Annotated in this window: 50 protein-coding genes (1 of these 50 running past the window's edge); 16 read left to right on the top strand and 34 right to left on the bottom strand. The window is 61.9% G+C overall.

Features of this window, described 5'->3' with window-relative positions:
• Nucleotides 1-506: 506 nt before the first annotated feature.
• From AKL25_RS11450 to AKL25_RS11480, 7 genes are all read right to left on the bottom strand, one after another.
• A complete protein-coding gene (locus tag AKL25_RS11450; RefSeq protein ID WP_050477806.1) occupies nucleotides 507-1,841 on the bottom strand; it encodes a hemolysin family protein in 1,335 nt (444 codons plus the stop codon).
• A 242-nt stretch (nucleotides 1,842-2,083) separates the two neighbouring features.
• Nucleotides 2,084-2,806 carry a hypothetical protein gene (locus AKL25_RS11455; RefSeq protein ID WP_050477807.1) on the bottom strand — a complete coding sequence of 241 codons (723 nt, stop codon included), beginning with the start codon at nucleotides 2,804-2,806 and terminating at the stop codon, nucleotides 2,084-2,086.
• A 255-nt stretch (nucleotides 2,807-3,061) separates the two neighbouring features.
• Entirely contained in the window at nucleotides 3,062-4,480 is a 1,419-nt protein-coding gene (gene hydA, locus AKL25_RS11460; RefSeq protein WP_050477979.1) for a dihydropyrimidinase, read from the bottom strand.
• A 173-nt stretch (nucleotides 4,481-4,653) separates the two neighbouring features.
• Nucleotides 4,654-5,379, bottom strand: coding sequence for a maleate cis-trans isomerase family protein (locus AKL25_RS11465; protein WP_050477808.1), 726 nt, complete (start codon nucleotides 5,377-5,379; stop codon nucleotides 4,654-4,656).
• Nucleotides 5,380-5,396: 17 nt separating this feature from the next.
• Complete coding sequence (locus AKL25_RS11470) at nucleotides 5,397-6,188, bottom strand: ABC transporter ATP-binding protein (RefSeq protein WP_050477809.1); 792 nt, start codon at nucleotides 6,186-6,188, stop codon at nucleotides 5,397-5,399.
• 10 nt (nucleotides 6,189-6,198) lie between these two features.
• Nucleotides 6,199-7,014, bottom strand: a complete 816-nt coding sequence (locus AKL25_RS11475) for an ABC transporter permease (RefSeq protein ID WP_050477810.1) — start codon at nucleotides 7,012-7,014, stop codon at nucleotides 6,199-6,201.
• A gap of 52 nt (nucleotides 7,015-7,066) precedes the next feature.
• Nucleotides 7,067-8,125: an ABC transporter substrate-binding protein gene (locus AKL25_RS11480; RefSeq protein WP_050477811.1), complete on the bottom strand. Its 1,059-nt coding sequence runs from the start codon at nucleotides 8,123-8,125 to the stop codon at nucleotides 7,067-7,069.
• Nucleotides 8,126-8,480: 355 nt separating this feature from the next.
• Between AKL25_RS11480 and AKL25_RS11485 the strand changes: the two genes are divergently transcribed.
• From AKL25_RS11485 to AKL25_RS11495, 3 genes are all read left to right on the top strand, one after another.
• Nucleotides 8,481-9,248, top strand: coding sequence for a GntR family transcriptional regulator (locus AKL25_RS11485; RefSeq protein ID WP_050477812.1), 768 nt, complete (start codon nucleotides 8,481-8,483; stop codon nucleotides 9,246-9,248).
• A 134-nt stretch (nucleotides 9,249-9,382) separates the two neighbouring features.
• A complete protein-coding gene (locus AKL25_RS11490; protein WP_050477813.1) occupies nucleotides 9,383-10,204 on the top strand; it encodes a TorF family putative porin in 822 nt (273 codons plus the stop codon).
• A gap of 31 nt (nucleotides 10,205-10,235) precedes the next feature.
• On the top strand, nucleotides 10,236-10,670 hold the full coding sequence (locus AKL25_RS11495; protein ID WP_050477814.1) for a hypothetical protein: 435 nt from the start codon (nucleotides 10,236-10,238) through the stop codon (nucleotides 10,668-10,670).
• Nucleotides 10,671-10,672: 2 nt separating this feature from the next.
• Here the strand turns inward: AKL25_RS11495 and AKL25_RS23725 are convergent, their stop codons facing one another.
• The 13 genes from AKL25_RS23725 to AKL25_RS11560 form a co-directional block, all read right to left on the bottom strand.
• Entirely contained in the window at nucleotides 10,673-12,580 is a 1,908-nt protein-coding gene (locus AKL25_RS23725) for a methyl-accepting chemotaxis protein (protein WP_050477815.1), read from the bottom strand.
• Between the two features lie 106 nt (nucleotides 12,581-12,686).
• On the bottom strand, nucleotides 12,687-13,388 hold the full coding sequence (locus AKL25_RS11505; RefSeq protein WP_050477816.1) for a response regulator: 702 nt from the start codon (nucleotides 13,386-13,388) through the stop codon (nucleotides 12,687-12,689).
• Nucleotides 13,389-13,393: 5 nt separating this feature from the next.
• Nucleotides 13,394-16,108 (bottom strand): DUF4118 domain-containing protein, encoded by a 2,715-nt coding sequence (locus AKL25_RS11510; protein WP_205627240.1) that lies wholly within the window; start codon nucleotides 16,106-16,108, stop codon nucleotides 13,394-13,396.
• Nucleotides 16,109-16,947: 839 nt separating this feature from the next.
• Nucleotides 16,948-17,526, bottom strand: a complete 579-nt coding sequence (gene kdpC / locus AKL25_RS11515) for a potassium-transporting ATPase subunit KdpC (protein WP_050477818.1) — start codon at nucleotides 17,524-17,526, stop codon at nucleotides 16,948-16,950.
• Nucleotides 17,527-17,551: 25 nt separating this feature from the next.
• Nucleotides 17,552-19,615, bottom strand: coding sequence for a potassium-transporting ATPase subunit KdpB (gene kdpB / locus AKL25_RS11520; RefSeq protein ID WP_050477980.1), 2,064 nt, complete (start codon nucleotides 19,613-19,615; stop codon nucleotides 17,552-17,554).
• A 122-nt stretch (nucleotides 19,616-19,737) separates the two neighbouring features.
• Complete coding sequence (gene kdpA / locus AKL25_RS11525) at nucleotides 19,738-21,522, bottom strand: potassium-transporting ATPase subunit KdpA (protein WP_050477819.1); 1,785 nt, start codon at nucleotides 21,520-21,522, stop codon at nucleotides 19,738-19,740.
• Nucleotide 21,523: 1 nt separating this feature from the next.
• Nucleotides 21,524-21,613, bottom strand: coding sequence for a K(+)-transporting ATPase subunit F (gene kdpF / locus AKL25_RS11530; protein ID WP_007883498.1), 90 nt, complete (start codon nucleotides 21,611-21,613; stop codon nucleotides 21,524-21,526).
• A gap of 288 nt (nucleotides 21,614-21,901) precedes the next feature.
• The gene (locus AKL25_RS11535) at nucleotides 21,902-24,049 is read right to left on the bottom strand and encodes a diguanylate cyclase domain-containing protein (RefSeq protein WP_083444661.1); all 2,148 of its coding nucleotides are present in this window, start codon (nucleotides 24,047-24,049) and stop codon (nucleotides 21,902-21,904) included.
• A 341-nt stretch (nucleotides 24,050-24,390) separates the two neighbouring features.
• A complete protein-coding gene (locus AKL25_RS11540; protein ID WP_050477820.1) occupies nucleotides 24,391-25,980 on the bottom strand; it encodes a gamma-glutamyltransferase family protein in 1,590 nt (529 codons plus the stop codon).
• A 36-nt stretch (nucleotides 25,981-26,016) separates the two neighbouring features.
• On the bottom strand, nucleotides 26,017-26,400 hold the full coding sequence (gene hpxZ, locus AKL25_RS11545) for an oxalurate catabolism protein HpxZ (protein WP_050477821.1): 384 nt from the start codon (nucleotides 26,398-26,400) through the stop codon (nucleotides 26,017-26,019).
• A gap of 8 nt (nucleotides 26,401-26,408) precedes the next feature.
• Nucleotides 26,409-28,988: a branched-chain amino acid ABC transporter ATP-binding protein/permease gene (locus AKL25_RS11550; RefSeq protein WP_240475716.1), complete on the bottom strand. Its 2,580-nt coding sequence runs from the start codon at nucleotides 28,986-28,988 to the stop codon at nucleotides 26,409-26,411.
• Complete coding sequence (locus tag AKL25_RS11555; protein WP_050477822.1) at nucleotides 28,985-29,863, bottom strand: branched-chain amino acid ABC transporter permease; 879 nt, start codon at nucleotides 29,861-29,863, stop codon at nucleotides 28,985-28,987. Before AKL25_RS11555 ends, AKL25_RS11550 begins: the two co-directional genes overlap by 4 nt.
• Nucleotides 29,864-29,955: 92 nt before the next feature.
• Nucleotides 29,956-31,152, bottom strand: a complete 1,197-nt coding sequence (locus AKL25_RS11560; RefSeq protein WP_050477823.1) for an ABC transporter substrate-binding protein — start codon at nucleotides 31,150-31,152, stop codon at nucleotides 29,956-29,958.
• A gap of 251 nt (nucleotides 31,153-31,403) precedes the next feature.
• Between AKL25_RS11560 and AKL25_RS11565 the strand changes: the two genes are divergently transcribed.
• The 3 genes from AKL25_RS11565 to AKL25_RS11575 all read left to right on the top strand — a co-directional run bounded on the left by AKL25_RS11565 (nucleotide 31,404) and on the right by AKL25_RS11575 (nucleotide 34,503).
• Entirely contained in the window at nucleotides 31,404-32,402 is a 999-nt protein-coding gene (locus tag AKL25_RS11565) for a polysaccharide deacetylase family protein (protein ID WP_420840712.1), read from the top strand.
• A 4-nt stretch (nucleotides 32,403-32,406) separates the two neighbouring features.
• Nucleotides 32,407-33,603 (top strand): amidase, encoded by a 1,197-nt coding sequence (locus AKL25_RS11570; RefSeq protein WP_050477824.1) that lies wholly within the window; start codon nucleotides 32,407-32,409, stop codon nucleotides 33,601-33,603.
• 81 nt (nucleotides 33,604-33,684) lie between these two features.
• Entirely contained in the window at nucleotides 33,685-34,503 is an 819-nt protein-coding gene (locus AKL25_RS11575) for a GntR family transcriptional regulator (RefSeq protein ID WP_050477825.1), read from the top strand.
• A gap of 90 nt (nucleotides 34,504-34,593) precedes the next feature.
• Here AKL25_RS11575 and AKL25_RS11580 read toward each other — a convergent pair whose 3' ends face one another.
• The 3 genes from AKL25_RS11580 to AKL25_RS11590 form a co-directional block, all read right to left on the bottom strand.
• Nucleotides 34,594-35,610, bottom strand: a complete 1,017-nt coding sequence (locus tag AKL25_RS11580) for an LLM class flavin-dependent oxidoreductase (RefSeq protein WP_050477826.1) — start codon at nucleotides 35,608-35,610, stop codon at nucleotides 34,594-34,596.
• A gap of 56 nt (nucleotides 35,611-35,666) precedes the next feature.
• Nucleotides 35,667-36,695, bottom strand: coding sequence for an NADP-dependent oxidoreductase (locus AKL25_RS11585; protein ID WP_050477827.1), 1,029 nt, complete (start codon nucleotides 36,693-36,695; stop codon nucleotides 35,667-35,669).
• 89 nt (nucleotides 36,696-36,784) lie between these two features.
• A complete protein-coding gene (locus tag AKL25_RS11590; RefSeq protein WP_050477828.1) occupies nucleotides 36,785-37,375 on the bottom strand; it encodes a TetR/AcrR family transcriptional regulator in 591 nt (196 codons plus the stop codon).
• Nucleotides 37,376-37,557: 182 nt separating this feature from the next.
• Between AKL25_RS11590 and AKL25_RS11595 the strand changes: the two genes are divergently transcribed.
• From AKL25_RS11595 to AKL25_RS11605, 3 genes are read left to right on the top strand one after another with little or no spacing between them, the layout of a single operon-like run.
• On the top strand, nucleotides 37,558-38,109 hold the full coding sequence (locus AKL25_RS11595; protein WP_050477829.1) for an ester cyclase: 552 nt from the start codon (nucleotides 37,558-37,560) through the stop codon (nucleotides 38,107-38,109).
• A gap of 35 nt (nucleotides 38,110-38,144) precedes the next feature.
• Nucleotides 38,145-38,846, top strand: a complete 702-nt coding sequence (locus AKL25_RS11600) for an SDR family oxidoreductase (RefSeq protein ID WP_050477830.1) — start codon at nucleotides 38,145-38,147, stop codon at nucleotides 38,844-38,846.
• The gene (locus AKL25_RS11605; RefSeq protein ID WP_050477831.1) at nucleotides 38,846-39,979 is read left to right on the top strand and encodes an alkene reductase; all 1,134 of its coding nucleotides are present in this window, start codon (nucleotides 38,846-38,848) and stop codon (nucleotides 39,977-39,979) included. The genes AKL25_RS11600 and AKL25_RS11605 overlap by 1 nt, the downstream gene beginning before the upstream one ends.
• Here the strand turns inward: AKL25_RS11605 and AKL25_RS11610 are convergent.
• Both AKL25_RS11610 and AKL25_RS11615 read right to left on the bottom strand, forming a co-directional pair.
• Nucleotides 39,976-40,881: a LysR family transcriptional regulator gene (locus AKL25_RS11610; protein ID WP_240475717.1), complete on the bottom strand. Its 906-nt coding sequence runs from the start codon at nucleotides 40,879-40,881 to the stop codon at nucleotides 39,976-39,978. The genes AKL25_RS11605 and AKL25_RS11610 overlap by 4 nt on opposite strands.
• 73 nt (nucleotides 40,882-40,954) lie before the next feature.
• Nucleotides 40,955-42,214, bottom strand: a complete 1,260-nt coding sequence (locus AKL25_RS11615; protein WP_050477833.1) for an MFS transporter — start codon at nucleotides 42,212-42,214, stop codon at nucleotides 40,955-40,957.
• Nucleotides 42,215-42,322: 108 nt separating this feature from the next.
• Here AKL25_RS11615 and AKL25_RS11620 point away from each other — a divergent pair, with 108 nt between their 5' ends.
• On the top strand, nucleotides 42,323-43,297 hold the full coding sequence (locus AKL25_RS11620) for a GlxA family transcriptional regulator (protein WP_050477834.1): 975 nt from the start codon (nucleotides 42,323-42,325) through the stop codon (nucleotides 43,295-43,297).
• Nucleotides 43,298-43,696: 399 nt separating this feature from the next.
• Here the strand turns inward: AKL25_RS11620 and AKL25_RS11630 are convergent, their stop codons facing one another.
• Nucleotides 43,697-44,830, bottom strand: coding sequence for a metallophosphoesterase (locus AKL25_RS11630; protein ID WP_050477836.1), 1,134 nt, complete (start codon nucleotides 44,828-44,830; stop codon nucleotides 43,697-43,699).
• Between the two features lie 266 nt (nucleotides 44,831-45,096).
• On the opposite strand from AKL25_RS11630, the gene AKL25_RS11635 reads away from it, so the two are divergent.
• Complete coding sequence (locus AKL25_RS11635; RefSeq protein WP_167541876.1) at nucleotides 45,097-46,068, top strand: SDR family oxidoreductase; 972 nt, start codon at nucleotides 45,097-45,099, stop codon at nucleotides 46,066-46,068.
• On the opposite strand, the gene AKL25_RS11640 is transcribed toward AKL25_RS11635, so the two are convergent.
• From AKL25_RS11640 to AKL25_RS11655, 4 genes are read right to left on the bottom strand one after another with little or no spacing between them, the layout of a single operon-like run.
• The gene (locus AKL25_RS11640) at nucleotides 46,056-46,892 is read right to left on the bottom strand and encodes an amidohydrolase family protein (RefSeq protein WP_050477838.1); all 837 of its coding nucleotides are present in this window, start codon (nucleotides 46,890-46,892) and stop codon (nucleotides 46,056-46,058) included. The genes AKL25_RS11635 and AKL25_RS11640 overlap by 13 nt on opposite strands.
• A gap of 29 nt (nucleotides 46,893-46,921) precedes the next feature.
• Nucleotides 46,922-47,914, bottom strand: a complete 993-nt coding sequence (locus AKL25_RS11645; RefSeq protein WP_050477839.1) for a hydroxyacid dehydrogenase — start codon at nucleotides 47,912-47,914, stop codon at nucleotides 46,922-46,924.
• 36 nt (nucleotides 47,915-47,950) lie between these two features.
• Nucleotides 47,951-48,577, bottom strand: coding sequence for an OmpA family protein (locus AKL25_RS11650; RefSeq protein WP_157050601.1), 627 nt, complete (start codon nucleotides 48,575-48,577; stop codon nucleotides 47,951-47,953).
• Nucleotides 48,570-49,094: a FecR family protein gene (locus tag AKL25_RS11655; protein WP_050477841.1), complete on the bottom strand. Its 525-nt coding sequence runs from the start codon at nucleotides 49,092-49,094 to the stop codon at nucleotides 48,570-48,572. Before AKL25_RS11655 ends, AKL25_RS11650 begins: the two co-directional genes overlap by 8 nt.
• 341 nt (nucleotides 49,095-49,435) lie before the next feature.
• Between AKL25_RS11655 and AKL25_RS11660 the strand changes: the two genes are divergently transcribed.
• On the top strand, nucleotides 49,436-49,960 hold the full coding sequence (locus AKL25_RS11660; protein ID WP_050477842.1) for a hypothetical protein: 525 nt from the start codon (nucleotides 49,436-49,438) through the stop codon (nucleotides 49,958-49,960).
• Nucleotides 49,961-50,043: 83 nt separating this feature from the next.
• On the opposite strand, the gene ppk2 is transcribed toward AKL25_RS11660, so the two are convergent.
• Entirely contained in the window at nucleotides 50,044-50,952 is a 909-nt protein-coding gene (ppk2, locus tag AKL25_RS11665) for a polyphosphate kinase 2 (RefSeq protein ID WP_050477843.1), read from the bottom strand.
• A 141-nt stretch (nucleotides 50,953-51,093) separates the two neighbouring features.
• Nucleotides 51,094-51,291, bottom strand: a complete 198-nt coding sequence (locus AKL25_RS11670) for an oxidoreductase-like domain-containing protein (RefSeq protein ID WP_050477844.1) — start codon at nucleotides 51,289-51,291, stop codon at nucleotides 51,094-51,096.
• 324 nt (nucleotides 51,292-51,615) lie between these two features.
• Here AKL25_RS11670 and AKL25_RS11675 point away from each other — a divergent pair, with 324 nt between their 5' ends.
• Both AKL25_RS11675 and AKL25_RS11680 read left to right on the top strand, forming a co-directional pair.
• Nucleotides 51,616-53,148 (top strand): sensor domain-containing diguanylate cyclase, encoded by a 1,533-nt coding sequence (locus tag AKL25_RS11675; RefSeq protein WP_240475718.1) that lies wholly within the window; start codon nucleotides 51,616-51,618, stop codon nucleotides 53,146-53,148.
• Nucleotides 53,149-53,156: 8 nt separating this feature from the next.
• Nucleotides 53,157-53,387, top strand: a complete 231-nt coding sequence (locus tag AKL25_RS11680) for a DUF3820 family protein (RefSeq protein ID WP_050477845.1) — start codon at nucleotides 53,157-53,159, stop codon at nucleotides 53,385-53,387.
• Between the two features lie 21 nt (nucleotides 53,388-53,408).
• On the opposite strand, the gene AKL25_RS11685 is transcribed toward AKL25_RS11680, so the two are convergent.
• Nucleotides 53,409-54,491: a calcium:cation antiporter gene (locus AKL25_RS11685; protein ID WP_050477846.1), complete on the bottom strand. Its 1,083-nt coding sequence runs from the start codon at nucleotides 54,489-54,491 to the stop codon at nucleotides 53,409-53,411.
• Nucleotides 54,492-54,690: 199 nt separating this feature from the next.
• Nucleotides 54,691-55,503, bottom strand: a complete 813-nt coding sequence (gene map / locus AKL25_RS11690; RefSeq protein ID WP_205627241.1) for a type I methionyl aminopeptidase — start codon at nucleotides 55,501-55,503, stop codon at nucleotides 54,691-54,693.
• 322 nt (nucleotides 55,504-55,825) lie between these two features.
• Between map and AKL25_RS11695 the strand changes: the two genes are divergently transcribed.
• Together AKL25_RS11695 and AKL25_RS11700 are read left to right on the top strand one after the other, a co-directional pair.
• Nucleotides 55,826-57,574, top strand: coding sequence for a methyl-accepting chemotaxis protein (locus AKL25_RS11695; protein ID WP_050477848.1), 1,749 nt, complete (start codon nucleotides 55,826-55,828; stop codon nucleotides 57,572-57,574).
• Between the two features lie 54 nt (nucleotides 57,575-57,628).
• On the top strand, nucleotides 57,629-57,671 hold the 5' end (the start) of the coding sequence (locus tag AKL25_RS11700) for a chemotaxis protein (RefSeq protein WP_050477849.1). The gene runs 914 nt beyond the window's last position; the window shows 43 of its 957 coding nt (coding positions 1-43); its start codon is at nucleotides 57,629-57,631; its stop codon lies off the right edge, out of view.

Consider the following 57,671-nt stretch of genomic DNA (forward strand, 5'->3'; position numbering starts at 1 on the left):
CGCCTCGCCAGGGGTAACTCGCCTGCGGCTTCGTGATTTTCACGTTTTGTCGTCACCATTTAATCCGTCGTCCCAGCGAACGCTGGGACCCAGTGACGTCAGCGCGTCAGCCCACCATCTTCACGACGCTGGGTTCCAACTTTCGTTGGAACGACAAAGCAAAAGAGGCCGGAGAAGTGTGAACCATCTCAGTCCCCTGGCGATGCGCAGCGAGCCAGTCTGGAAGTCCGCTTGAGAGTAGCCGGTGTCAGCAGGTAAAAATCGGAAAAAGAAGGGAAAAATGTCTGAGCGAAGCGAGTTGTTTTCCCTTCCCGATTTTCACCTGCTGGCGCCGGGTACCCCCGAAGGTGGCTACGACCCAGCGGTCGCTTTCTTTGCTTACTTTCTTTGGCGAGACAAAGAAAGTGAGTAGCTGCCGGGCTACCCCCGGCACGGTTGATCGAAGAGAGAAAAACTGAAGCTACCCAATACAGCCAGTCGGAACAAAACACAAAACCAGACCAAACCTATCCCTCCAACTCCCCCACCCACTCCCCATCCTGCATCTTAGGAAAAACCTTCACCAACACAATCTTGGGCCCCTTCATCTTCATCACGACGATGTCGAAAGCAGGAAACTCCACCTTCTGCCCCTCCTTCGGCACCTCACCCAATTTCTCCATCACCAGGCCACCCACAGAGTCGACGCTCTCGTCATACTCAAAGTCGATGCCCAGCATATGTTCCAGCGTGACGATAGGCAGGCTGCCCTTGCCCAGCAACGTGCCGTCGTCCTGGCGCGTCCACTCGTTATTGGTGTGACGGAATTCATCGCGAATCTCGCCCACCAGCACGCTCAGCAAATTGTCCAGCGTGACGAAACCCAAGGGCGGCTGGCCTTTGCGGCCTAGGATCGCGAAGTGCGGGGAACCGGTACGGAAGCGGCGCAGCAGCTCTTGCGCAGACATGCTCGGCGACACATATTGCACCGGACGCAGATACAGGCGCAGATCGGAAATCGCCTTGCCGTCCTGCTGCGCAATGAAGACATCCTTCAGATGCAGCAGGCCCAGCACTTCCTGGCGATCTTCATCGAAATAAGGATAACGGCTGAAACGGTTGCGGTAGATGATCTCGAGATTTTCTTCCTGCGTATTGCCGGCGCTCAGGGCGACGATTTCGTTGGCCGGACGCATCAGATCCATCACCTTCAGATCGCCGAAGTCGAGCGACTGCGCCAGCACGTTCCATTCATCGCGCGTGAACTTGCCTGCCGCCTTGCCGCCGCCGCGCAGGATGAGCTTGAGCTCGTCTGAGGAATAGTGCGAATCGTGGCCGTGCACGCCGCCCAGGCCGGAAACACGCAAGACCCAGTTGGCGCTCAGGTTGAGCAGCCAGATCGCCGGATACATGGTCCAGTAAAAACCGTACAGCGGCATCGCGCACCACAGGCCGATGCGCTCGGGGTTACGGATGGCCATGGACTTCGGTGCGAGTTCGCCGACGACGATGTGCAGGAAAGAAATGATGACGAAGGCAAAGACGAAGGAAACGCCGTGGATCAGTTCCGGCGAACTCACGCCGATGACCGCGAACACCGGCTCCAGCAGGCTGGCGAAGGCCGGCTCGCCGATCCAGCCGAGCCCCAGCGACGCCAGCGTGATGCCTAGCTGGCAGGCCGACAGATAGGCGTCAAGTTGATTGTGGACCGTGGCCAGGATGCGTCCGCGCAAACCCTGCGTCTTGACGATGGCCCTGATGCGGGTCTGGCGCAGTTTGACCAGACCGAATTCTGCTGCGACGAAAAAACCGTTCAGCGCGACCAGAAAGAGGGCCGCGACGATCAGTAAGATGTTTTCCAACGAGGGTACCTATTGAGTAGTGAAGAAATTACGCATGCCGAAGAACAGCTAACAAAACAGCGCGAAGTCCGCCGGGTGGAACCGCGGATGCGCAATGAAGAAATCGCAAGCGGGAAAAACTGCGAAAGTTTTGTTAGCTGCTCTTGCGTGTTGCTGCAAGCGCAAGACGTAATTTACCACGACCGCCGGGATTGTCAGAAAACAATGTCAATCCGGCAAGCCGGATTGACGGGACGGCACGATCAGCGACGCAGCTCAGGCGTGATGAAACGCAGTCCCAGCACCACATAACGGCCCTGCGTCTCGCGCCCGAAGGTATTGCCGTAGGTCAGATCCATTTCGACATGGTCCGGCACCAGCTTCGCGCGGATACCGCCCTGATAGCCGGGCTTGCCTTTGTTCTCGCCGAAGACTTCGCCAATCAAGGACAGCCGCTCCATCAGGCGCGTCTCGTTGCCCAGGCCCCAGGTCAGGCGCGTGGTTTGTTCCTTGCCTCTGTGGTTGAAGCCGAGGTTGGTGTGCAACAGCACCGCATCGTCCTTGAAGGAGAACGACGTCAGCAGTTTGGAATAGTAATTCCACGAACGCCGGCGAGCTCCGTCGCTGTCGTCGCCGCTGTCGGTCTGGCGCACCACGCCGCCGAGCATGCCGACGCCATAGCTGTTGGCCGACATTTCCTTGAACACGGTTTTACCCTGCAGCTGGCTGTTCGAAAGATACATGCCGTTGGCGTCGCGCTGCCACGAGTTGCCCCAGGAAACTTCCAGATTACCCGTGAGGTTGCACGAGGGATTGAGCCAGCGCTCGGTGCCGTCGCGATTGAATTTACCCCAGGCTTCCAGCTGACATTTGTTGGCGTCGAGCACTTGCGCGTCATCGACATTCATTGCACCGGCAGCATGTGCCGACTGCATCCCCAGCAATCCATGGACGGCCATGGTTGCGATCATGAGTTGTTTTTTCATGTATTACCCCGTCTTTAAAAATCTGACGCCGCCATCGGAAGGCGGTGTCCGGCGTGATGCTAGCACCATGCCTTCTACAGGGGCAATCAGAAATCGAACGCGAGCCGGAGATTTTTAAATACGAGGACGAAATAACCACAATGGCATGCCAGGGTCACACTTCTCCATGCGTAGAAGTGTGACCCTGGTATCGAATATTTACTGTGTTGAGAGTGCTTATCGTTTACGAGCAGTGCACGCGAGCCGTCAGACCGGTCAACGTTTGCGCGGCCGCGCCGGATCCGGCAAACCGCATTTCAGGAACTCGCCGCGACCGATGACGCCCTGCGGATCCTTGCCGTCGTACACCACCTCGCCGCGCGACAGTGTGGTCGTCGGCCAGCCGGTCACCATCACGCCTTCATACGGCGTGTAGTCGACGTTGTGATGCAGATGCTCGTTGGCGATCACGACTTCCTTGTGCGGATCCCAGATCGCGATGTCGGCATCGGCGCCGATGGCGATGGTGCCCTTCTGCGGATACAGACCGTACATCTTGGCCGGATCGGTCGCCGTCAGTGCGACAAAGCGATTGAGGTCGATGCGACCCTTGCCGACGCCTTCCGAAAACAGCAGCGGCAAACGCGTTTCCAGCCCCGGTGTGCCGTTGGGGATGTAGCGGAACGGCACTTCCTTCCCGCCCGGCATCTTGCCCTTGGGATCGGCGTAACGGAACGGCGCATGGTCCGACGAGAACACCGTGAACAAGCCGTTTGCCAGCCCGTCCCAGATGTATTGCTGATTCTCCTTGTCGCGCGGCGGCGGGCTGCAGATGCATTTGGCGCCGTGATAGCCCTCCTGGTCGAGGTCGTCCGCCGTCAGCATGAAATACTGCGGACACGTCTCGGCATAGATGCGCAGGCCGTGACCGTGCGCCCAGCGGATTTGCTCGATGGCTTCCTTGCCCGAAACGTGCACGATCAGGATCGGCACATCGACCAGTTCCGACAGCGCAATCGCGCGATGCGTCGCCTCACGCTCGACCAGCATCGGCCGCGACGTCGCATGATATTTCGGCGCCGTCAGGCCGGCGTCTTCCAGTTGCTCGGTGAGCCAGGCAATGCAGTCGGCGTTTTCCGCATGGATCATCACCATTGCACCCTCGCGCCGCGCGATGGCCAGCACGTCGATGATCTGGCGATCGTTGAGCTTGAGGTCGTCGTAAGTCATGTAGATCTTGAACGAGGTATAGCCTTCGCTGATCAGTTGCGGCAGCTCTTCCTTCAAGACCTTTTCGGTCGGGTCGCTGACGATCATGTGGAAGGCATAGTCGATCACCGCCTTGCCTTCGGCGCGGCGATGATAGTCTTCCACCGCGGCGCGCAGCGATTGCCCCTTGGCTTGCGCCGCAAACGGAATCACCGTCGTGGTGCCACCGCATGCCGCCGAGATCGTGCCGCTGCGAAAATCGTCGGCCATCTCCAGCCCCTCTTCCATCGGCTGGTCGAGATGGCAATGTGCATCGACGCCGCCCGGCAGCACCAGCTTGCCGGCGGCATCGATCTCTTGCCAGCCGCGCGCCAGATTGCGCCCCAGCGCCACGACCTTGCCGTCGACGATGCCGACATCGCATTGCATGATGTCGGAGGCGGTGGCGACGGTGCCGTTGCGGATTACCAGGTCAAAGTCTTCCATACTGACTTCCATTCAATTTTTATAAATGCTCCGTGAATCTGTTTCAGGTCCGTAGCGAGAGGGTGTCAGTGAGGTGAAGAGCAGCGCAGGAACCGGAGTGTACTCAAGTACACGAGGATTCCGAGCAGCGCATGAGCCTCACTGGCGCCCTCGCAGTAGGAGCTGGAATAGATTCATACATCGCGGAACAGGCTGCCCCAGTTGCGAATACGCGACGGATCCGATCCCGCCTGCCTGAGCGATTTCCACACCACGGTGGAAATGGTGTCGTAGATCGGGATGCCGACTTCGCGCTCCAGCTCTTCCACCAGCGGCGCGCCGCGCAGGTTGGTGCAGAAGATGGTGATGGCTTGCGGCTTTTCCTTGGCGACCTCGCGCACCATGGCGCGCAACTCGTCGGCGCCGACTTCGGAGAACGAAAAATTGTCCTGCTTGCGCAGATGGCGTTCGGCGATGCATTCCATGCCGGACGCCGCGTAGTTCTTGATGATCGCCGCCTGCACGTCGTCCAGGTAAGGCGTCACCAGGCCGAAGCGCTTGACGCCGGTGATGTCGAAAATCTCATTCAGCGCCAGCACCGAGGTGCAGGCCGGGATGCCGGTCGCTTCGGTGATGCGGCGGCACAGGCGTTCGTCGGCGTCGAAGCCGAGCCAACCCGACGAGGTGCCGTTCCAGCCTATGCTTTGCACCTTGGCGTGCGACAGCAGTTCGGCCGCGCGCAGGATTTCACTGTCGTCGAATTGCGCCAGCGCCTGGTTCGACAAGGCGATCTCGGTCACGCGGAAACGGCCGAAGTGCGCGCTGGCTTCTGGGATGTCAGCGATCATCGCGGTGGTGACCGGCTCCAGCGTGGTGTTGGAGGACGGCGTGAGCATGCCGAGCAAAGTACGTTGAGTCATGATGGTTTCCTTGAAATCTATGCAGCAAGTTTGACGGCATCGGCGTGGGCCAGCGCGGATTCTTCGCGGATCAGGCTCAGCACATGGCGTTTGTATTGATTGAATTCGGCGCTCGTGGTGTCGCGCGGCCGCGCCAGGTCGATGTCGATCAGGTCGCGGATGCGGCCCGGCCTGTGCGTCATGACGGCGACCTTGGTCGCCAGCACCAGCGCTTCGTCGACGCTGTGCGTGACGAACACGATCGTACCCTCATAACGCTGCCACAGCGTGACCAGCTCTTCCTGCATCTCCATCTTGGTCTGCGCGTCGAGCGCGGCGAAAGGCTCGTCCATCAGGATCACCGACGGATTCTGCAGCAGTGCGCGGGCGATGCCGACACGTTGCGCCATGCCGCCCGACAGTTCCGCCGGGAAGTGATTTTCAAAGCCCTTGAGCTTCACCGTTTCGATGAAGGGCTGGGCCGCGGCGCGGCGCTCGGCGGCGCTCTTGCCCTGCAGCTTGAGCGAGAACGCGATGTTGTCCCATACCGGCAGCCACGGCATCAGGTTGGCCTGCTGGAACACCATGCCGCGATCGGCGCCGGGACCGGTGATAGCCTTGCCGTCCACGATCACGCTGCCGGAAGTCGGATGTTCGAAGCCGGCGATCATGTTCAGCAGCGTCGACTTGCCGCAACCGGACGGACCGAGCAGGCAGAGGAATTCCTTCTTCTCCAGCTTCAGCGTGACGTTGTCGATGGCGAGCATATCTGTGCCACGTTTTTTGTCCTTGAAGACCTTGACGATATTGTTGAGTTCGATGAATGCCATGCTGTTCTCCTTAGGCTTTGCCCTGCACCGTCGCCACATGCTGCCAGCGCAGTACCGAATTCATGATCAGTTTCAAGATCAGGTCGGCCAGATAGCCGAGCAGGCCGATGCTGATCATGGCCGCGATCACCAGGTCGTAGCGCAGGAAGTAATACGAATCCCACAGCGCGTAACCGAGACCGCTCTTGACAGCCACCATCTCCGCCGTCACGGTCAGCATCCAGGCGCTGCCGATGCCGATGCGCAGACCCGCGAAGATGCTAGGCATCGCCGCCGGCAGGATCACGAAGCGCAGCAGCTGGCCCTGATTGGCGCCGGCCATCGCCGCCGCGCGCAACAGGTTGCGGTCGGAGGTTTTGACGCCGTGCACGGTGTTCATCAGGATGGGAAAGAACGCGCCGAGGAACACCAGAAAGATCGCCGGCTTGTTGGCGATGCCGAACCAGATGATCGCCAGCGGGATCCACGACACCGGCGGAATCGGCCGCAGCATCTGCACGGTCGGTTCGATGGCGCGCTCCACCCAGCGCCACCAGCCGATCGCCACACCCAGCGCAATGCCGGAAATCGCCGCAATCAGATAGCCGGCCGTGACGCGCATGCAACTGGCCATGGCGTCGAAAATCCAGCGGCCGCTGCTATCCTGCGCCGCTTCGCTATAGCCGAAGATCCAGTCCATCCAGGTCGCGAACACGCGCGACGGCGCCGGCAGCAAGGAAGCAGGGATCGCCCCCGAACGAGAAAACGCTTCCCAGAACAACACCAGCAAAACCGGTACGGCGAACCGCCACTTCGCCTCCGACAAGGAGCGCATCAAACCATTCATTGTGATCACCTGCTTTCTATCCAGTTAAATCCGTCGCGTACAGTCTCAGGGATCAATAACCCAGTTCGGTCTTCGGCTTCTTGGTGACTTCCATCAAAAAGCTGTAGTCCATGTTCTTGTCGATCTGCGCCGAGACGTCGGTGGAGATGTACTTCAGATCCTTCATCATGGTGCCGATGGCTTGGGTCTGCGCACGGTACATCTTGTAGTCGGGATAGGAATTCTTCAGCGCTTCGGTGGCGACGGTCTTGTCCAGGCCGGTGCCCTTGACGATGCTGGCGACCCAGGCGCCCTTGTCCTTTTGCAGGTTGTCGACCAGGCGCACCACGGCGGCGACCGTCTCCTTCACCTCGGCCGGATGCTCCTTGATCACATCCGAACGGGTGACGATCAGGTTGGTCAGGCGACCGGCGGCTTGCTTGTAGGGAAAGGCAAAATGCTTGCCGACGCCCGTCATGCGGATTTGCGAGGCAAACGGTTCAACCGAGCAGATCAGCTCGACTTCGCCGCGCTGCAAAGCAGCGGCATGGTCGGAGGGATTCGGAATATTGACGAACTGCACGTCCTTGCTCGGGTTGATGCCGTTCAGGGCCAGCTCGCCGCGCATGTGCAAATCCTGCGCATTACCGCGCGAGGCGGCGATGCGGAACGGCTTGCCCTGCGCCTTGTATTCCGCGATCAGTTTCTTCAGGCCGGCCCAGTCGTCGGACGCCAGCGCGGTGTCCTTGCCGATCAGCATTTCAGAGCCGCCATTGACCTGGCCCGACACCGCCACCAGATCGAAGCCCTTGTCGAGGCCGCTGACGAAAGACAGGTAAGTCACCTGCGCAATATCCACGCTCTTGGACACCAGCGCAGTCAGCGCATCGCTGCCGGCGGTGAAGTTGATGCCTTCGATATCGACATTCTTTGCCAGCTCAGGCACCAGCGCCATGGACATGCAGTGCGCGCACTTGGCGTAGGCCAGCTTGAATTTGGGCTTGGACTGGGCTTGCGCCGAACCGGCGAAAGCCAGGCTGCACGCCAGGCCGAGCGCCATCGCAGCGGTGCGGAAGACGAACAGGCGTGATGTTTGCTGCGTGCGTTGTGCTTGTTGTGTGTTGTATTGCATGGTGACTCTCCCGTAAGTAAGGTAATCAATGAGACAGTGAATAAGCAACATCCAGTTAAATTGTGACAATTCAATTTATTGATTGCGACAATGCATGCAATACCTGTGCCAGGACATGTTTTGCTGGAAATCGCTTTTGCGGAAGGCAGGATCGCCCCGAAATCACCGTCATCGCCCAGCGTTCAGGATCCACGCTGGTGCAAACCCGGAAAAATCAAACCAAATCAGTGCGACAAAATATTTTATAAATGTAGGGAAATTTTTTTCAAATTGTGACAATATATCTCCACAAAATTGACTCCCATCGGACGCATGCGCACCGCATGTCCATGAGACACTTATTCAGGACCATGCAATGACCAGCACCACCACCGCCAAAGCCGGCACAGCAAGAAAGAAAACCGTCAGCAAGCCGGAAAACAGCCCGCTCCCGGCGCAGGCAGTCAGCGCCCGGCCGATGGCGGGCGACATCATTTATGAGCGCATCCTCACTTCCATCATGGAACACCGCCTCACGCCCGGCACCAAGCTGGTGGAAGAAAAGCTGGCCGGCATCTTCAACGTCAACCGCACGCGTGTGCGCGAAGTGCTGGCGCGCCTGAGCCATGAAGGCCTGATCACCACCATCCCGAATCGCGGCGCCTTCATCGCCAGCCCGACGCCGAGCGAAGCGCGCGCCATCTTTGCCGCGCGCCGCCTGATCGAGCCGGCGCTGCTGCGCCATCTGTGCGAACAGACCAAGCCGGAACACGTGGCCCAGCTGCGCGACCATGTCGCCCAGGAAGCGCAGGCGCGCGAAGCCAACGACCGCCGCGCGATCATCCGGCTGTCGGGCGAGTTCCACATCCGTATCGCCGACATGGTCGACAACCCGGTCATGAGCAAGATGATGCGCGAGCTGGCGTCGCTGACCTGCCTGATCATCGTGCTGTACGACTCGCCCACCGTACCCGCCTGCACCCACGACGAACACGGCGACATCATCAACGCCATCGCCGCCGGCAATGCCGAACAGGCGGTGGCGTCCATGATCGAACACCTGAACCACATCGAAGCGGTGCTCGACATGTCGGTGCCGCCGAGTGAAGAGGAAGATCTGGAAGCGGTGCTGGGTGTGATGTAAGCCGCCGCCGGCAGTAAAAAATATCGCTGCTTTTTATGCGATGTTTATTCTGCGGAGCTGAAGTTTTATAAGAATTAAACGCCGCTTTTTTTATCTTGTAGTCCACATCAACCTGACATGTGGAGTACAAGAATATGACATCCCCGAAGAGCTTTCCCCTGGCGCTTGGCCGCCTGCTGGTGCTGACCGCAGGCGCGGCTGCCTTGCTGCAGGCCTTGCCGTCGATGGCGGCTGACGGCAGCGATACGCCCGCAACTGCGGCAACTACAGCAACTGCAGCGCCTGCTCCGGCTCTCACCACCAGCGCCAACATCGGCCTGTACAGCCAGTACGTCTTCCGCGGCCTGACGCAAACCAATGAAAGACCGGCCCTGCAAGGCGGCTTCGATCTCTCGCACGAAAGCGGTCTGTATGCCGGCATCTGGGCCTCCAACATCAGCTGGATCAGCGACGCCACACCGGGCGCTTCGGCCAGCCTGGAAGCCGACATCTACGGCGGCTTCAAGTATCCGTTCAACGACACGCTGACCGGCGACGTCGGCTTCCTGCATTACGCTTATCCGGGCAGCTTCCCCAGCGGCTATACCAAGGCCGACACCAACGAGCTGTATCTCGGCCTCGACGCCAAGTGGATCTCGCTGCGTTACTCTTACGCCCTCGGCAACACCTTCGGCAGCCCCGACACGCGCGGCTCCAACTACATCGATCTGTCGCTGACGCATGAACTGTTCGCCGGCATCAACGGCGTGGCGCATGTCGGCCATCAACGCTATACCGGCCCTAACGCATCCAACCTGTCATACACCGACTGGAAGCTCGGCCTGAACCGCGACTTCTCCGGTTATGTGCTGGCCGCCTACTACACCGGCACCAACGCCAAGGACGCCGGCTACACCGTCAAGGGCAAGAACCTGGGCCGCGACCAGCTGGTGCTGGCGGTGTCGCGCACGTTCTGATCATTCGCATCCATTTGTTCCGGAGGCCGCCATGCGCCACTACCTCATCCCCTCTCACAAGCATGTTCTTCGCGATCTGCTGGACGCCGCGGCAAAGCGCCGCGACCGCCGGAAGAAAGCCGCGTGGGGCGTGATGCTGGCGGTGATGCTGGCGGTTATGCTGTACTTGGCGCTCGGCCTGCAGCAAGCGCATGCGGTCGTCCCCTACCGATCGCCGGAAGATTACGGTCCGTCGATAGAAGCCAGGAATCACCTGCCCGCCTGCCGCCGCGCCGCCGTGGATACCATGGCAGCGACCACCAACGGCGCGGCAGGCGGCAAGATAGAAAGCGAGAGTTTCGTGCAACGCGGCGACGCGGAATATTTCCGCTTCGTGCTGCGCAACGGCAGCCGGGAAGTGCTGGTCATCTGCGACGGACGCACGGGCGTGGTCCGTCGGCAGATCGACATCTGGGGGGATCTTTAGGTTTACGCGCCGATGACATCCATACCGGGAACTTTGAAGAAGGCTATCGACCGGCGCAGCTTCTCAGCCTGTGCGCTCATTTCTTCCGCAGTCGCTGCCAGCTCCTCCGAACCGGCGGCATTGTGCTGCACCGTCATGCTCAGTTGCGCCACCGCAGAATTGATCTGGCTCACGCCGGACGATTGTTCGACACAGGAGCGCGCCATCTGCAACACCAGTTCCGAAGTCTTACGGATATCCGGCACCAGGCTTTCCAGCAACTGGCTGGATTGCTCGGCCAGTTCGACGCTCTTGTCGGCGACCTCGCTGATTTCCTGGGCAGCGGTCTGGCTGCGTTCGGCCAGCTTGCGGATTTCTGCGGAGACCACCGCAAAACCGCGGCTTTGGCCGCCTGAGCTAGCCGCTTCGATCGCGGCGTTCAATGCCAGCAAATTAGTCTGATAAGCAATGTCGTCGATCACTTCCACCATCTTCGCAATGCGCTTCATGGCCACCACGGTCGAGCGCACTGCCGTACCGCCCTCGCCTGCGCCAGTGGCGGTCTTGCCGGCAAGCGCATCGGTCACGCGCGCGCTGGTGGCGTTCTGCGCGATCGAGGACGACATTTCCTCCAGCGAGGCGCTGGCCATTTCTATGCCCGAGGCCTGTTCGTTAGCGCCCTGCGACAGCGACTGCGCGGTGCCGCTGATCTCGCGCGAGGCATCGGCCAGCACGCCGGCGCCTTCGGCGACATCGGCCACTACCAGCGACAACTTATCCACCATATCCTTCATGTGATACACCAGACTGGAGCTGTCGTTGGCGGCAATGTCTATCCTCGTGGTGAAATCGCCCTGCGCCACCTTGCTCAGCGCCGCGATCACATCGGCCGGCTCGCCGCCCAGCTGGCGCACCAGGCTACGGCAAATCATCCAGCCGAACAAGGCCGCCAGCATCGCGATCAGCACCACGCCGCCGGTCAGCAGATTGCGCAATTTCTCCTGTTGGGCGATACGCTGGTCGATCAATATCTGCATCTGATCTGCGGCCAGAAAGGCGGTCCGATATTGCTGATCGATGGCGCCGCTGGTTGTGGAGAAATAGTCCATCGGCGTCATTGTGAGCGTGTCCGGCGCAGCGATGTTGTCGCGCGACAGGTCCAGCATGGCGCGGCCGCGCGCGATGGAAGTCTCCGAGCTTTGCCCCAGTTGCGCTTTCAACGCCGGGACCGCTTCATAGGTTTTGTCGAAATAGCGCAGCACGCTGCGGCCATACAGGCGCGTACTGGCGATCAGGCTGTGCATGACTGCGCGCCCTTCGTCGTCGATCTGACCGGCAATCAGATAGCGCACGCCGGCGCCGCGCACTTGTCCCAGATATTCGCCGTACTGCGGCAGGTCGAAATAGACGGCATGCACGAGGTAATAGATTCCCGGATCGGAATCCAGCGTCAGCCCGTAGCGGTCGGCGATCTTTTCGCTCAACAGCAACAGGTTCTGGCACAACTGGCTGTGACGCGCGAAGCTGTCCGCCTGCGTCACGCCGTGCTTGGCGACGGCTTTGGACAAGTCATTCCATTCGGTGCGGATTTTTTGCAGCGAGGGCATTGCTTCAGGAAAGCCGCGTTGCAGCGACTGCGCCAGGTCATCCAGGGCCAGATTGCCTTGCCGCTCCGCTTCAACGCGCTGGTCGTCCATCTGGCCGGAGACCAGGAAGGCGGTCGACAAGGCGCGATGCTGCTGCACCCGCTGCAAGGCTTGCAGCGCTTTCTTGCCGGGTTCGAGCCCGGCGCGCTCCATCTGCGAAACAGCGATGTTTGTATTGGCGCCGTCCACAAACAGATAAAGCGGCGGCCCGACCAGCAACAAACCCATCACCCCCAGCAAAACCATGCGTTGCCACAGTTTTACCCGCTGCAAAAAGCGCGTCATGAAACACTCCTGTTTTCTTCTTGACAAGCAGTCTATCAAATCAGGAGTAAAAAAAGAGCGCCCATTTGGTGCTCAGACCGACATCCGGCCAAGGTTTGACGTATTTTTACGCCGGCTCGGCGTTTATCACCCGATAACCGACACCGATTTCGGTCAGGATGTATTTGGGCTGCGCCGAGTCTTGCTCCAGTTTCTGGCGCAGGCGCTGCATGTAGATGCGCAGGTAGTGATGGTCTTCCGTATGCGACGGTCCCCAGCCTGCCGCCAGCAGCTGGCGATGGGTGATCACGCGTCCGGCGTCGCGCAGCAATGTGGAAATCAGGCGGTGCTCGATCTGGGTCAGATGCACCGGCTCGCCGCCTTTGCTCACGGTGCGCGCCGGCAAATCGATCACCAGATCGCCCAGGCGAAAGCGTCCGGTGGCGGCGCTGGCCTGGCTGCGCCGGCGCAATTGGGCGCGGATGCGCGCCAGCAGCTCGGGCACGCCGAACGGCTTGGTCAGATAGTCGTCGGCGCCGGCGTCGAGCGCGGCCACCTTTTCCGCCTCCTGCGTGCGCGCCGACAAGATCACGATCGGCACGTCGCTCCATGAGCGGATATCGGCGATGACCTGCTTGCCGTCCTGGTCGGGCAGGCCGAGGTCGACGATCACCAGATCCGGCTTGCGGGTACCGGCTTCCACCATGCCCTCGCGCGCGGTGCGCGCCTCATGGACGATGAAGCCCTCTTGTTCCAGCGCGCCGCGCACCAGCTTGCGGATGTGGGCGTCGTCTTCGACGAAAACGATATTGCCTGCGTGATCCAACATGATCGTTATTCCTCTTCGGGTAAGGCCGGTGGTTGTTCAAGCGGCAGAGTAAAACAGACGCGTGCACCGCGACCTGCATCGCCTTGCAACGCCCGGATGGCGCCGCCATGCGCATCGACGATGGCGCGGCAGATCGCCAGGCCGAGGCCGACGCCGGGTGTGCTCGATTCCGTGTCGCCACGGGTAAATTTTTCAAACGCGCGTTCTTCCATCCCGGCCGGGAAACCCGGACCGCGATCGATCACGCTGATTTCCATCATGCCGGCGTTGGCCCTGGCGTCGACCACGATGATCTCGCCGGCCGGCGCGTACTTGACGGCGTTCTCGATCAGATTGGCGAAGACGCGCTCGATCAGCACGGCATCGAAGCGCACCAGCGGCAAATCGGCCGGCAGATGCGTCTCGACGCGGCGCTCGCCCAGTGTCTTGTTCAGCAGGCGCAAGGCGGTGCCGACGACTTCTTCGATCGAGTTCCACTGGCGATTGAGCGTGATGCCGCCGGATTGCAGGCGCGCCATGTCGAGCAGGTTTTCCACCAAGCCGGACATGCGCTGCGATTGTTCGCTGATGGTGATCGCCATCTCGCGCTCGTCGGCGCCCAGCGACGGTTGCCGCGCCAACGCTTCGGCGCTGCCGACCAGCGAGGTCAGCGGCGTGCGCAGATCATGCGAAATCGCCGACAGCAAGGAATTGCGCAGGCGCTCCGACTCCATCGTCAGCAAGGCGTCCTGCGCTACTTCGGCGTAGTGCAGGCGTTCGATCGCCATGGCGATCTGCGAACAGAAGATTTCCAGCATCTGCCGGTTCTCCGGCAAGGCCAGTTGCAGCGGATCCTCGGCGACAAAAGCCAGCACGCCGCGCGTGCGCATGGTGGCGTTCAGCGGCAGGTAGAGCGCCTGCGCCGCCGGCAAGGTGGCCGTGCCGCGCCCCGCCGCCTGGTCATTGTCGTAGACCCATTGCGCCACGCCCAGATCGATCTGCTGCAGGGCATGCGCATCGTGTTGTTCCGGCGCGGCCACGCGCACGTGCTCGCCGCTGTCCGGCAGACAGAAAGCCGTCTTCGCGCCGAACACCGCGCCCAGATGACGGCGGCCGATTTCCAGGATCTGCTCCAGCGTCAGCACCGCCGCCAGTTCCTTGCCGAGCATGTAGAGATTGCCCGCGCGCGCTTCGCGCAGCATGGCGACGTTGGCCTGGTGCCGCATGCGCGAAGCCAGCGAACTGATGAACAGCGACACCGCCAGCATCACCAGCAAGGTAATCAGATACTGCGCGTCCGAGACGCTGATGGAAAAACGCGGCGCCACGAAAAAGAAATCGAACGCCAGCACGCTCAGGATCGATGCCAGCGCCGACGCCGACCTGCCGTAGCGCACCGCGACGATCATGACGCCGACCAGGTACAGCATGATCACATTGGCGGGATGCAGATAGGCGATCAGCCACCACGCCAGGGCGGTAGTCACGGCGCAGCTGACCGTCGCCCACAGATAGCCGCGACGGCGGCGCAGGCGTCCGCTGTCGTCGCGCCTTCCTTCGTCCACCGTCTTGCGGCTGTCTTCCTGTTCCGAGCCTGCGGGACGCGCCACGGTATAGACGTCGATGTCCTTGCCGGCGGCGGCGATGCGCTCGGCCAGGTTCTTGCGCCACCATCGTTTCCAATGCGTCCAGCCGCCACCATGCGATTGACCGATCACCAGCTTGCCGGCGTTGCGGCTGCGCGCAAATTGCACCAGCGCCTGCGCGACGTCTTCGCCGGTGATGCTGGCAGTTTCCGCGCCGAGCGATTGCGCCAGCTTGAGATTCTTGAGGATACGTTCGCGCCCGGCCAGCGTCACTCGCGGCCAGCTCGGCGCATCTACATGCACCGCCAGCCAGTCGGCCTGCAGCTTGGCCGCCAGCCGCGCCGCGGCGCGCACCAGCTTGTCTTCGTCGGCGCGCGCGCCGATAGCCACCACGATGCGCTCCTTGGTTTGCCACAGCTGCACGATCGAGCGGTCGGCGCGGTACTCGCGCATGTCGGCATCGACGCGATCGGCGGTGCGGCGCAAGGCGATCTCGCGCAGCGCCAGCAGATTGCCTTTGCGGAAAAAATTGCGCCCCGCCTTCTCTGCCTGTTGCGGCAGATAGACCTTGCCCTCCTTGAGACGCTGCAACAACTCGTCCGGCGGCAGATCCACCAGCGTGACGTCGTCGGCTTCGTCGAAGACGTGATCCGGAATCGTCTCATGCACGCGGATGCCGGTGATCTGGCCGACCACGTCGTTGAGGCTTTCGATGTGCTGAACGTTGACCGTGGTGTAGACGTGGATGCCGGCGTGCAGCAGTTCTTCGATGTCCTGCCAGCGTTTGGCGTGGCGCGAACCGGGCACGTTGGAGTGCGCCAGTTCGTCGACCAGGATGACATGCGGTTTGCGTTCGAGCGCGGCGTCGAGGTCGAATTCGTAGAGCGTGCGGCCGCGGTATTCGGAGGCGCGCAGCGGCAGGCGCTCGATGCCTTCGAGCATGGCTTCGGTGTCGGCGCGGCCGTGGGTTTCGACGATGCCGGCGACGACTTCTTCGCCTTGCTCTTTGAGGTTTTGTGCGGCGGCGAGCATGGCGTAGGTTTTGCCTACGCCGGCTGAAGAGCCGAAGAAGATCTTGAGCCGGCCGCGCGCCTGGCGGTCTTCGTCGCGCATGACGCGGTCGAGGAGGTCGTCGGGGTTGGGGCGGGTGGGCATGGTGGGGGTATTGTAGTTGGAAATGGGCTTTTTTCGGGTGTGTTAGTGACGTTTAGAGTGTTTGTGTTTTGTTCCGACTTGGTGCTTGTTGTTACTGATGCTGTTCTTTCTTCGGACGACCGTGCCGGGGGTAGCCCGGCGGCTACTCACTTTCTTTGCTTCGCCAAAGAAAGTAAGCAAAGAAAGGCGACCGCGATTCGTAGCCCCCTTCGAGGGTCCCCGTTGATGCCACGCACAAATCGGGAAGGGAAAACAACCCGCTTCGCTCAGACATTTTTCCCTTCTTTTTCCGATTTATGCATGTCACCAACGGCAACTCATAAGCGGTAACGGCCCCAGCGGCTCGCCTTCGGCATCGCGCTGTCAAACGTGCAGCGAGGCTTTTTTACGCCGTCGTCCCAGCGAACGCTGGGACCCAGTGACGTCAGCGCGTCACCCAACCATCTTCACGACACTGGGTTCCAACTTTCGTTGGAACGACAAAGTTAATTAGGCCCAAGAAGATGAAACCACCTCCATCCCCTGGCGATGCGCAGCGAGCCAGTCTGGCAGTTCCGCTTGGAGCCAGCCGGTGATGCGATGCGAAAAATGGATTAAGAAGGAAAAACTGTCTGAGCGCAGCGAGTTTTTTTCCTTCCCATTTTTTGCTTCGCAGCACCGGACACCCCCGAAGGGGGCTGGATCCCGCGGCCGCCTTCTTTTGCTTACTTTTCTTGGCGGAGCAAGAAAAGTGAGCGGCTGCCGGGCCGCCCCCGGCAAACCCGGCCCGTCCGGAGAACAAAATCCGAAGCTACCAAAAAGCAAAAGCAAGCAAACAAAAAACAATAAAACAGAACATATCAAGTTTTGCTCAACGCATCCAACGCCAGATTCAACTTCAACACATTGACCCGAGGCTCCCCGAACAAACCCCATTGCGGCGCCTCAGTCTGCGCCTTCACCATCTCGCGCACCTTGTCCAGAGACAAACCCCGTGCCTGCGCGACACGCACCACCTGATACTCCGCCGCCGCCGGACTGATCTGCGGATCCAGACCACTAGCCGACGAAGTCAGCAGATCCACCGGAATCTCGCGGGCAGAGCCGGGATTGGAGGCCTGCAAAGCCTCGGCCCGTCCCTTCGCGGCATCCACCAGCGCCGGGTTCAGCGGACCCAGGTTGCTGCCGCCGGAAGCCATGCCGTTGTAAGGGAACGTGCCCGTCGCCGAGATGCGGCCCCAGAAGTACTTGGGCTCGGTGAAGTTCTGGCCGATCAGTTCCGAGCCGACCGGCACGCCGTCGCGCACGATGACGCTGCCGTTGGCTTCCTTGGGGAAGAAGGCCTGCCCGACCAGGGTAACGACGGCAGGATAGAGACCGCCCAGAATCACCGACATGAAAATGAAGAGGGACACGGCGGGACGCAAATAGGTTTTCATGAATAACTCCTTGTACAGAATAAGATCAGGCCAGGCCGAATACGCCGAGCAGCACGTCGATCAGCTTGATACCCACGAACGGCACGATCAGCCCGCCCAGTCCGTAAATCAGCAGATTGCGACGCAACAGCACAGCCGCTCCCAGTGCGCGATAACGCACGCCGCGCAAGGCCAGCGGAATCAGCACGACGATCACCAGCGCATTGAAAATCACGGCCGACAAGATTGCCGACGAGGGATTGTTCAGATGCATGACGTCCAGCGCCGCCAGCTGCGGATACGTGGTGGCGAACATCGCCGGAATAATCGCGAAGTACTTGGCGACGTCGTTGGCGATACTGAAGGTGGTGAGGCTGCCGCGCGTCATCAGCATTTGCTTGCCGATCTCGACGATCTCGATCAGCTTGGTCGGATTGGAATCCAGGTCGACCATGTTGCCGGCTTCCTTCGCCGCTTGCGTGCCGGTATTCATGGCCACCGCGACGTCAGCCTGCGCCAATGCCGGCGCATCGTTGGTGCCGTCGCCGGTCATCGCGACCAGCTTGCCTTCGCTCTGATGCTGGCGGATCAGCGACAGCTTGTTCTCCGGCGTGGCTTCGGCCAGGAAGTCGTCGACGCCCGCTTCGGCCGCAATCGCTGCGGCAGTCAGACGGTTGTCGCCGGTGATCATGATGGTCTTGATGCCCATGCGGCGCAGCTCGGAGAAACGCTCCTTGATGCCGCCCTTGACGATGTCTTTCAGTTCAATCACGCCGAGCACGCGGATGGAACCGGTCGACGCATCGGTCTCGGCGACCACCAGCGGCGTGCTGCCGCGACGGGCGACGATGTCGACGGCGGCGGCGACTTCCGCCGGCACCTGCTGACCGGCTTGCTCGGCCAGTTTGCGGATCGCATCGGCAGCGCCCTTGCGGATCTGGCGATGACCGATGTCGACGCCGGACAGACGGGTCTGCGCAGTGAAGGGAATGAAGACCGCGCCCAGGCTGGCCATTTCGCGTTCGCGCAGGTTGAAGCGCTTCTTGGCCAGCACCACGATGCTGCGGCCTTCCGGCGTTTCATCGGCGAGCGAGGCGAGCTGGGCGATGTCGGCCAGTTCCTGTTCGCTCACGCCGTTGGCCGGCAGGAAGGTCGATGCCTGGCGATTGCCGAGGGTGATGGTGCCGGTCTTGTCCAGCAGCAGCACGTCGACGTCGCCGGCGGCTTCCACTGCGCGGCCCGAGGTGGCGATGACGTTGGCTTGCATCATGCGGCTCATGCCGGCCACGCCGATGGCCGACAACAGGCCGCCGATGGTGGTCGGGATCAGGCACACCAGCAAGGCGATCAAGGCCGTCACGGTGACAGGCGAGCCGCCATGCGCAACGTTGACGCTGAATACCGAGAACGGCAGCAAGGTCACCGTCACCAGCAGGAACACGATGGTCAGCGCGACCAGCAACAGGGTCAGCGCGATCTCGTTCGGCGTCTTCTGGCGCTTGGCGCTTTCCACCATGGCGATCATGCGGTCGAGGAAGGCTTCGCCCGGATTGACCGTGACGCGCACGATGATCCAGTCCGACAGCACGCGGGTGCCGCCGGTGACGGCGGAGAAGTCGCCGCCCGATTCGCGGATGACGGGTGCGGATTCGCCGGTGATGGCGCTCTCGTCGACGGTGGCCACGCCTTCGACCACTTCGCCGTCGGCCGGGACGTAATCGCCCGCTTCGATCAACACAAAATCGCCCTTGCGCAAGGAGCTTCCTTCCGCCAGTTCGAAGCGATCGTTGCGATTTGCCCGTTGCAGCTTCTTGGCCACCACGCTCTTCTTGGCGCTGCGCAGCGATGCCGCCTGCGCCTTGCTGCGGCCTTCCGCCAATGCTTCGGCGAAGTTGGCGAACAAGACCGTGAACCACAGCCAGACCGCGACGGCGAGGATGAAGCCGGCCGGCGCTTCGCCTTGGCCGTTCAGGGCCTGCACATACAACAGCGTGGTCAGGATGCTGCCGAGATACACCACGAACATCACCGGATTGCGCCACTGGGCGCGCGGCGACAATTTGCGGAAGGAGTCGATCACAGCCGGTTTGACGATGGCCGGATCAAACATCCATTTGGTTGCGGACTGTGCACCGGATGCAGGTATGTTCACTTGCGTGGCAGGAACCTTGGCAACCGGGGTAACAACTTTTTTGGCAGGACTATTTGCCATGTTTTTCTCCAATTCAAGCATTAGTGAATCGCCAGCATTTGTAAATGCTCGATCACCGGACCCAGCGCCAGCGCCGGGACATAAGTCAGTGCGCCGACCAGGATCACCGCGCCGATCAGCAGCGTGACGAACAGCGGGCCGTGCGTCGGCAAGGTGCCGGAAGTGGCCGCCAGGCGTTTCTTGCCGGCCAGCGAACCGGCCATGGCGAGCACCGGCACGATGATGCCGAAGCGGCCCAGCCACATGGCGATGCCGGTCATGACGTTGTAGTAAGGCGTGTTGGCGGACAAGCCGGCAAAGGCGCTGCCGTTGTTATTGGCGGCCGAGCTGAAGGCGTACAGAATTTCCGAGAAGCCATGGGCACCGGGGTTGGCGATGCCGGCCAGGCCGTTTTCGACCATCACCGAAATCGCCGTCATCACCAGCACCAGCGCAGGCGTCATCAGGATGGCGATGGACATCATCTTCATGTCGAACACGCCGATCTTCTTACCCAGGTATTCCGGCGTGCGGCCGATCATCAGGCCGGCGATGAAGACCGCCAGCACCGCGAAAATCAGCATGCCGTACAAGCCTGCGCCGACGCCGCCGAAGACCACCTCGCCCAGTTGCATCTGCAGCATCGGCACCAGTCCGCCCAGCGGCGACAGCGAGTCGTGCATGGCGTTGACCGCGCCGCAGGATGCTGCCGTCGTGATCGCCGCGAACAGGCTGGAGGCGACGATGCCGAAACGGGTTTCCTTGCCTTCCATCATGCCGCTGGTTTGCGTGGCGTGCGCCGCAGCAAGCGCCGGATTCGGTTGTTGCTCGAAGTACATCACCGTCAGCGTCATCACGATGAACAGCAAGGTCATCGCCGCCAGAATCGCCCAGCCCTGGCGACGGTCGCCGGCCAGCATGCCGAAGCTGGTGCACAGCGCGGCGGGAATGATCAGGATCGCCAGCATCTGCACGAAGTTCGACAGCGGTGTCGGATTCTCGTAAGGGTGCGCCGAGTTGGCGTTGAAGAAACCGCCGCCGTTGGTGCCGACCATCTTGATCGCTTCCTGCGACGCGACCGGGCCCATCGGCAAGGTTTGCTTGCTGGTCTTCATTTCATCGACCAGCGGGGCGCCCTTCTCATCCTTGAGCGGCTGGCCTTGCGGATCCAGGCGCGGCACGGTGTAGGCGGTGGTTTCCAGCGTCGACACTTCGACATAGGATTTGAAGTTCTGGATCACGCCCTGGCTCATCAGCACCACCGCGACCAGCACCGACAGCGGCAGCAGGATGTACAGGCTGGAACGCGTCATGTCGACCCAGAAGTTGCCGATGCTCTTGCTGCTGTGGCGTACGAAACCGCGGATCAAGGCAAACGCAACGGCAATGCCGGTGGCCGCCGAGACGAAGTTTTGCACCGACAGCGCCAGCATCTGCGTCAGATAGCTCATGGTGCTTTCGCCGACATAGCCTTGCCAGTTGGTGTTGGTGACGAAGCTGACGGCCGTATTGAACGACGAGTCGGCGCTGACGTTGGCCATGCCGGCCGGGTTCAGCGGCAACCACAGTTGCAGGCGTTGCAGGGCGTAAACGACGAACAGGCCGACCACGTTGAACAGCAGCAGCGCCAGCGCGTACTGCTTCCAGCCCATGTCGGCGTCGGCGCGGATGCCGCACAGACGGTAGAGAAAATGCTCCATGCCGCCGAACACGCGATTGACGGCGGACTTGCCTTCCATCACGCGGGCGATGTACCAGCCCACCGGTACCGACAGCACGAGCAGGACGACCAGATAGATCGCCAGTTGGGTAATTGAGGCAGTCATGTCAGAAAGCCTCCGGTTTGATCAGAGCGTAAACGAGATACGCCAACAGGCCGACCGATACCGCCAGCCCCAGAATTTGCATGACGCTCATTGCATGTCCTCCAGCTTCTTGCAGGCAACCACAAATGCCCACATCGCGACGCTGCAAGCCAGCAAGCCGCCGATATATACGAAATCCATGTCCTACTCCCTTGATGAATGCTTACGAGGCAAACGATATGGGGAAGGGCATCAAATCCGGATAAAACTATCGGCGGGCGGTATAAATTTTGTGTAAACAGACGAGCGGCGGAATGCGATCCGCCGGGCAAGGACGAGAGTCACGAGGGGCTGGTGAAGAGGAGATGAAGGCAGGCTTGACTGAATGGCACTACGGCGTTTACGCCGTATTTTCTTCCGTGCTCCACTCGACGCGGTTCTTGCCTGCCTTCTTGGCGGCGTACATGGCCTTGTCGGCGTGCGCGACCAGGCTGTCCTGGGTGGTGTGCTGGCCCGGGTCGTAGATGGCCACGCCGATGCTGCTGGAGACGTTGACGGTGGCCGCCTTCAGGATGAAGGGGCGGCGCATCGTCAGCAGGATTTTTTCGGCGACCGCCATGGCGTCGGCGACGGAGTGCAGGCGCTCAAGGATGACGGTGAATTCGTCGCCGGCCAGGCGCGCCACGGTGTCGACTTCGCGCACAGAGTCGATCAGCCGCTCGGCAAACTGCACCAGCAACTCGTCGCCGGCTTCGTGGCCGTACTTGTCGTTGACGCCCTTGAAACCGTCGATGTCCATGAATAGCAAGCCCATCTGCTGCGGCTCGCGGATGGCGCGCGCCATGGCTTCCGGCAGCTTTTGCGTAAACGCGCGGCGATTCGGCAGGCCGGTCAGGATGTCGGTCAGCGCCATTTCCTGCAGCGAGTTGCGGAAGGCCTGGCGGTCGGTGATGTCGTGCAGGAAGGCGATGAACAGATGGCCGGTGCGGCGCTGCACGTAGCCGACCGTCATTTCCACCGGCAACTCCTTACCGTCGCGGCGCAGCGCATTGATTTCAATACGGTTGTTGATCACGACGCCTTCGCCGGTGGCGAGGAAATGCTTCATGCCGCGACGATGCATTTCGCGCTGTTCCGGCGGCACGATCATCTCGGCCAGTTCATGGCCGAAGGCTTCCTTGCGCGACCAGCCCAGCAACTGCTCAGCCTGGCGATTCCATTCCACCACCATGCCGTCTTCATCGATGGCAATGAAGGCGTCATGGGCGTTTTCCAGAATCGCGCGCAGCTCGTTTTCGCTTTCTTCCAGCATGATCTGGTTTTCACGCTGGTTATCGAGCGCCTGCTGGAGCGCGATGGCGGTTTCGTGCAGGCGGCTGGTGCGGTCTTCAACGCGCTGTTCCAGGCCTTCGTTGAGCGAGCGCACCTCGCGCAGGTAGTTTTCTTCACGCTGCACCATGGCCGACAGCGTCGACGACAGCAGCTGGATTTCGTAATAGGTGCTGACGGTAGGAATGTGGACATCCTGCGCGCCGGTCGCACGGCGTTCCAGGGCAGCGCTGAGGGCATTCATCGGCGCCACCAGACGGCGCGTGAGGAAGAACGCCAGCAGCATCAGCAACACGCCCACCAGGCAGCCGACAAACAGCACCTGGCGTTCCAGCTCCTTGAAGCCGGACATGGCGACCTGTTCCGGCTGGCGCACCAGCACGGTCCATTTCATTTCGGTGTATTCGCTGTTGAGGCCGGTGCGGGCAAAGCCGGTCAGGTAAGGCTCGCCGGTTTCGCTGATCTCGCGCATGGAACCCGACGGCAGGCGCAAGGATGCCTTGAAGCTGTCAGTGGCGATCTTCTTTTCTTCCAGCTCTTTGGGACCGAGCAGGACGGTACCGTCTTCACGCACGATCATGATTTCGACGTCGTAGCGGTCATTGGCGGGATTGAGCAGTTTCTTGGCGAGATCGCGCGCCCAGGTCCAGCTCAGGTGAATGCCGAGCACGCCCTGGAATTGTCCGTCCGGGCTCATGATCGGGGTGGCGATATCGACGAAGCGCCAGGGATCGTTCATGACCGGCAGCTTCTTTTCCAGCAAGACGGCGGGATGGTAATCGCCGACGAAGAATTCCTTCTGCGCCTGCTGGAACCACGGCCGCTGCGCCACGCTCTGGTTTTCCAGCATGCCATTGGCGGCGGCGAACACGTTGCCGTCCGGCGTGGCGAAACCTATCCAGGCGTAGTTGGGAACATTCTTTTGGAGGTCATTGAAGACGGCGCGCATGCGCGCGGGGTCCTTGGCTTCGCGCACCGAAGGACGTTGCGCCAGGATCTTGACGTCGATATAGCGCTCTTCCATGCTGCGGTCGAGCGCATCCTGCATCTGCCAGGCCAGTTGGTTCAAGCGGGCTTCGGCCTCGCGGCGTGCATAGCTGCGGGTAAACTGGTCCACCAGAATCAACACCGACGTCGTGGTAATCAGCACCGACAGCACCACGCCGATGGTGACCCATGATGAGAGGCTCAACGTCGACGAGATTTTCTTTATGCTCAAGGTGACTCCAGCTGCTATTCGACATTATTCCGGAGGCAATGACGCAAATCTTGCCAGACTGTCCCGGAAAGTTCGTTGTTTTTTGTAAGGGACAACGAAATATTAGCTGCTGAATTGTAGTTGGAGCAATAAATGATTTGTTGCCAAAAAAGAAAATGTCTTTTTGACAATTTTCTATAAGCAACTCAAGGCCGCAGCGTAGCGCCAGGAATGCGCTCATTGTTGCGCCGCCCCTGCAAAAGGCCGGAAATAAGGCCCGTATACGGGAATCAACCGGAATCTACGAAAATCGCCCGGCACAGCGGGCGATTTTCAGGAAAACAACAGTCTGGCCGCTGAACTCAGACGCCGGCGCAAATTCCGTCGGCGCGCGGATCGGTTGCGCCTTCGATCAGGCCGCCCGGATGCACGCACACGGCGCCGGCATGACCCATCATGTCGGTATAGTCGGCGACGATTTCAACGTCATGGCCGGCGCGTCTGAGGGCATCGACCACATGCTCCGGCACGCGCCCTTCCAGCTTCAGATTGGTGGAGGCTGCGCCCCAGGTGCGGCCCAGCAGCCAACGCGGCGCGCTGACCGCCGCCTGCATGTTTTGCCCGAACAGGATGTGACGGCTGTACACCGCGGCCTGCGTCTGCGGCTGGCCTTCGCCGCCCATGGTGCCGTAGGCCAGCGTGCGGCCATCCTTGAGGCGCGCCAGCGAGGGGTTGAGCGTGTGGAACGGCAGCTTGCCCGGTTGCAGCTGATTGGCGCCGTCGTCCAGCGTGAAGCTGGCGCCGCGGTTTTGCCACACCACGCCGCTGCCGGGCGGCACCACGCCGCTACCGAACTCCCAGAAAATGCTCTGTATATAGCTGACCACCCGGCCTTGCGCATCGGCCGCGCCCATCCAGATGGTGTCGCCGGGCTTGGGTACGTGCGGCCACGGCGCGGCGCGCTGCATGTCGATCTGTGCGGCTTCGCGGTCCAGCGCCTCGGCCAGCAGCCAGTCGGCGGCGTTGACCGACATGTGCGCCGTGTCGGTCACGTATTTGTTGCGCAGGATGAAGGCGCGCTTGGTGGCTTCGACCAGACCGTGGATGTGTTCGAAGCCGTCGGCCTGCGCCTGTGTGACACCCAGGCGATCGAACAGGCCGAGGATCATCAATGCCGATACGCCCTGCGTCGGCGGCGGCAGGTTGTAGATGCTGCCGGATTTCATCTGCACCATCAGCGGCTTCACCACCTGTGCACGATAGGCCGCGAGATCGGCGGCGCGCAACGGACTGCCCGCCTGCTCCAGACCGCTTGCCAGTTTCTGCGCCAGATCGCCGCGATAGTAATCGTCGAGGCCGGCTTCGGCCAGGCGCGACAACGTTGCCGCCAGCGCCGGCTGCTTGAGGATGTCGCCCAGTTTCGGCGCGCCCTGTGCGGCGTAGGTGTCGGCAAAGCCCGGTTGATCCTTGAGTTCGTCCCACTTGTCGCGCGTCAGTTCAGCCTGCGAACGCGTCACCGGTACGCCGGCGGTCGCATGATGAATCGCGTCGGCCAGCAGGCGCGACACCGGCAAACTCTTGCCCCAGCCCTTGGCGACATCCAGCGCCGCGGCCCAGCCGCCGACCGCGCCGGCAACCGTCAACGCCGCACGCGGACCGCGGGTCGGAATCGCAGCATCGCCGTGTTGTGCGTAGAAATCCTTGGTCGCCAGTGCAGCCGACTGGCCGCAGGCCTGCACCGCCACCGGATCGCGGCCCGGTTCGCTGATGACCCAGAAGCCGTCGCCGCCGATGCCGTTCATGTGCGGATACACCACGGCGATGGCGGCGGCTGCAGCGACCATCGCTTCGACCGCATTGCCGCCTTCGCGCAATACGGCGGCGCCTGCCTGGGCGGCGAGGTGATGAGGTGCGGTGACCATGCCGCCGATGCAAGTCTTGCTGTACAACATAGTTTCGGACTCCTGATGTTCTTTTATTGGCTTTGCTTAATTGTCCATCCACGACACATGCGCCGCCACGATCCGCCAGCCTTGCGGCAAGCGCAGCCAGGTATGGCTCTGGCGACCGACACGCGCTTCACCGGCTTTGGTGAATTCGGTGTTGGCGCTGGCGTAGTCGCGGCCATAGGTGGTGATCACGGTCTGACGCAAGTCGCGTGCCAGATTTTTTGGCGAGCGGCTGTTGCGGAAAGCCTGAATGGTATCGTAACCGATCAGGTTTTCGGTGGCGCCGTAACGCAAGGTATGCGGACTGTTCCAGAACAGTTCGTCCAGGATCGCGAGGTCGTTGTTGACCAACGCGTATTCGTAGCGCTCGAAAGCCGCGGTGACTTCGGCGACGACTTCCGGCAGGTTGATCTCGTGTTCCATACGTCCTTTCAGTGTCCGCCCAGATAGGCTTTGGCCAGCGCATCGTTGGCGGCGATCTCCGCCGCAGTGCCTTCGGCCACCACCCGCCCGCCTTCGATCACGTAGGCACGATCGGCCAGGGCCAGCGCCAGCGCCGCCATCTGATCGACCAGCAGGATGGTCATGTCTTCGTCGCGCAAGGTGTCGAGTGCAGCAAACAGTTCCGCGATCACCTTCGGCGCGAGGCCCAGCGATGGTTCGTCCAGCAGCAGGATGCGCGGGCGCGACATCAGTCCACGCGCCACCGCCAGCATCTGCTGCTCGCCGCCCGACAGCAGGCCTGCACGATGATACAGCCGCTCGCGCAGACGCGGGAAACGCGTGAGCATTTCCTCGACGCGCGTATCCATGTCCTTCGGATACAGGAAGGCGCCGAGGCGGATATTGTCCAGCACGCTCAGTTCGGGAAACACCTGGCGGCCCTCCGGCACCAGCACCACGCCATGCCTGACGATCTCTTCGGCGCGCAGATGCATCAGGCTGACGCCATCGACGTGGATGCCGCCGCGCACCGGGCGATGGAGGCCGGACAGCGCGCGCATCAGGGTCGACTTGCCGGCGCCGTTGGCCCCTAGCAGCGCGACCATCTCGCCCTGCTTCACCTGCAGGTTGATGCCGTGCAGGACCGGTTCTGCGCCATAGCCCGCGACCAGTTCGCCGACGCCGAGCAATTCCTTGCCGGAGCGGCTGCCGCGGATGCGCGCTTCGGCCTGCATCGCTTCGCCGAGATACGCCTGGCGCACCGCCGGGTTGTCCTGGATCTCTTGCGGCGTGCCGAGCGCCAGACGCTGGCCGGCATCGAGCACCACGATGCGATGCGAGATGTCCATCACCAGCGACATGTCGTGCTCCACCAGCACCACGCTGATGCCGGCGGCGGCGATGCGTTGCAGCAGGCGCGCCAGCTTTTCCTTGTCTTCACGCGACAGGCCGGCAGCCGGTTCGTCCAGCAGCAACACGTCGGGATCGGTGGCCAGCGCGCGCGCGATTTCCACCAGGCGGCGGTCGACGTGCGCCAGATCGGCGGAGGGAATATCGACCGCACCTTCATAGCCGCAATACGCCAGCAACTCGCGGCTGCGTTCGCGGATATCAGACGCGCTGAAACGGCCGGCATTGAGCAGGCCGCCGAGCTTGCCCTGGCCCATGGCCAGCGCGACGTTGTCTTCCACCGTCAGCGTGCCGAACAGTTGCGAAGTCTGATAGGTGCGCGCAATGCCGTGCCGCGCGATGCGAAAAGCGGGCAAACCGGCAAGCGGTTTATCCTGCAGCGAGAAGCCGCCCAGCGATGGTTTGTAGAATCCGCTCAGCATGTTCAGCGCAGTCGTCTTGCCTGCGCCATTGGGGCCGATCAGGCTGGTGACTGCCGCCGCCGGCACATCAAAACTCAGATCACCGACCGCGCGCACGCCGCCGAAAATCATGGTCAGGCCGTCTGCGCGCAAGGTGCGGCGATCGCGTTGCGGCAGGACCTGCGTATGCGGCACGTCGTCGAACGATGGCGTCACGCCGTCATTTGCGGCAGCCGCCTTTTTGCCCATTTTTTGAGCAAGCTGATGCAGCATGCCGATCACGCCATCCGGCGCAATCCACAACACCAGCAACAGCAAGCCGCCGAAAAACAGCAGGCGATAATCTTCCAGGCTGGACAGCAACTCCGGCAACACGCCGACAATAATCGCGCCGATCAGCGGCCCCATGGTGGAACCCGCACCGCCCACCACGACCACCAGCACGAACAGGATCGATTGCATGAAGCCGAAGGTATCCGGCGTGACGAAGGTCGACAGCGGCGCAAACAAGCCGCCGGCGAGACCGGCCAGCAGGGCCGACACGGCGAAGGCCACGGTCTTGATCACCAGCGGATTGAGGCCGATGGATTCGGAGGCGGTCTCGCTGTCCTTGACGGCGCGCATGGCCGCGCCCCAGGTGCCGCGCGCCAGCCAGCAGAATGCGGCGAGCAGCACGGCGGCGCTGCAGATCGCCAGCAAGGCAATCCCGCGCTCGCCCTGCACCACGCCGCCGAAGCCGGGCGCAGCGATGCTCATGATGCCGTTCTGGCCGCCGGTGAGTTCGCGCATTTCAATGATGGCGTGCTGCACGATGAAGCTGAAGGCAATCGTGATCATCGCCAGATAAGGCCCCTTCACGCGCAACGCCGGCAACGCCAGCAAGGCGCCCAGCGCACCGGCGATCAGCGCCGCCAGCGGCCAAGCCAGCCAGAAACTGACGCCGAACTTGGTGGTGAGGATCGCCACGGTGTAAGCGCCGATGGCGTAGAAACCGATGTGCCCGAACGAGACCTGCCCGGTCAGGCCGAGCAGGACATTGAGACCGATGCCGACCATTGCCATCAGCGCGATGCCGGTCAGCACGAATACGTAATAACTGTTGACCGTCAGCGCCAGGCAGCACACCGCGACAAACGCGGCGAGACCGGCCGACAGCTGTAAGGGAGAAGCCAGGCCGAGCAAGCGGCGCGGCGCCGGCGAGAGCCTTGCTGCCTTGTTGGCTGCCGCCACGACCGGAGAAGGAGGAATGGTCATCATACTTTTTTCACCTGTGCGCGACCGAACAGGCCGTTGGGACGAATTGCCAGCACCACGATCACCAGCGCGAAGGTGATGATCTGCGTATAGCCGGAACCGAGCGTGGATGTGATCATCGCCTCCGCAATGCCGAACAGCAGACCCGCGATCATCACGCCCCAGGCGCTGGTGATGCCGCCGAGGATGGCAACGGCGAATGCCTTCAGTCCGAACAAGGTGCCCATGTCGGCATTGACGTTGAACAGCGGCGCAATCAGCACGCCGGCGATGCCGGCCAATAGCGTGGACAAGGCAAAGGCAACCGCGATGGCGCGCACGATGGGAATGCCCATCAGGCGTGCGGCGTCGCGGTTCTGCACCACCGCCAGCATGGCGATGCCCCAGCGCGTGCGGCGCGAAATACGATGCAGCACAGCCGCCAGCAACAGGCCGACGACCGGGATCAGCAATTGCAAGGGATACACGCCCAGACCGACGCCGCCGACTTCAATCGACGACAAGGCCAGCGGCGACGGCAAACTGCGAGGTTCCTTGCCGAAGGTATGCATGACGACATTGTCGAGCACGATGCCCAGCGCCACCGTCGACATCAGCCAGGCGTTGGACCCGCGATTGGCAAACGGACGCACCGCCAGCACTTCGACCACCAGGCCATACAGCGCGCACAAGGCCAGCGACAGCACGATCGCCGACCACATCGGCCAGCCCAGCGTCTGCGAAAACGTGAAACACAACACCGCCCCCAGCATCATGGAACTGCCCTGCGCAAAATTGACCGTGCCCGATACCGCATAGGTAATATAAAACCCCAGCGCCATCAGGCCATACATACTGCCCAGTCCCAGACCGCTGATCAGTGCCGACAACAGCAACATCTTTTTCTCCCCGATTGAATCTTGTTGCCTGGGCGGCGCGACTTGTTCTGCGCCACCCAGGCATGCTCAACATCTGCGAAACCTGTTCGCGCTTATTGCGTCATGCCGACCGGCAGGATTTTGTTATCGATAAACTGCGCCCAGACATAGTCGTCGGCCTGCAGTCCGTCATGCACCGTTGGCGAGAACGGTTTGACGTAGGTCTTGATCAGGCCTTCGTAGCGGTCGATCTTGTAGAAGCCTTCGCGGATCGCGTCGCCATTGGTGGAACCTGCCTTGGCAATCGCCAGCGCAGCCAGCTGCATGCCGTCGTAGGCGTTGGCGACGCCGACTGCCGGCGTGATGTCATCCGGTCCCTTGATGTTCGGATACTTGGCCTTCAGGTCCTTGACCACTTTTTCGCCGACCGGCGACAGCTTGCCGAAGAAGCTGAAGGTCTGGACGAAGTGCACGTTCTTCGCGTTCGGTCCGGCCAGCTCGGTAAAGCGTCCGCCTGCAGGACCCCAGTGCGACACCACCGGCACCTTCCAGCCCATGCGGTCGAGCGACTTCACGACCTGCGCCGACGGACCGACGTTGCCGACCAGGAACAGGGTATCGGCGCCGGCGGCTTTCAGGCGCGTCAGCTGCGGCACGATGTCGACGTCGCTGGCTTCGAATTTTTCAATGCCGGCCGGCTTCATCGACTTCTCCGCCAATGCGGCGACGATGCCCTTCTCGTTCGATTCTCCCCATGGATTGTTGACCAGGATCAGGCCGGCCTTGGTGGTCTTGAAGGTTTTTTGCGCATAGCTCAGCATGGCTTTGTCGACCAGCTCATCCACGGCCGAGACGCGGAAGGCGTAGTTCGGATTGGCGCCGTTTTTCGTGACGCCGGTGCCGGCGGCCCACGGGCCCATGAACGGTACTTTCTCCGCGTTGATGATAGGCACGATCGCCATCGATACCGGCGTGTCGAGCCCCCCGAACAGGACCGCCACCTTGTCCTTGAAGATCAGTTCGCGCGCCGCCACCACGCCCTTGGCCGGATTGCCTTCGTCGTCGCGGCGCACCAGTTCCAGCTTGCGACCGCCGAGCAGGCCGCCCTTGGCGTTGATCTCGTCGATGGCGATGCTCAGGCCGCGCGTGATCGCTTCGCCGGATTGCGCCGACTGCCCGGACAAGGCCGTGACCAGGCCGATCTTGATGTTGTCGGCGGCCAGCGCCAGCGGCGACAGGGTGGCGGCTGCCAGCGCAGCCATGGCGGCAATGGAACTGGCGAGGATGGTGCGGCGCTTGAAACGAATCATGGTGGCTCTCCCGGAACTTGATTAATAAGGTGATTAATGAGTGATTGCTGAAGTGAACAACTGAGCTTGTTGGTTTTGCGTGCTTCCCGGCATGACTTATGCAAGGGCTATGCCAACTGCCACAATAAAATTTAGTTTTTGCCGACAATATGTATTTAGTATTACCAGCAATAACTTCACTTTATTGATGCAAATATCAATCACATATTGAAATCAAGAATGCACAAACAACGTGCAGAAAGTGGAAAGAGATGAATAAAATGATGCACGGCGAGACGGCAAACGCACCATCATCGACCAGCAGCAAGCATGGCAATGGCAATCGGTTCGGCGCCCTGCCCGTTCATGGCCGCTTCGGCTACTCCGCCATCACGCAGCGCCCGCATTACCAATGGCCCAACGGCGCCGGCCTGGCGGTCTATCTCGGCTTCAACATCGAACACTTCGCCTTCGGCGAGGGATTGGGCGCACGCCTCGGCCCGGCCGGTTCGGAGCCCGACGTACTCAACTACGCCTGGCGCGAATACGGCAACCGCGTCGGCGCCTGGCGCTGCCTCGAACTGTTCGACAGCCTCGGCCTGCCGGCCGGCGTGCTGGCCAACACGGCGCTCTACGATCACTGCCCGGAACTGATTGCCGCCTTCGTTGCGCGCGGCGACGAGCTGATCGGCCACGGCCACACCAACGCGCACCAGCAAGGCGTGCTCGACGAAGCCGCCGAACTGGCCCTGCTGCAACACTGCCGCGAGCGCATGCAGCAGCACAGCGGCCAGGCGCCGACCGGCTGGCTGTCGCCGTGGATTTCCGAAACCATCGCCACGCCCGACCTGCTGCTGGAAAGCGGCTACCGCTACAACCTCAACTGGTGCCACGACGACCAGCCCACGCACATGCAGACGCGCAGCGGCAAGACGCTGTGGTCGATTCCCTATCCGCAGGAGGTCAACGACATCCCGATGATCGTGGCGCGCCAGATGGACGGCAAGGATTTCGCCCAGCTCATCATCGACAACTTCGACGAGATGCTCGAGCAGTCGCGCAAGCAGCCGCTGGTGATGGGCATCGCCCTGCATCCCTATCTGATCGGCCAGCCGTATCGGCTGCGCCATCTGCGCCGCGCGCTGGAACACATTGCGCAGGCGCGCGACCAGGGCGACGTGTGGTTCACCACGCCAGGCGCCATTTGCGAGCATGTCGACGGACTGGAAGTATTGAAATCGCAGCCGGCCGTGTCGCTGGTGCAGGGGTGAGCGCATGAATACATCGGTCTCCTCTCAGCCGCATGAAGACTACGCCCGCGCCTGGGTGCCGCATGGTCATTTCGTCGTCGCCGGCGCCCGCCAGGGAACGCTGGCCGGCCTGCGCTTTGCCGTCAAGGATGTATTCGACGTGGCCGGCCATCCCACCGGCGCCGGCAACCCGACGTGGCTGGCCACGCATCCGGTGCCGCATGTCACCAGCCCCATCGTCGCGACGCTGCTGGCCGCCGGCGCCACGCTGGTCGGCAAGACCGTCACCGACGAACTGGCCTACAGCATCCACGGCGACAACGTGCATTACGGCACGCCGATCAATACGCGCGCGCCGGATCGCGTGCCGGGCGGCTCGTCCAGCGGCTCCGTCGCCGCGGTGGCTGCCGGCTTGTGCGATTTTGCGCTCGGCACCGACACCGGCGGCTCGACGCGCGTGCCGGCCAGTTACTGCGGCGTGTGGGGCTTGCGCACCACGCACGGCCTGCTGCCGCGCACGGCGATGGTGCCGCTGCAGCCGTCGTTCGATACTGCGACCTGGTTTGCGCAGGATCCGGATGTCTTTGAACGCGTGGGCAAAGCCCTGCTGCCGGCATCGGCGCATGATTTCAAACGCGCCCTGTTGCTGACCGATGTGCTGGCCCAGGCCGACGATGTCTTCCACGACAAGGCGGAGAACGTATTCAACGCCTTCGACGGCGCGCGCACGCGCTGCACGCTGGCCGACGCCGACACACTGGAAAGCTGGCGCCAGACCTACGTCACCGCCTCGGCTTATGAAGGCTGGCAAGTGCACGGCAAGTGGATTACGGAGAACCGGCCCGGCTTCGGCCCCGCCGTTGCCGCGCGCTGGCAGACCGCGGCCGGCATCAGCGCCGATGCGGCGGCGCAAGCGGTGCAGCGTCGGCAAGAGATCGCCAGACAAGTCGGCAACTTCCTCGGCCAGGACGGCGTGGCGATCATCCCGTCGGCGGCCGGTGTGGCGCCGCTGCTGACGGCCGGCGGCGCGGAAGTTGACCAGGTCCGCATGCGCACGTTCCGCATCACCTGCATCGCCGGACTGGCGGGCCTGCCGCAAGTCAGCCTGCCATTTGCGACAGACGCGGGCTTGCCGATCGGCGTATCATTGCTGGGCCCGGCAGGCAGCGACCTGGCGCTGATACGGCTGGCGACGGCCTTGTGGAAACGCTTGCAGCCCTGATACCCGGCCATGGATGCGCGGGCGTGTTGATATCCTCGCCAACACGCCCGCAAAAAACTTGCAGCATATTTGCAGAAAACGATGAACGACATTTCTCTTCGCAGCACAGGCAAAAAGGCCGCAGCAAGCCCCAAGCCCAAGTCCAAACCTGCGGCCCGCACCGGCCGTCCCAAGGTACGCCACGACGCGCTGGCGGATGCTTCGGCGGTCTCCTCGGCAAACGGCGATGACGGCGACGACATCATTCAGCGCATCTACCAGACCGTGTTCGCCAGCGTGATGAGCCAGCGCCTGACGCCCGGCACCAAGCTGCCGGAAGCTGCGCTGTGCGAACTGTTCGGCGTCGGCCGTACGGTGGTGCAAAAGGCGCTGCAAAAACTCGCGCATGAGCACATCGTCGAACTGCGCCCGAACCGCGGCGCCATCGTCGCCATGCCGACGCCGGAAGAAACGCGCGAGATTTTCGAAGCGCGCCGCTCGCTGGAATCCGCCGTGCTGTCGCTGGCCGTCAAGAACGCCACCCGGTCCGATCTCGCCAAGCTGCGCCGCCAGCTCAAGGAAGAACACGCCGCCATGCACGCTTACGCCCAGACCGACTGGGCGCGGCTGGCGTCGGCTTTCCATCTGCGCGTGGCGGAGCTGTCGCGCAATCCCATCCTGCAACGCTACCTGAGCGAACTGATCTCGCGCTGCTCGCTGATCGTGGCCTTGCATGAACCGTCGGGCTACGCCGCCTGCGAACACGACGAACACACCAGCATCGTCGACTTCATCGAACAAGGCGACGCCGCCGGCGCCATCGCCGCCATGGAAGAACACCTGCTGGTGCTCGAGCAACGTATCCACCTGGTCAGCGAGAAATCGGCCAACAGCCTGGCGCGCATGCTGGGCATGGAGTAAGCACCTCCGATGAAATAAAAAGGCCGGGCCATTTTCATGGACCCGGCCTTTCTCTTTGATGTCTCCTGCCTCTTCAGCTTCTCAGCTACCTCAAAACTCCAGCGTCGGCACCTTGGGCGTCAAGGCCTCGCGCGCTTCCGCCACGATTTCAAACGAACGCAAACGCGCCGCGTGATCATAGATCTGCGCGGTGATCATCAATTCGTCCGCGCCGGTATCGTCGATGAAATTCTGCAAGCCCTCACGCACGGTCTCGGGCGAGCCCACGATGGCGCAGGACAGGGAACGTTCGACATGCGACTTTTCTTCCGGACGCCAGTAATCTTCCATGCTCTCGCGCGGCGGATTCAACTGGCCCGGCACGCCGCGCACCAGATTGACGAACTGCTGCTGCAGCGAGGTGAACAGGCGCTCGCCTTCGCGGTCGGTGTCGGCGGCGAACACATTCAGGCCGAGCATCACGTGCGGCCGCGCCAGCGCTTCCGACGGCTTGAAACGGCTGCGATAAATCTCGATCGCCGACTTCATGAAGCCCGGTGCGAAGTGCGAGGCAAACGCAAACGGCAAACCCAGTTCCGCCGCCAGCTGCGCGCTGAACATGCTGGAGCCCAGCAGCCACAGCGGCACGTTCAGGCCGTAGCCCGGCACCGCGCGCACGGCCTGATAGGGAGAGGCTTCCTTGAAGTATTCCTGCAGTTCCACCACATCTTGCGGAAAGGTGTCGGCACTGTCGCCGAGGTGGCGGCGCAAGGCGCGCGCGGTGCGCTGATCGGAACCCGGCGCGCGGCCCAGGCCGAGATCGATGCGGCCCGGATAGAGCGATTCCAGCGTGCCGAACTGTTCTGCAATCACCAGCGGCGAATGGTTGGGCAGCATGATGCCGCCGGCGCCGACGCGGATGGTTTTGGTGTTGGCGGCGATATGCGAAATCACTACCGAAGTCGCCGCGCTGGCGATGCCGGTCATGTTGTGATGCTCTGCCAGCCAGTAGCGGTTGTAACCGAGCGCTTCAGCTTTTTGCGCCAGCTCCTTGCTGTTGTGGAAAGCCTGCGCGGCGCTGCTGCCCTGATTGATCGGCGACAGGTCGAGTACGGAAAACGGAATCATGCTGTGTCCTTGCTGACGCCCTGAGGCGGGCGACTGAAATGAGCTGCAAAAAAAATTTACGCGATCTGCACCACGAGCTTGCCGAAGTTCTTGCCTTCCAGCATGCCCATGAAAGCTTGCGGCGCGTTCTCCAGACCTTGCACCACGTCTTCGCGATACTTGATCTTGCCGGCCGCCACCCAGGCGCTCATGTCCTTGAAAAATTCGGCGAAGTAACCGGCGCGCTGGTAGTAGTCGAAAATGATAAAACCCTGCATGCGGATGCGTTTGGTCAGCAGGTTGCGCGGCAGCGTGGCGAGCAAGGCGGCGTTCGGCGCCACGCCGCTGTATTGCGCGATCAGGCCGCACAGCGGCACGCGCGCATGCACGTTGAGCAGCGGCAGCACGGCTTCGAACACCTTGCCGCCGACATTTTCGAAATAAACGTCGATGCCTTGCGGGCAGGCGTCCTTGAGCTGTTGCGGCAAGTCGTCGCTGCGGTGATCGATGCAGGCGTCGAAGCCGAGTTCTTCCACGGCGTAGCGGCATTTTTCGGCGCCGCCGGCAATGCCGATCACGCGGCAGCCCTTGAGCTTGGCGATCTGCCCGACCACCGAGCCGACTGCGCCGGTAGCGGCGGCGACAACGACGGTCTCGCCTGCCTTAGGCTGGCCGATGTCGAGCAGGCCCGAATAGGCGGTGAAACCCGGCATGCCGAACAAGCCGAGCGCATACGACGGGCGCGGCATGTTCTTGTCCAATTTGGTGGCGCCGGCGCCGTCCGACAAGGCGTAGTCCTGCCAGCCGGTGTAGGCCATCACCAGATCGCCTTCCTGATAGTCGGGATGCTGCGAGGCCACCACGCGCGACACGGTGCCGCCGGTCATGACGCCGCCGATTTCCACACAGGGTGCGTACGACGGCGCGTCGCTCATGCGGCCGCGCATGTAGGGATCGAGCGAAAGATAGTCCGCGCGCAGCAGGAGCTGCCCTGCGGCCGGCGTCGGCACGGCCACTTCTTCGATGCGGAAATTCTCTGGCGTGGGCGCTGCGGCCGGACGCGACGCCAGTACGATGCGGCGATTGATAGAAGAAGATTGCGGCATGATGGTTTCCTTTGGAAAAAGTGTCTCCCCGCCGACCGGATTGTCAGCAGTGCTTATGTTCAAATTTCTATGGGCGAACGGCTCTGGCGTCAGGGCGCAACCAGCACGCGCCGGGTGACATCCATCGCGCCTTCGAGTGCGTCGCGACCCTTGCTCAGCTTGCTGATCAGGCTTGCGCCCAACCACAGCTGATACAGCATCTGCGCCGTCTTGGCCGGCTCCAGCGCAGTGTGCAGGGAACCTTCTTCGACGCCTTCCTGAATCACGGCGGCAATGCGCGCCATGAAGGCTTTGGTGCCCTCATGCAAGGCGATACGCATGTCGTCGGACAGATCCGCCACCTCCGCGCTGAGCTTGACCACCAGGCATTTGTGCTCGGTCATCTCGCAACATTGCGTCTCCAGCCAGTGCCCCCAGTAGGTCAGCAGGCGCTCGCGCGCGTTGCTCTCGCCCGGTGCGAAAAGCTTGTCGAGTACTTGCAGGTATTCGTTCACGTATTGCCCGATCAGCTCCTTGCCATAGCCTTCCTTGGAACCAAAGTAATGGTAGAACGAGCCTTTCGGAATGTCGGCTGCCGCCAGCAGCTCGCTCAAACCCACGCCGGTAAAGCCTTTCTTGGCGATAAGGCCCCGTCCTGCAAGCAGGATGGCGAGTTTGGTTTCGGCGTAAGTGTCTCTCATGATCCGGCTATTTTACCCAAAAATTAGACCAGTCGTCTAAAGACCGGAAAAACGAATGATCCGGACAGGCAATTGCCCCATCTTCAAAAATATCAAGAAGATGATTCAAGCGCCGGACACATTCTCAAGAAAGTCTCTGCAGCCGACAATGCACTCACTTACTTGATACCCGGAGAAACACCATGAACAACAAGAAATGGAAACGCGCTCTGACGCTGACCGGCCTGGCTGTGACGCTGATGAATGCCCCTCTTACCCGGGCCGGCGAAAACAAGCTGCCGACGCCGCAGCATATCGCCATCGATCTGCCTGCAGCAGAGATCGCCGCCGATGCCCGCGTACTGGCCGCACGCCGCTACGCCGCCTTCTGGAACACCGGCGATGCGCAATTGGCGCAACAGGCGCTGAGCACCTCCTTCATCGACCGCACGCTGCCTGCCGGACGTCCGCAAGGCATCGACGGTCCCTTGCAGGCGTCAGTCGGGTTCCGCAAGGCGGTGCCCGACCTGAGCGCGGAAGTGCAGGACATGACGGTGGCCGGCGACCGGGTTGCCATTCATCTGCGTTTCCACGGGCACTTCACCGGCGTATTCGGAACACTGCAAGGCAAAGGACAGACCGTCGATTTCCAGGCGCACGATCTGTATCGCATCCAGGACGGCAAGATCGCCGAGAACTGGCACTTGGAAGACAACCTGACACTGATGCAGCAACTCGGCGTCATCCAACAATAACGCTCTATTTCATTACGAAAAAAAAAGGAATCATCATGTCCGACACCTCACTGAAAAACCAGCAAGTCGTCGTCATCGGCGGCACCTCCGGCATCGGCCGCGAAGTCGCCAATGCGGCATTACAACGCGGCGCCATCGTTACCGTGATCGGCCGCTCGGCCAAAGCGGGCGGCGACATCCGCGCCATCGCGGCCGACGTCACCGACAACGCTGCCTTGGTCCAGGCCTTTGCCGCCATCGGCAGGATCGACCATCTGGTGCTGACCGCCGGCGCCCGCGTCGGCTCGCCCAAGCTGACCGAACTCCAGCGTGAAGAATTGGAACTGGCCTTCAACGTCAAGCTGTTCGGTTCGCTGTTTGCGATCCAGGCCGCACTGCCCTACCTGACGCCCAATGCTTCCGTGACGCTGACCTCCGGCCTGCTGTCGCGCAAGTTCGGCCCCGGCGGTTTGCTCAAGAGCACCCTGAATGCGGCGGTGGAAGCGACCGCCAAAACCCTGGCGAAGGAATTGGCGCCGCGCCGCGTGAACGTGGTCAGCCCGGGCGTGATCGACACCGAATTGTGGGGCGAAGCCGGCGCAGAATCGCGCGTGGCGGCGATGGCCCGCATCGGAAAAGGTTTGCCGGTGGGCCGCGTCGGCACACCGCAGGATGTAGCGCAGGCATACATGCTTGCCATGGAAAACGGCTTCGTCAGCGGCGCCGTTCTTGATATCGAAGGCGGAGGATTACTGTAATGACTAACACCACACCACTGAAAGACTCGACCCTGTTTTCACCACTGCAACTGGGCCGCTCTCAACTGCCGAACCGCATCGTGATGGCGCCGATGACACGCGCCCGCACCACGCAACCCGGCAATATCCCGAACCGGATGATGGCCGAGTACTACGCCCAGCGCGCAACGGCCGGCCTGATCGTGAGCGAGGCGACGCAGATTTCTCCGCAAGGCCAGGGCTATTCGTTCACGCCCGGCATTCATACGCAAGAACAGATCGCCGGCTGGAAACTGGTCACCGACGCCGTGCATGCCAAGGGCGGACGCATCTTCGTGCAGCTGTGGCATGTCGGTCGCGTGTCGCATACGGTATTCCATGACGGCGCAGCGCCGGTGGCGCCGTCGGCAATCCAGCCGCGCGGCACCCAAGTGTGGATCGTCGGCGACGACGGCGTCGGCCGCATGATCGATACCTCGATGCCGCGTGAACTGACGGTGGCAGAAATCGGCGATATCGTCGAAGACTTCCGCCAGGCTGCGGCCAACGCGATCGAAGCCGGTTTTGACGGCATTGAATTCCACGGCGGCAACGGCTACCTGATCGACCAGTTTCTGCGCACGGTCTCCAATCACCGCACCGACCAGTACGGCGGCAGCGTCGACAACCGCGTACGCTTCTTGCGCGAAGTGGTGGCGGCGGTGGTCAGGGAAATCGGCGCTGAGCGCGTCGGCGTGCGGCTCGCGCCTTACATCACCATCAAGGACATGGCCGATCCGGAAATCGTCGACACCATCCTCCACGCCGCCGGCGAACTGGAGAAGCTCAAGGTCGCCTACATCCACTTGTCGGAAGCCGACTGGGACGATGCGCCGACCATTCCCGAAGACTTCCGCCACAAGCTGCGCGCCGCCTACTCGGGCAGCATCGTGGTGGCCGGACGCTATGACAAGGAACGCGCAGGCAAGATACTGGCCGATGGACTGGCCGATCTGGTGGCCTTCGGCCGGCCTTTTGTCGCCAATCCGGATTTGCCGAAACGCCTGCAGCAAAACCTGGCGCTGGCAGATCTCGACGGTGCGACCTTGTTCGGCGGCGATCAGCGCGGCTACAGTGATTACGGCAACTACAGCGACTATTCGCCTGCCACCTAAAAAGCGATACCCAGTTCGTCGAGTCCGGCGGACTGGGCGGCGAAACGCTCCTGCAGGAAATCCAGCAGCAGCTTGACGCGCGGCGGCTGGTGCTTGTTGCGGTGATACAGCGCATGCAGCGGCACCGGCGCCGACAGCTTGTCGGGCAGCACGATACGCAGGCGCTGCGCGCGCACGTCATCGACGATGTCGAGCGCGGACTTGTAAGCATAACCGCGTCCCTGCACCGCCCACTTGCGCAGGATCTCGCCGTCGTTGGTCTCGTGATAGTGATCGAGCTGGATGGATTCGATGCGCTTGCCGCTCTGGAACTGCCACACATTCATCGGCCCGGCCGCCGTGGTCAGCACCAGCGCCGGCCGCTGCGCGAGTTGCTGCAATTCTTTCAGCGGACCGAAGTGGTCGTCGCAGGCCGGCGCCACGCAAATCACGCGGCGGTTCGGCGCCAATGTGCGCGCCACCATGCTGCTGTCGGCCAGCTTGCCGTAACGGATGGCGACGTCGACATCATCGAGCACCAGATTGGCGTGCGAATCGGTCAGCGACAGGACGAAACGCACGTCCGGATACTGCTGCGAGAATTCGAATAAATAATCCTGCAACAGATTGCGTCCCAGATCGGACGGCGCCGAGATGCGCACCGTGCCTTGCACCAGTTGCTTGCCGGCCTGCAGCTGATGTTCGGCTTCAGTGATGGCGTCGATGGCTTGCTGGCAGTAGTACTGATACAGCCGCCCTTCTTCCGTCAGGCGCAACTGGCGCGTGGTGCGCTCGAACAGCTTGACGCCGAGCGACTGCTCCAGCCTCTGCATGGCCGCGCTGGAAGCCGCCGGCGACAAGCCGACCTTGCGCCCGGCGGCGGAAAAGCTGCCGGCGGAAGCGGCGCTCAGAAACAGACGCATGTCGCTCAGACGATCCATGGCGAAAAAGAGAAGTGGCTGAAGCGTTGATTATTACATCAACGCCTGCCAATACCTATCGCCCCCTTGGCTTGAGAAAAATCGGCCACGCAATCAACGCCCCGGCGGCACCGGCCAGCCACACCGCCGGCCACGATTGCCAGGCCAGCAAAACCGGCACCGCCTGCGCCGCCAGGAAGAACACCAGGAACACGCAGGTATTGCCCAGCCCCAGCGCCGTGCCGACCTGATGCGCTCCGGCCAGCGTCGCCAGTTCCGTGTAGGCCACGCCATGCCAGGCCGAGGCGCAGACGCCGCCGGCGATCAGCATCAGCACGACCAGCGCCAGTATCCATTGCGGCCAGTCGTGCGGTGCCAGCGCCGCCAGCACTCCGAGTCCGACGAACAGCAACACGCTCAGCGCGCTGCAAGTGCGCAGATAGCTGCGGCGGTTGCCGTGGCGGTCGGTCCAGCGTCCGCTCCAGACCCGCATCACTGCCGCGCCGACCTGGATCGCCGCCATGGTCGCGCTGATCAGCGTCAACCCGGCATGGCCGACATCGTGCAAAAAGATCGTCGCGAAGGTCAGCACCGACACCTGCGGAAAACACAGTATCCCGATCGCCATCGCCACGCGCCAGACCTTGACGTCGCGCAGGGCGCTGCGCGTCTGCGCCGGAGCATGCATGCCCGCCCCTGCGGCCGCAGCAGGCGGCTCATGCAGCCACAGCCATGCCATGCCGGCGCTCAGCAGACAAAACAGCGCCAGCAATCCGTACACCGCCGCAAAGCCATGCGCCGCCGCCAGCGCCGGCAACACCACGGCGCCGACACCGCCGCCGACCGGCACCGCGGTCTGGCGGATACTCATGGCCAGGCCGCGTTCGCCTTCACGAAACCAGCCCATCACCGCGCGTCCGCTGGAGCCGTTGACGCTGCCGCCGAGCAAGCCGACCGTCAGCAAACCCAGCGCCAACTGCCACATCGGCGGTACGCCGTCACTGCCCGGCGCGGCGAACAAGGCCATCGCCGCCAGCGCCAGCGCGGTCGTGATCAGTCCGCACAACAAGACCTTGCGGTCGCCCCAGCGATCGGTCAGCACGCCCCAGGGCAATTCGCTCACCGCCACGCCGAGACCGAGCGAACCCAGCGCCAGGCCGAGCTGGGTGTTGTCAAGCCGGTAATCGGCGCGCAAGAAAATGGCGGTGACCGGAATCCCGGCAAAGGCGGCGGAAAAACTGGCGTTGGCCAACACGCCGATGCCGAGGATTTTCCAGCGGTGGCTGTCCTGGCGTACGGCAAGTCCCTGCGCCGCAGCTTGCGCTGTTGTGTTCATGATGCGACTCCATGGTGATTTGACACCCAGAGTGTGCCGTGCCACCATCCGTCCAAAATGACATAAAAACCTCGTTTTTGGACAATCATCATTTTTGGACAAACTGCCATGCGCAAGATCGGCTTTTTACTCTTCCTCGACTGCAGCCTGCTCGACTTCACCGGCCCGCTGACCGCCTTCGACGTCGCCAACCGGCTCAGCGAAGAACGCTCCGGAGCGTCCCGGCCTTATCAGTTGCGCGTGATGTCCGAGCAAGGCGGCATGCTGGAAAGCGCCTCGGGCACGGCCGTGATCACACATCCGCTGGACCGCTCGGCGTTCGATACGCTGATCATCGCCGGCGGCGCGGGTCCGCGCGAAGGCGTGCTGTCGGCGACCTTGCTGGAGTACACACGCGATGCGGCAAGCAAGGCGCGCCGGGTCGCCAGCGTCTGCACCGGCGCCTTCGTCCTCGCCGCCGCCGGCCTGCTCGACGGCAAACGCGCCACGACGCACTGGCGCATGGCGGCACGTCTGCAGCGCATGCACCCGACGGTGCAAGTCGACAGCGACAAGATCTTCATCAAGGACGGCAATGTCTGGACCTCGGCCGGCATCTCCGCCGGCATCGACCTGGCGCTGGCGCTGATCGAAGAAGACCTCGGCGTCGAACTGGCGCGCGCCGTCGCCCGCGAACTGGTGGTGTACCACCGTCGCCCGGGCGGCCAGTCGCAATTCTCCAACCTGCTGGAAATGGACCCGCCGTCGGGTCGCATCCGCGAAACACTGAGCTACGCGCGCAACCATCTGCACGAATCGCTGAGCGCCGACCGCCTGGCCGAAATCGCCTGCCTGAGCCGCCGCCAGTTCGACCGCGCCTTCAGCGCAGAAACCGGACAGACGCCGGCCAAGGCGATTGAAAAACTGCGTGCGGAAGCCGCGCGTCCGCGGGTGGAAGCAGGAGAAGAGTCGCTGGAAAACATCGCCCGCGCAGTCGGCTTCGACGACCCGGAACGCATGCGCCGCGCGTTTCTGCGCGTGTTCGGGTATCCGCCGCAGGCGATCAGGCGAGCGCAGCGGAAGCAGGAGGCGTTGTATCTTTGAGGGTGGAGTTTGAAGATAGGTCGTTACGACGCTGGGACGACGGATCAATCGGTGACGACAGAAGAGAAGCGCGATGCCGAAGGCGAGCCCCCGGCAAAGCGAAGCGAGCCGGTTCGGCCGTTCCGCTTATGAGCTGCCGTTGGTGCCAAGCACAAATCGGAAAAAGAAGGGAAAAATGTCTGAGCGAAGCGAGTTGTTTTCCCTTCCCGATTTGTGCTTGGCACCAACGGGAACCCCGAAGGGGCTGCGAATCGCGGCCGCCTTCTTTTGCTTACTTTTCTTGGCGGAGCAAGAAAAGTGAGCGGCTGCCGGGCCGCCCCCGGCAACCCCGGTAGTCCGAAGAAAGAAAAGAATCAGCCGCCCAAACCGGGCAAGTCGGGACAAGCAAACTATCAGCCATCAGGCGCTGACCAACCTCAACCTCGTAATCTCCGAAGGCGCCAACAACCTCTTAGGCGGCCCCCAATACCCCGTCCCCCGGCTGGTATACACCCACAAATCCTTCAAGCGATTCAAGCCCGCCACATAAGGCTGCTGCAAAGGCACAAAGAAATTCCACGGAAAAAACTGCCCGCCGTGCGTATGCCCCGACAACTGCAAATTGAACCCCGCATCCGAAGCCGCCGCCGCCGATCTCGGCTGATGCGCCAATAACACACGCACGCTGCTGACCGGCGCATTGCGAATCGCCGCATGCGGATCGCTGCGATGGTTCTCATCGAAATGATGCGCCGTGAAATCCGTCACGCCCGCCAGCACCAGCGGTGCGCCATGATGCTGCAGCACCACGTGCTCGTTCATCAGCACGGTCAGGCCGAGACGCCGCACCTCTTCGATCCAGGCGTGCGCATTGGAGTAATACTCATGATTGCCGGTGACGAAGTAAGCGCCGTGACGCGCCCGCAACTGCTCCAGCGGCGCCGTGTGTTCGGACAACTGCTGCACGCTGCCGTCGACCAGATCGCCGGTGACGGCGATCATGTCGGCCTTCAATGAATTGACCTTGTCGACGATGGCGCGCAGGTAACTGCGCTTGATGGTGGGACCGACATGGATGTCGCTGATCTGCACGATGGTGAAACCTTCCAGCGCCGGCGACAGGCCTTTGATCGGCACGTCGACGTCGACCACGGCAGCCAGACGGCGCGCGTTGACATAGCCGACCGCCGTCAGCAGCAGCGCGCAGCCGATGACGGCCCAGGCGGTGCTTTCAACCAACTCCGGCGTGCGTGCGCCGAACCACGGCAACACCAGCAAGCCGATTTCACGCACGATGGTCAGCAGCAACAAGGACGAGAACAAGCCCATGACCAGCATGCCGACCCAGGCCAGGCGGTCCGACAAGGGTTGTTGCTTGATTCCGCGCGACAACAGCCCGGCCGGGATCAGCAGATAGGACAGCACCAGCAGCAACGCGCCGGTGGCCTGCCAGGCAGCGTCGATACCGAGCGCCGGCAGGATGCGCCAGCCTATCCATGCATGCAAGGCCCCCAGCACGGAAAGCACGAAAACAATGGTGAAACGTGACGGCATGGGACCTCGCAAAGGGTGATAAAGATGGTGTTGCCGTGCATGTTGGTATGCATGCACGCATTTCAATGGCTGCTTTGCAATCGGGTGCAAAGGCGCTGCCGATTGCCCTGCGATGATGTATTTCCGACAGCAGAACAAGCAAATCGCCTGCCAGCGTAACAGGCGCATGCCCCTGAAAGTACATGCAGAAAAATATATTTGTGCACCACAATATTCCGCTTTCTCAAACGTCTGCATCTGCATGTCTGCCAAACCAGGGAGAAGCCATGCACTACTTTCATACCGCACCCGCTGCACCTACTCTAGCTTTCCGCCGTGTCGTCATCGCCGGGGCCAACGGCCCCACCGCCCGTCTGTTGATGCTCTTGCTGCGCGACGCCGATGTACACGTCACCGCGCTGGTGCGGCATCCCGTGCGACTGGTGGCCGATGAAGTTGTCGCCGACTGGCTGCACAGCGAACGCAGCTTTGAAGTGATCGCCGAAGCCGATGCCGTGATTCTGCTGACCGGCGTCTTCGCCGCCGACAACTGGGATGCCTACCGGAGCGGCATGGTCGATACCGCCGAACGCATCGCCGCAGCGGTGGGCCGGCGCGACACACGCGTCATCTATTTTTCGCACCTGGGCGCCGACGCTGCCGAAAGCAACTGGTATCTGAAAGCCAAGGGCCTGGCCGAGCAGGCACTGAAACGTCTGAGCAATGCCGTGATCTTTCGCCACGGACCGGTGGTGCGCGGCAGCCCGCAACCCTTGCCGTTTGAGCTGTCGCTGCAACAGCGTGCTCCCGGTGCGTCGGTAACCTTGTACGGCAGCGGCGAGCAACGCAGCCGTCCGATCAATCTGGGCGACATCGCCACCATCGCGGAAGCTGCCGCACTCGGCGCGGGCAGCGCAGGCACCTATGAATTGGGCGGCCCCGACGAGCATACGCTGGCGGAACTGGTGCAGTTGGTCAATGGCAGACAGGTGCCGGTGCAGACGATCGCGGTTGCGCAGGCAGGTGCCGGCGCGGAATTGCCTGCCACAGTGATCGATCTGATCGCCAGAACGCAAGTACCGCGCGACGTCGAAGCGACAGCCGCTCATTTCGGCGTGCAGCTCACGCCTTTGTCGCTGGCGTGGCCGCTGGACGATCTGTATGAGGTCGAGGAAATAGAAGAACGGGAAGAGCTGGGAACCATGAACATGCCGAAAGGCGAAAAGATCGCCTTGTCGCACTACGCTCAGAATCCGTAAAGCGCGGAGGGGTTGTCGACCAGGATGCGTTGGCGTACTTCTGCCGACGGCGCCCACGACGGCAACAGGTCGAGCAGGTCGCGATTGGACGGCTGCGGATTGCGGCCCGGATGCGGCCAGTTGCTGGCCCACAGGCAGCGTTCGGGATACGCGTTGACGAAGGTCTTGGCCAGTGCGCCGACGTCGTCATAAGACGGCGCACCGGTTTGCGACGTCTCGTACGGCGCCGACAGTTTGACCCAGCAACGTCCGCTGTCGAGCAGGCGCAGCAGGCTTTGCATGCCGGGATGATCGGGCTTGACCGGCGTGAGGAATTTGCCGTTGTGGTCGACCACGACGCGGCACGGCAAGGACTTCAACAGCGTTTCGTATTGCGCGAAATCGCGACCGTCGATCTGCAGGTTGATGTTCCAGTTCAGCGACGCGATCTTCGCGGCGACGGTCTCCAGCATGTCCCAGCGCATCACGCCGCCGCCGTTGGCGATCATCATGAAGCGCACGCCGCGTACGCCGGCGGCATCCATCTGCACCAGCTCGCTCTCGGCGATATCAGGGGCAATCGCGACGATGCCGCGCGCATTGCCCTGGGCCTGCGCCAGCGCATCGAGCGTGCAGCGATTGTCGAAACCGTAACCGGTCGGCTGCACCACCACGGCGCGCGTCAGGCCCAAGGCTTGCTGCTCGCGGCGATAGTCGGACCACAAGGCCTGCGGCGGTTTGGACAATGCCGTCGGCGCCAAGTCGAAGCGCGTGTAATCGTAGATGTGGATGTGGCAATCGCAAGCGCCGGCGGGCATGTCGTCTGCCTGAGTTGTTGCGGTCATGAAATGTCTCCGTTGATTTTTTATATTTTTTACGCAGAAAACCGCGCCAGCCGCGTTGCCTGCGCCGCATTCACCGCGCCTTGCGGCATGCGCCCGGCGACGATGGCGGCGACCTGGTTGACGGTGTCCATGGCCTGATGCTCGGCTGCCTGCGGCGTCAGTCCGCCGATGTGCGGCGTGGCGATCACGCGCGGGTGGCGCGCCAGCAGCGGCGACGGCATCTGATCCGGCGCCATGCCGACGTCGACCGCGCAGGCCGCGATCACGCCCTGCTCCAGCGCCTGCAGCAAGGCGGCTTCGTCGACCAGTTCGCCGCGCGAAGCATTGATGAAATAAGCGGAAGCCTGCATCTTTGCAAAGGCGGCGGCGTTGAACATGTGCGCGGTCTCGGCGTTGGCCGGCGCCAGGCAGACGACGTAATCGGATTGCGCCAGCAAGGCGTCGAAGCCGACAGCGACGTGTGCAGGATCCTCGATGCGGGCATAGGGATCGGCCACCAGCACCTTCATGCCGAGCGCTTGCGCGATGCGGCACAGATACTGGCCGATGGTGCCGTAACCGGCCACGCCCAGCGTCGCGCCGCGCAACTCGCGTCCCATCCTGACTTCAGGCACGAGGCCGCTGCGGTAGGCCATGACGGCGTCGCTGATGTTGCGGCTGAGGTCGAACATCGCGCCCAGCACCCATTCCGCCACCGAGGCGGCAAAGCCCGGCGTGGCGTGCGTCACGAGCACGCCGTTGCGGCCGGCGGCAGCAACGTCGACGGTGCGGATGTCGACTGCGCCGCGGCAATACGCGACCAGCTGCGGCAAGTTGTCGAACAGTTCTGCCGTTGCGGCGGGAATGCGCGGTGCGACGATGATGTCGCAACCGGCGGCTTCACGCGCCAGGTCGGCGGGCGTCAGCGGAATTTCCGTCTGGTTGAGCCGCACCTCGCCCAGTGCCTGCAGGCGCGCCAGGGCGCGTTCGCCATAGTAGTTGACGCGCGTTTGCGGCGAATACGCCAGATAGATGGTGGCCATGTCTCTGTATGTGATGAAACCTGTGGTGAAGCTTTTTTAGCGCAGCTTGATTTCCACGTAGCGGTTGGCCGGCTCCGGCACGCCCTTCTTCGCCGGTACGCGCGGCTCGCGCGATCCCTTGCCGATCACTTCGATGCTGATCAGGTTGACTTTAGCACGGATCAATTCGCGCTCGACCAGCCGCGCGCGGCGCACCGACAGCGTGTCGTTGAAGGCGTCGTTGCCGATATTGTCGGCATGGCCGATGACGATGAACTCGCCGGCAGGAAATTGCTTGAACTCGTCAATCGCCTGATCGAGGAATTTGCGCGACGCCGGCGTGAGGCGATCGCGTCCCAGCTCGAACAGCAGGACATAGGTGCGCGGCCGCAAGGGCAGGTTGTCCATCACCGGCGCATAGCGCGCCTGCACCTGCGCTTCGTTCAGGGTCAGCGTCTTGCCGGCCTTGCCGCCGTCGGTTTCCACCGAGGCATACGGCGTGGTCAGCGGCGTCTCGCCGCCCGCGGTCTTGACCACGATGCTGCTGGAAGAGCCGTCCGGCTGCGGCAGCAGGACGAAACGCTCCTTCGGCCCGGCGCAAGCGGTGAGCAGGACCAATCCTGCGAGGCCAACCCATGCTCCGAATGATTTGCCCGGGCGTGCGCCGCCGCTGTGCTTATTCACTGGCCACATCCACGATGAAATCGGTGCCGCGTATGCCGATGGTAGCGGTCGGCGTCATGACTTGCTGGCGCTCCGGCGCGTGCTTGCCGATCAGGCCGGTGACGTAGCGCAAGGTGCCTTTGACGACGCGCACGGCGACATTGCCTTCGCCGGAGCTTTCATTGAAATTGTATTGTTCGAGCACGAAGGTGCTTTTGGGGCCGAGCGACACCAGCGTGTCGTCGCGCAGGGTGATGCCGACTGCGGCGCCGTCGGCGGTGACCACGCGATCGCCGGAAAACAGACGGTCGCCGACATGCAGCAAGACTTGCGGTGAAACAGTTTGCGGCGAAGCTGCCTGTTGGGCCGCGGCTTGCGCAGCTGCGCCCTGGCGCTGCACCTGCACGTCGCCGCGCACCACCTTGACGATGCCGGCCTGAACGTAGTCCTGCACTTCGGCATGCGCAACGGGGCCGAAGCAACACAACGCGACGGCCAATCCCCACGACCGATGAAACGAAACGCTTCCCTGACCCATGATGCCTGCCTTTTTATTGTTGCCATCGGGTTGAACAACGTGTGATGTATGACGCCAGGCGGCGCTCCCCCGCTACCTTTGCTGCCGGACATTATAGCCCCAATATTTCCGAAAAACATGATTGTCTTTCGTCAATATCCGCCATGGGCAAGGCTTTGCGGCGTCCCGGAAATAAATTCCATATAAAACCGGGGCAAATTTTCCGGCCGCCCTGTCAATCTCCGCCCGAGAAGAGGATAATGGAGGGTCAAACTGATTTATCAGGCTGGCCGCCACGGATTGCTGATTTCCTCCTCCGATCCCCTCGCGCGCGGTCGCCATCATTACTGGAAGTACATATTTTGACTACGACAAGAAGCAAACGCTGGAACGGCAACATCGAATCCCTGAAGGCCGACTACCTGACCGGTGTCATCACCCAGATGGATACTTACGGCGAACGCGTGCAATTCGCGCTGGTAACTTCGGGCAACGGCCCGCGCTACCAGCTCACCAACAGCGCCGGCAAGAAGATGGCTTTCGACGGCAACCATCACCTGCACCACCCGGAAGACGCCGAATTCGCACCAGGCAACGCCACCGGCGTATTCACGCTGGAGCAGGTCAAGCTGGCCAAGGTCGGCGGCCTCAAGCCGGCGCGTACGCTGAGCACCGGCACCGTCAAGCGCGCCAGCACCACGCGCGCGCCTAGCGCCGCCACCCGCGCCAAGGATCTGGTCGACAGCGAGAAGTACGAATACTTCAAAGCCAATCGCGGCACCCTGCCGGACACCATCGGCGAGCATTCCAACGAAATCACCGCCATGATGCGTGCCGGCATGTCGGCGGAACAGGCATTCGGCGAAGTGCTGAAAAAGTATTTCTGAGCGATCCTGCGATCCTCTGCACAATGAAAAACGGGAGCCGAGGCTCCCGTTTTTCATTACTACGCCTGCACTGACCTAAGCAATCAATACACTTCCGGCACCACGATTTCGCTCGATACTTCGCGGCGGAAATAGTCGTCGTGACGCACACGCTCCGGCAGCGAGATCGGCGAATGTTCGACTTCGCCATACGGCATCTGGCCCAGCAGGTGATGGATACAGTTCAGACGGGCTTTTTTCTTGTCCACGGCCTGCACCACCCACCATGGGGCTTCGGGGATGTGGGTGCGTTCCAGCATGATTTCCTTGGCCTTGGTGTAGTCCTCCCAGCGGCGGCGCGACTCCAGGTCCATCGGGCTCAGCTTCCATTGTTTCAACGGATCGTGGATGCGGCTCAGGAAGCGCATGTGCTGCTCTTCGTCGGTGATCGAGAACCAGTATTTGATCAGCTGGATGCCGGAGCGCGCCAGCATGCGCTCGAACTCCGGCGCGGAGCGGAAGAATTCTTCGTACTGGTCATCCGTGCAAAAACCCATGACGCGCTCGACGCCGGCGCGGTTATACCAGCTGCGGTCGAACAGCACGATTTCGCCTGCCGCCGGCAGGTGCGAGACGTAGCGCTGGAAATACCATTGGGTGCGTTCGCGGTCGTTCGGCGCCGGCAAGGCGGCCACGCGGCACACGCGCGGGTTGAGGCGCTGGGTGATGCGCTTGATGACGCCGCCCTTGCCTGCCGCATCGCGGCCTTCAAACAGGATCACGACCTTGTGGCCGGTGGCGACTACCCAGTCCTGCAGCTTGACCAGCTCGGCCTGCAAACGAAACAGTTCGCGGAAGTACAAGCGGCGGTCGGCCTTGTCCTGCTCGCTCTGCGCGTCCACGCCTGCTGCCAGTTGGTCGATCGTACGGTCTTCGATTTCCAGTTCCAGCTCTTCGTCATAGCTGTCCGCCAGTTCGCGGTGGATGCGGCGTACCAGTTCTTCGTCGTTCATTTTTTCTCCATCTGGGCCTGAACCGGTCTGGAAAGACCGGCGCCCGGTTTGTCGGTCAGGGTACCGTCGGAACATACACGAAGAATGTGACCCTCAAATGACAGGAGATCTCATCGGGCAGGCATGCAGCCTTGCGCAAGGCTATCCGGCGCGCTTTGTGGGCTTTGCCATACTCGCCTCCCGGCGCGCCTGCCATTCCTGCAAGGCGACGCGGTAGCGCTCCAGCGCATCCTGATAAATATCGAAAATGCAGGGATCGCAGCCGCTCTGGCAGCAATCTTCGAGCTGAGGCTCTATCGGCGGCGTCGGCGGCGGGTCGTGGTCGATCGGTGCGGGCATGGCAACACAAGAAAAAAGCGGAACAGGCTTCGATTATAGAGGCGCAGAACGATATTTCCATGACTCAACAGATTGCTGCCGAAACCGCGACAACAAAGAAACGATGCGCGGTTGTCGCAACCTCGCCATCGCAATACGGATAATTTTCCCAAAGAGAACAAACTACCGCGAATTTGATACATATTTCTAGTAGCATGGAAGTCGCAGATGCCTGCCATTCCCATCGTGCGTGAGGAGACGGCGCACACCGGCGAGCCGATAAAAAATATGATGCCTGTTATGACCGTAATACGACGACTGAAAAACCTGAACTCCGCAAACGTGGTGGAATCATCCCCCATCGTTTTCAGGGCCAAGATTTTCTTCTTCCTGGTTTGCCTGTCGTTGCTGTCGATCGACGGTTGGCAAGCATGGAAAACGCGCACCGAGCAGTTGCGCGACACCGAAGCCACCATGGTCAACATGGCGCGCGCGCTGGCCCAGCACGGCGACGATACGCTCAAGGCGGCCGACCTGATCCTCAGCGGCGTACTCGAACTGATGGCGGCGGAAGGGCTTACCGAGAAAATGAAACCGCGCCTGCACGCATTGTTGAAGGCGCGCGTCACCGAGTTGCCGCAACTGGCGGGCCTGTTCGTCCTCAATGCCGACGGCTATGCGGTGGTGGATTCCAACGAAGTCCTGTTCAGCAACAACGTCAATGATCGCAATTACTTCCAATATCATCGCGACCATGCAGACCTCGGCCCGTACGTCGGTCCCCTGGTCAAGAACCCGGCGGGCGCCTGGCGCCTGACGGTATCGCGCCGCGTCAACAACCCCGACGGCAGTTTCGGCGGCGTGGTGCTGGCGGCAATCGACATCGACTACTTCCGCAATTTCTACAGCACCTTCAACATCGGCGAAAGCGGGCTGATCATCCTCGGCCTCAACAACGGCACGCTGCTGGTGCGGCGGCCCTTCTTCGACAAATACGTCGGCTCCGACCTGCGCAAGGTTCCGATTTTCCGCGACTACGTCACCAAGAACCACGACGGCACGCACACCGCGCCCTCCACCGTGGACGGCAAGGACAAGATCAACGCCTACCGGCACTTCAACCAGTTCCCGATGTTCGTCGCCATCGCCTTGTCCAAGGACGAAGTGCTGGACGGCTGGGTCGACGACACCCTGCGCCATACGGCGGCGATCCTGATCCTCATCCTGATCCTGGCGGTGCTGGGCAACTGGCTGCTGAAACAGATCAAGCTGCGCCTGGAAACCGAAGCGCAGCTCGTCATCGCGCGCGACAATCTCGATCAGTTGAACAAGCACCTGCAGAATATCGCGCTGGAAGACGGTTTGACGGGGCTGGCGAACCGGCGCCATTTCGACATCGCGCTGAGCGAAGAATTTTCCCGCGCATTGCGTAACCGGGAAACGCTGGGCCTGCTCATGATCGACGTCGACTGGTTCAAGCAGTACAACGATATCTACGGCCACCGCGCCGGCGATGCCTGTTTGTGCCGCATCGCCGAAATGATCAAGGCAGTGCCGCAACGCACCGGCGACATGGCGGCACGCTACGGCGGCGAAGAAATGGTCGTGCTGCTGCCGCAAACGACGCCGGAGTCGGCCGCCATCCTTGCCGAACGCCTGCGCGCCGACATCGCCGCGCTCGACATCCCGCATGCCGCCAGCCCGCTGACCGTCGTCACCATCAGCGTCGGCGTGGCCGTCGTTCGCCCGAGCCTGCAATCGGACGCGCCGGAACAACTGGTGGAAGAAGCCGACCGCGCGCTCTACATTGCCAAGGCCAAAGGCCGCAATTGCGTCGCGCGCAATGACGAAATCAAGACCGACACCACTCTTTCCTGAACTGCGCCATGAATCAAGAACACCTGCTGAAACTGGTCAGCATGGAAATGCCCTATGGCAAATACCAAGGCCGGCTGCTGGCCGACCTGCCGGGACATTATCTGGGATGGTTCGCGCGGGAAGGATTCCCGCGCGGAGAATTGGGCAGCCTGCTGGCGCTGATGTACGAGCTTGATCACAATGCCTTGCGTCAGTTGCTGGATCCGCTGCGCAAGGATCAGCAAAACCTGAGACGCTGAAGCGCCTCAGGTGCATGTTTATCAGGGCACGATGGTGGTGAACAGATACACCGCAAAAATCACCAGATGCACCATCCCCTGCATCACCGTCGTGCGACCGGTGCTGAGTGAGAAGCCGGCCACGATGAACGAGAGCAGCAGCAGCACGGTCGATTTGATATCGAGCCCGAGCGACAAGGTCCAGCCGGTCGCCAGCGACACCACCGCCACCGCAGGAATCGTCAGACCGATGCTGGCCAATGCCGAGCCGATCGCCAGGTTGAGACTGGTCTGCAAACGATTGGCGCGGGCCGCGCGCACCGCCGCCAGCCCTTCCGGCAGCAGCACGATGGCGGCGATCACGATACCGACCACCGATTTCGGCGCACCGAGGCCGTCGAGCGCCGTTTCCAGCGTCGGCGCCAGCGCCTTGGCCAGCAATACCACCGCGCCCAGGCAAGCCAGCAACAGCACGGCGCTGATGATGGCGACCTGGTTGGAAGGCGGCTCCGCATGCGCCTCTTCGTTGGCAGCAGCGTTCTCCGGCAAAAAATAGTCGCGATGGCGCACGGTCTGCACCAGCACGAAAGTGCCGTACAACACCAGCGAGATCACGGCGATGAAAGCCAGCTGGCTGGGGCTGTAGACAGGCCCGATCTCGCTCAGCGTGTAATTCGGCAGGACCAGCGTGAGCACCGCGATCGCAGCCAGCGTCGCCAGCGACGCGCTGACGCCGTGCTGTCCGAACGATTGCTCGCGGTGATGGCTTGCGCCCACCAGCAGGCAAATGCCGACGATGCCGTTGAGGATGATCATGATGGCCGCGAACACCGTGTCGCGCGCCAATCCCGTGGTGGCTTCGCCGCCGGCCAGCATCAACGACACGATCAGCGCCACTTCAATCAGCGTCACCGCCAGCGCCAGCACCAGCGTGCCGAACGGCTCGCCGACTTTGTGCGCCACCACCTCGGCGTGATACACCGCCGCCAGCACGGAAGCCATCAGGCCGATCACCAGCAGGATCGCGAACCAGCCGCCGGGCTGCAAGCCGTTGACGGCATACACCAGCCAGCCGATGACAGGAGAAGCAATGGACCAGAGCGGCAGCGACGGGGAAATTTTCATGGGCGATGATCTATCGTTGTCAGAACGGTGGAAAAGAAGAGCGAGCGCCGCGCAGAGGTCGTACATGAAATGTACGGAATACCTTGCGGCAAGAAATGATAACCGATGCACGCGCCACATCCGGCAAGGAATGCAAACACGGTTGCCTGAGAAACTCAGCCGGCGGATCTACGGTTAACGAATGAAACGGGTTATCGACTTATTTTTTTGTCGGCCACGCCGTCAGGATCTCGGCGCCATCGGCAGTCACGGCAATCATGTGCTCCCACTGCGCTGAAAGCGAGCCGTCGCGCGTGACGACGGTCCAGCCGTCGGCCAGTTGCTGCACGCCGCGCGCGCCCATGTTGATCATCGGCTCGATGGTAAACGTCATGCCCTCGCGCAGCAGCAGGCCGGAATTGCGCGTGCCGTAATGCAGCACCTGCGGTTCTTCGTGATAGACCTTGCCGATGCCGTGGCCGCAATACTCGCGCACCACCGAATAGCCGGCGCCTTCGGCCAGCGTCTGGATCGCATGGCCGACGTCGCCCAGCCGCGCGCCGGGGCGCACCACGGCAATGCCCGCCAGCATGGAGTCCAGCGTCACCTGTACCAGGCGCTGCGCTTCCGGCGACGGCGTGCCGGCAAAGTACATGCGGCTGGTGTCGCCGTGCCAGCCATCCTTGATGACGGTGACGTCGATGTTGATGATGTCGCCGTCCTTCAACACCACCTTGGTGCTGGGAATGCCGTGGCAGACCACGCTGTTGACCGAGGTGCACAAGGTCTTGGGAAAGCCGTGATAGCCGACATTGGCCGGCGTCGCCTTCTGCACCTTGCGGATGTAATCGTGGCAGCGGCGGTCCAGTTCTTCGGTCGTCACGCCCGGCACCACATATTCGCCGATCATCTCCAGCACCTCTGCGGCCAGCCCGCCGGCGACACGCATCATGGCGATCTGTTTTTCAGTTTTGATGGAGACTGCCACGACGATCCTTGGTTTGGGTGAAGCCGCTATTATCCCCGATCGCATCACTCCGCGCAGCCTTGCGCATCGTTGCCCGAAGGCAAACCGCAATGCCTTTCCCCGCATCCCGAAAATAGTTGCTTTTCCGCTATCAGGAAAACACTGATACCGAAGAGTATGTCGCGCCCATAAACTGGCATTACATCGGGCATAGCGGAATCAACACCAGCTCGTCGCCTGAGCCGCCTTCTTCATCACACCGGCTCCGGCGCCCGGCAGGATCCCTGCCTGATGGCCAGACATGTTCATCCGTTGCCGACAGGCGCCGGAATGCTTTCAGCCAATGCCTCAATGTCGTCAGCCGTCCCTCGTCCGCCAGGAGAAAAATATGAAGTGGTTCTACGATCTCAAGATTTCAAAAAAACTGATCTCCGTCTTTTGCGTCGTCATCCTGCTGGAAGCTGCGCTGGGAGCGTTCGCCATCCGCGAACTGGGTCGCGTGAATCAAGCGTCCACGGACATTGCGACCAACTGGTTGCCGACCATTCGCACCCTGTCGCAGATGAAGCTGTCGCTGTCGCGTATCCGCAGTTTTGAACTGCAGCACATCCTTGCGTCCACGCCGCAGGAATTCGAAGAAATCGAAAAGAACGCCGACAAGCAGATCGCCAACCTGAAAAAGCAGCAGGACGATTACCTGAAGCAAATCAGCGAGCCGGAAGAACGCGCCATCTATCCCGACGTCGAAAAGGGGATCGTCGTGTTCCTGGCCGAGCACAAGAAGATCCTCGACGTCTCGCGCACCAACAAGAACGAGGATGCGCGCACCTTGCTCAAAGGAGAATCGACCAAGGTCTACCGCAGCCTGCTGGATCAGGTGGAGAAACTGGTGGAAGTCAATGAGAAAGGTTCGGAAACATCGAGCGCCGACGCCGATGCAACGTATGCCAGCGCCAAGCTGTGGATCATCGCGATGCTGGCGATCTGCATGGTTGCCGCCATGACGCTCGCCGTCTGGATTTCGCGCGTCATTTCCAAACCGCTCGGCGCGGCAGTCGAAGTAGCGCAACGTGTCGCCGGCGGCGACCTGACGGCGGACATCCAGCCGGCCGGCAAGGATGAAACCGGCCAGTTGCTCGAAGCGCTCAAAGGCATGAACGACAGCCTGCTGAAGATCGTCGGCGAAGTGCGCACCGGCACCGACACCATCGCCACGGCCTCCAACGAAATCGCCAGCGGCAACATGGATCTGTCTTCGCGTACCGAACAGCAAGCCGGTTCGCTGGAAGAAACCGCCTCGGCCATGGAAGAGCTGACCTCCACCGTCAAGCAAAACGCCGACAACGCGCGCCAGGCCAACCAGCTCGCCGTCACCGCGTCGGAAGTCGCCAGCGCAGGCGGCGAAGTGGTCGGCAAGGTGGTCGACACCATGGGTTCGATCAATGAATCCTCGCGCAAGATCGTCGACATCATCAGCGTAATCGACGGTATTGCCTTCCAGACCAATATCCTCGCGCTCAATGCTGCGGTGGAAGCCGCCCGCGCCGGCGAACAGGGCCGCGGCTTTGCTGTGGTCGCTTCGGAAGTGCGCAGCCTGGCGCAACGTTCGGCCGCCGCCGCCAAGGAAATCAAGGTCCTGATCGACGACTCGGTGGCCCAGGTCGATGCCGGCAGCAAATTGGTCGAACAGGCCGGCACCACCATGGATGAAGTGGTCAACAGCGTCAAGCGCGTGACCGACATCGTCAGCGAAATCACCGCCGCCAGCCACGAGCAAAGCCAGGGCATCGAGCAGATCAATCTTGCGATCACGCAAATGGACGAAGTGACGCAGCAGAACGCGGCACTGGTAGAACAAGCCGCAGCCGCAGCCCAATCCATGCAGGAACAGGCCGGACGCTTGTCGGAAGTGGTCGGCGTGTTCAAGCTCGACGACCGCAGCGCCGTCAGCAAGCCGGTCGGCAAACCCGTTGCTGCAGCCATGCCGAAACGCACCGTCGACATCACGCCGCCGGTACGCGCCGTTGCCGCCAAACCCGCTGCGCCGGCCATGCGCGTCATCAAGGGCGGCGCGCAGCCTGCGCTCAAATCATCGGCCGTGCCTAAAGACGATCCCGGTTCCTGGGAGCAATTCTGAAACAGGCGTTGCCCCCAAGGCGCGCAACAAGCAAACCAACAATGAGGCCACCCCATGGATGCATTTCAAAAAGAAATTGATGAACGGACCAACCTGA

Source organism: Herbaspirillum rhizosphaerae (assembly GCF_001189965.1).
Classification (GTDB): Bacteria; Pseudomonadota; Gammaproteobacteria; order Burkholderiales; family Burkholderiaceae_D; genus Herbaspirillum; species Herbaspirillum rhizosphaerae.

Excerpts from the sequence above, each read along its gene's own strand:
- AKL25_RS11455 (WP_050477807.1), bottom strand. The coding sequence starts at position 2,806 with ATGAAAAAACAACTCATGATCGCAACCATGGCCGTCCATGGATTGCTG.
- hydA (WP_050477979.1), bottom strand. The coding sequence starts at position 4,480 with ATGGAAGACTTTGACCTGGTAATCCGCAACGGCACCGTCGCCACCGCC.
- AKL25_RS11465 (WP_050477808.1), bottom strand. The coding sequence starts at position 5,379 with ATGACTCAACGTACTTTGCTCGGCATGCTCACGCCGTCCTCCAACACC.
- AKL25_RS11470 (WP_050477809.1), bottom strand. The coding sequence starts at position 6,188 with ATGGCATTCATCGAACTCAACAATATCGTCAAGGTCTTCAAGGACAAA.
- AKL25_RS11475 (WP_050477810.1), bottom strand. The coding sequence starts at position 7,014 with ATGAATGGTTTGATGCGCTCCTTGTCGGAGGCGAAGTGGCGGTTCGCC.
- AKL25_RS11480 (WP_050477811.1), bottom strand. The coding sequence starts at position 8,125 with ATGCAATACAACACACAACAAGCACAACGCACGCAGCAAACATCACGC.
- AKL25_RS11485 (WP_050477812.1), top strand. The coding sequence starts at position 8,481 with ATGACCAGCACCACCACCGCCAAAGCCGGCACAGCAAGAAAGAAAACC.
- AKL25_RS11490 (WP_050477813.1), top strand. The coding sequence starts at position 9,383 with ATGACATCCCCGAAGAGCTTTCCCCTGGCGCTTGGCCGCCTGCTGGTG.
- AKL25_RS11495 (WP_050477814.1), top strand. The coding sequence starts at position 10,236 with ATGCGCCACTACCTCATCCCCTCTCACAAGCATGTTCTTCGCGATCTG.
- AKL25_RS23725 (WP_050477815.1), bottom strand. The coding sequence starts at position 12,580 with ATGACGCGCTTTTTGCAGCGGGTAAAACTGTGGCAACGCATGGTTTTG.
- AKL25_RS11505 (WP_050477816.1), bottom strand. The coding sequence starts at position 13,388 with ATGTTGGATCACGCAGGCAATATCGTTTTCGTCGAAGACGACGCCCAC.
- AKL25_RS11510 (WP_205627240.1), bottom strand. The coding sequence starts at position 16,108 with ATGCCCACCCGCCCCAACCCCGACGACCTCCTCGACCGCGTCATGCGC.
- kdpC (WP_050477818.1), bottom strand. The coding sequence starts at position 17,526 with ATGAAAACCTATTTGCGTCCCGCCGTGTCCCTCTTCATTTTCATGTCG.
- kdpB (WP_050477980.1), bottom strand. The coding sequence starts at position 19,615 with ATGTTTGATCCGGCCATCGTCAAACCGGCTGTGATCGACTCCTTCCGC.
- kdpA (WP_050477819.1), bottom strand. The coding sequence starts at position 21,522 with ATGACTGCCTCAATTACCCAACTGGCGATCTATCTGGTCGTCCTGCTC.
- kdpF (WP_007883498.1), bottom strand. The coding sequence starts at position 21,613 with ATGAGCGTCATGCAAATTCTGGGGCTGGCGGTATCGGTCGGCCTGTTG.
- AKL25_RS11540 (WP_050477820.1), bottom strand. The coding sequence starts at position 25,980 with ATGTTGTACAGCAAGACTTGCATCGGCGGCATGGTCACCGCACCTCAT.
- hpxZ (WP_050477821.1), bottom strand. The coding sequence starts at position 26,400 with ATGGAACACGAGATCAACCTGCCGGAAGTCGTCGCCGAAGTCACCGCG.
- AKL25_RS11550 (WP_240475716.1), bottom strand. The coding sequence starts at position 28,988 with ATGATGACCATTCCTCCTTCTCCGGTCGTGGCGGCAGCCAACAAGGCA.
- AKL25_RS11555 (WP_050477822.1), bottom strand. The coding sequence starts at position 29,863 with ATGTTGCTGTTGTCGGCACTGATCAGCGGTCTGGGACTGGGCAGTATG.
- AKL25_RS11560 (WP_050477823.1), bottom strand. The coding sequence starts at position 31,152 with ATGATTCGTTTCAAGCGCCGCACCATCCTCGCCAGTTCCATTGCCGCC.
- AKL25_RS11565 (WP_420840712.1), top strand. The coding sequence starts at position 31,404 with ATGAATAAAATGATGCACGGCGAGACGGCAAACGCACCATCATCGACC.
- AKL25_RS11570 (WP_050477824.1), top strand. The coding sequence starts at position 32,407 with ATGAATACATCGGTCTCCTCTCAGCCGCATGAAGACTACGCCCGCGCC.
- AKL25_RS11575 (WP_050477825.1), top strand. The coding sequence starts at position 33,685 with ATGAACGACATTTCTCTTCGCAGCACAGGCAAAAAGGCCGCAGCAAGC.
- AKL25_RS11580 (WP_050477826.1), bottom strand. The coding sequence starts at position 35,610 with ATGATTCCGTTTTCCGTACTCGACCTGTCGCCGATCAATCAGGGCAGC.
- AKL25_RS11585 (WP_050477827.1), bottom strand. The coding sequence starts at position 36,695 with ATGCCGCAATCTTCTTCTATCAATCGCCGCATCGTACTGGCGTCGCGT.
- AKL25_RS11590 (WP_050477828.1), bottom strand. The coding sequence starts at position 37,375 with ATGAGAGACACTTACGCCGAAACCAAACTCGCCATCCTGCTTGCAGGA.
- AKL25_RS11595 (WP_050477829.1), top strand. The coding sequence starts at position 37,558 with ATGAACAACAAGAAATGGAAACGCGCTCTGACGCTGACCGGCCTGGCT.
- AKL25_RS11600 (WP_050477830.1), top strand. The coding sequence starts at position 38,145 with ATGTCCGACACCTCACTGAAAAACCAGCAAGTCGTCGTCATCGGCGGC.
- AKL25_RS11605 (WP_050477831.1), top strand. The coding sequence starts at position 38,846 with ATGACTAACACCACACCACTGAAAGACTCGACCCTGTTTTCACCACTG.
- AKL25_RS11610 (WP_240475717.1), bottom strand. The coding sequence starts at position 40,881 with ATGCGTCTGTTTCTGAGCGCCGCTTCCGCCGGCAGCTTTTCCGCCGCC.
- AKL25_RS11615 (WP_050477833.1), bottom strand. The coding sequence starts at position 42,214 with ATGAACACAACAGCGCAAGCTGCGGCGCAGGGACTTGCCGTACGCCAG.
- AKL25_RS11620 (WP_050477834.1), top strand. The coding sequence starts at position 42,323 with ATGCGCAAGATCGGCTTTTTACTCTTCCTCGACTGCAGCCTGCTCGAC.
- AKL25_RS11630 (WP_050477836.1), bottom strand. The coding sequence starts at position 44,830 with ATGCCGTCACGTTTCACCATTGTTTTCGTGCTTTCCGTGCTGGGGGCC.
- AKL25_RS11635 (WP_167541876.1), top strand. The coding sequence starts at position 45,097 with ATGCACTACTTTCATACCGCACCCGCTGCACCTACTCTAGCTTTCCGC.
- AKL25_RS11640 (WP_050477838.1), bottom strand. The coding sequence starts at position 46,892 with ATGACCGCAACAACTCAGGCAGACGACATGCCCGCCGGCGCTTGCGAT.
- AKL25_RS11645 (WP_050477839.1), bottom strand. The coding sequence starts at position 47,914 with ATGGCCACCATCTATCTGGCGTATTCGCCGCAAACGCGCGTCAACTAC.
- AKL25_RS11655 (WP_050477841.1), bottom strand. The coding sequence starts at position 49,094 with ATGGGTCAGGGAAGCGTTTCGTTTCATCGGTCGTGGGGATTGGCCGTC.
- ppk2 (WP_050477843.1), bottom strand. The coding sequence starts at position 50,952 with ATGAACGACGAAGAACTGGTACGCCGCATCCACCGCGAACTGGCGGAC.
- AKL25_RS11670 (WP_050477844.1), bottom strand. The coding sequence starts at position 51,291 with ATGCCCGCACCGATCGACCACGACCCGCCGCCGACGCCGCCGATAGAG.
- AKL25_RS11680 (WP_050477845.1), top strand. The coding sequence starts at position 53,157 with ATGAATCAAGAACACCTGCTGAAACTGGTCAGCATGGAAATGCCCTAT.
- AKL25_RS11685 (WP_050477846.1), bottom strand. The coding sequence starts at position 54,491 with ATGAAAATTTCCCCGTCGCTGCCGCTCTGGTCCATTGCTTCTCCTGTC.
- map (WP_205627241.1), bottom strand. The coding sequence starts at position 55,503 with ATGCGATCGGGGATAATAGCGGCTTCACCCAAACCAAGGATCGTCGTG.
- AKL25_RS11695 (WP_050477848.1), top strand. The coding sequence starts at position 55,826 with ATGAAGTGGTTCTACGATCTCAAGATTTCAAAAAAACTGATCTCCGTC.